Below are 57,107 nucleotides of genomic sequence, written 5' to 3'. Positions count from 1 at the left end.
CTCGCGCTCGCCGATCGACTGGGCCCAGCCCCGTCGCCGTACGCCCGAGAGCGCGGTCGCCGTGAACCGCGCCCCCTGAAGCCCCCGGTGCAGCCGCTCCGGCTCCTCCCAGGCCATCAGGATCTGCGCGGACGAACCCGCCTTCATCGTGAGCGTGGAGCCGACCGGCACCGTGTCCCGGAGTCCGGACAGGCGCTCGGCGGCGGCCACACAGATCCGCATGTCGCCCTGGCGCCGGTAGAGCTGCGCGCTCTCTCCGGTTACGTCCCGCAGATGCGTGAGCACCGGTCCGGCGGTCGCCAGCAGTCGGTCCTCGCCGGCCGCCGCGGCCAGCTCGGCGAGGCGCGGACCCAGGATGAATCTGCCCTGCATGTCCCTCGCCACCATCCGGTGGTGCTCCAGGGCCACGGCCAGCCGGTGGGCCGTGGGCCGTGCGAGCCCGGTCGCAGCGACCAGCCCGGCGAGGGTGGCCGGACCGGACTCCAGAGCGCTCAGTACCAGAGCCGCCTTGTCGAGAACGCCGACGCCGCTAGAGTTGTCCATGCAACGATACTCACGTCTCACTCTGTGAAACGCAAGTTCAATTTTCCGGGGAACTTGCCAACCTGTACGGACGGGCCTCACACGAACCGGGTCCGCAGCCGACGCGGGCACGGGGGGACACCGGCGTGGGCCCCACATATCTCCAGGACTGCCGGCGGCGCTGCCGGCCGAAGGGAAAGCGATGGGTAGGACACTCGCGGAGAAGGTCTGGGACGACCATGTCGTCCGGCGCGCCGAGGGCGAGCCCGACCTTCTCTTCATCGATCTGCACCTGCTGCACGAGGTCACGAGCCCGCAGGCCTTCGACGGCCTGCGCCAGAACGGCCGGCAGGTGCGGCGGCTCGACCTCACCATCGCGACCGAGGACCACAACACCCCGACGATCGACATCGACAAACCGATCGCCGACCCCGTCTCCCGTGTCCAGCTGGAGACGCTGCGCAAGAACTGCGCCGACTTCGGCGTACGGCTGCACCCGCTGGGCGACGTCGAGCAGGGTGTCGTCCACGTCGTGGGCCCCCAGCTGGGGCTGACCCAGCCCGGCACCACCGTCGTGTGCGGAGACAGCCACACCTCCACCCACGGCGCCTTCGGCGCGCTCGCCTTCGGCATCGGCACCAGCCAGGTCGAGCACGTCCTGGCCACCCAGACGCTGCCGCTGGCCCGCCCCCGCACCATGGCGATCACCGTCGAGGGCGAACTGCCCGCCGACGTCACGGCCAAGGACCTGATCCTCGCCGTCATCGCCCGGATCGGCACCGGCGGCGGCCAGGGCTACGTCCTCGAATACCGCGGCTCCGCCATCGAGAAGCTCTCGATGGAAGCCCGCATGACCATCTGCAACATGTCGATCGAGGCCGGCGCCAGGGCGGGCATGATCGCCCCCGACCAGATCACCTTCGACTACCTCCGGGGCCGCGACCACGCCCCCGACGGGTCCGACTGGGACGCCGCCGTCGAGTACTGGCGGACGCTGCGCACCGACGACGACGCCGTGTTCGACGCCGAGGTCTTCATCGACGCCACCGAACTGGCCCCGTTCGTCACCTGGGGCACCAACCCCGGCCAGGGCGCCCCGCTGTCGACGCATGTCCCCGACCCCGCTTCGTACGAGGACGCTTCGGAGCGGCTCGCCGCCGAAAAGGCCCTGGAGTACATGGGGTTGACCGCGGGCCAGGCACTGCGGGACATCAAGGTCGACACCGTCTTCGTAGGTTCCTGCACCAACGGCCGCATCGAGGACCTGCGCTCGGCGGCCTCGATCCTGGACGGCCGCAAAGTCGCCGACGGCGTACGGATGCTGGTGGTCCCCGGCTCCGTAAGGGTCGCGCTGCAGGCCGTCGCCGAGGGCCTGGACAAGGTCTTCACCGGCGCCGGCGCCGAGTGGCGGCACGCGGGCTGTTCGATGTGTCTGGGCATGAACCCCGACCAACTCGCGCCCGGCGAGCGTTCCGCGTCGACCTCGAACCGCAACTTCGAGGGCAGGCAGGGCAAGGGCGGCCGGACCCATCTCGTCTCGCCGCAGGTGGCCGCGGCCACCGCCGTCCTGGGCCACCTCGCCTCGCCCGCCGACCTGTCCGACACCCGCACCCCCGTGGAGGCCTGAGCGGTCATGGAAGCTTTCACCACACACACCGGCCGAGCCGTCCCGCTGCGCCGCGGCAACGTCGACACCGACCAGATCATTCCGGCGCACTGGCTGAAGAAGGTCACGCGTGACGGCTTCGAGGACGGACTCTTCGAGGCCTGGCGCAAGGACCCCGCCTTCGTCCTCAACCAGCCCGAGCGGCAGGGCGCCTCGGTGCTGGTCGCCGGACCCGACTTCGGCACCGGCTCCTCACGCGAACACGCCGTGTGGGCGCTGCAGAACTTCGGTTTCCGCGCCGTCATCTCCTCCCGGTTCGCCGACATCTTCCGCGGCAACTCCCTCAAGAACGGCCTGCTGACGGTCGTTCTGGAGCAGCGCGTCGTCGACCACCTCTGGGAACTGACCGAGGCGCACCCGACCGCGACGGTGACGGTGGACCTCGAAGCGCGTCAGGTACGTGCCGAGGGCCCCGACGGCGCCACGGTGACGGCCGATTTCGAGCTTGACGAGAATGCCCGCTGGCGCCTTCTGAACGGTCTCGACGACATCGGTCTCACCCTGAAGAACGAAGCGGACATCGCTGCGTACGAGGCCTCCCGACCGTCCTTCAAACCACGCACAATTGCCGTCTGATCAGCGATTTTACCTCCTTGCGCCCCCTGCCTCCGGGTAGGGGGCGCAGTGCCTTGTTGAGACCCCGTCGGGCGACAACTCGCCCCAGATGGCACAATCGGTGCATGGAACGCGACAGTCAACTCGAGCTTTACGGAGTGGTCGCGGACCGGCTCAAGGAAGCGCACACAAGGGTGCGCGCACTGCAAGTCCCGGAGGGCGTACGGATGGCGCTGACCCGGAAGCTGCTGGTCATCACGGCCGCGGCCAAACACGATCTCTTAGACGCGGCACGTCGTCTGGACCGTTTGATGAAGGACCTCGACGAGGGTCGATTCCCGGAAGGCGACTGAAGCCGCGGAACTCCGCGGGGTCGACTTCGTTGCGGCACTAGGGTGATTAGCCCGTTTCGTGTTTGATTTGCGGTATATATCTGCCTAACGTGCGGAAAAGCTTGAACACTTTCGTTCTGGCAATGTCTCCGAAGGGGAAGACGTGAACAAGGCGCAGCTCGTAGAAGCAATTGCGGACAAGGTCGGCGGTCGCCAGCAGGCGGCTGACGCGGTCGACGCGGTACTGGACGCGGTTGTCCGCGCCGTCGTCGCGGGTGAGCGGGTCTCCGTCACCGGCTTCGGTTCGTTCGAGAAGGTCGACCGCCCGGCCCGTTACGCGCGTAACCCGCAGACGGGTGAGCGGGTCCGGGTCAAGAAGACGTCGGTGCCGCGTTTCCGTGCGGGACAGGGCTTCAAGGACCTGGTGAGCGGCTCGAAGAAGCTCCCCAAGAACGACGTGGCCGTCAAGAAGGCTCCCAAGGGCAGCCTCTCGGGCGGTTCTTCCACCCGTACGACCGCGAAGGCCGCGGCCAAGAAGGCCACCGCCAAGAAGGCGACGGCGAAGAAGGCGTCCGCCAGGAAGACCGCGGTCGCGGGCACCGCCAAGAGGGCGGCCAAGAAGACCTCGGCCGCCAAGAAGACGGCGACGAAGAAGACCTCGGCGGCCAAGAAGTCGGCCGCCAAGAAGTCGAGCACGGCCAAGAAGGCCACGGCGAAGAAGACCGCGCCGGCCAAGAAGGCGACCGCCAAGAAGGCGCCCGCCCGAAAGGTGGCATCGCGCACGACCACCGCCAAGAAGACCACCGCGAGGAACAAGTAAGCGGCACAAGGTCGTAGGGCCACTCACGCGCCGGGCCGGGCTCCCCTCGGGGAGCCCGGCCCGCGGCGTTGTGGCGGCCCTCAGAACGTCTGCAGCGTCACCAGGGTGATGTTCCCGCTGTTCCCGCCCTCGCGTTCGATACGGACCCGCTGGCCCGGCCGCAGCAGCCGCAGGCCGCCCGCGTCGAACGCCGCGGCGTCGAATGCCACCGGGGTCCCGTCGTCGAGCAGCACACTGCCGCTGCGGGTCTCGGATTCGAAGGTGTAAGCGGTCGCCTGCATGCCCGCCAGCGTATCGGTCAGCACCCCGGCCGCGCGCCGGAGACCGGGTCGCGGTACGGGCCGCGGACGCCGCACGCCGTGCGGTCCGGTGGACGGGCCGCGTGGTGCCGTGCCGTGTACGGGCCCAGCCCCAGCGCGGCGGCGGCCAGCAGATCCTCTCCGGTATCGACATCCCGCCGTACGGAATCCACACCGGCCAGGACAATTTCCACCGCGCCCGTGGACAAATGCCGGTGCCGCGAAGCCCCGCCGAATGCCGGATTCAATTCCGATCCGGCACGCGCGGCCAGCAAAGTCGTACCGATTTCGGCGGCGTCCGCGAGAAATGCGCGCGGAAAATCCCCGGCGGCGGTGAGCACCCGCGCCAGCTCAGCGGGGCGCAGCGCCGGCAGATCGGCGTTGAGCGCCGCGACGGCCGCCCGTGGCCTGTCGGCCCTGACCGCCCGCGCGCCGTGCGCCAACGCCGCGTTGAGCCCCGCCGCCGGACTGTCGGGGACGGTGCGCGCGCCCAGGGCCGTCAGTTCGGCCGCGGCCAGCGGATCGTCGGTGACAACCACCACGTCGCGTACGACGGGGCAGGCCAGCGCCGCGGCGACGGTGTCCTGGGCGAACGCCAGCGCCAACTGGGGCCGTAGCAGCTCGCCCGTCGACACGGCGAGCCTGCTCTTGGCCGCCACGAGCGGCTTCAGCGGGACCACCAGGGACCAGGCGGCCGTCGGGTCGGTGTTCGTGGCGAGCTCTCCGTCCTCAAGCGTTCGGCCCTCTATTGTGGCCCGATCGCGCCGCGCGGCGCGGTGGAGGGCCCCCCGTGCCGCCGAAATGGGGAACGGAGCCCGCAGATCCGGCCCAGGGACCGGGGCGTACGGTGTTCACGACAGGGCAGAGGCCCGGGGCGACACCCGACCCCCGGCAGCCAGGGCCGGCCCAAGCCAGGCCACAGAGAAAGGTGTCCGAGTGTCCCGCCCCAGAATCGGCTTCTGGTACCGCCTGGCAGCGGTCATCGCGAAACCGCCGTTGGTCGTTCTGTTCAAGCGGGACTGGCGGGGGATGGAATACATTCCGGCGCACGGCGGATTCATCACCGTGGTGAACCACAACTCGGCTCTGGATCCTCTCTCCTACGGACACTTCCAGTACAACAGCGGCCGGGTGCCGCGACTGCTCGCCAAGGCGGCCCTCTTCGACGTGCCTTTCGTCGGCATGATGCTCCGCGGCACCGGCCAGATTCCCGTCTACCGCGAGAGCTCCAACGCCCTGGACGCGTTCCGGGCCGCCGTGAACGCCATCGAACGCGGGGAATGCGTCGCCTTCTATCCCGAAGGCACCCTCACCCGCGACCCGGAGATGTGGCCGATGACCGGCAAGACCGGTGCGGCGCGCGTCGCCCTCCTGACGAAGGCGCCGGTCATTCCCGTCGCGCAGTGGGGCGCCAATCTGGTGATCCCGCCGTACCGCAAGGTGGAGAAGTCCCTCTTCCTCTCGCGCCCGACGCTGCGCGTGAAGGCGGGCCCGCCGATCGATCTCTCCCGTTTCCACGGCATGGATCCGACGCCCGAGATCCTCCGTGAGGTCACCGAGGTCATCATGGCGGCCATCACCGAACTGCTCGCCGAGGTACGCGGCGAGCCGGTACCCGCCGCACCGTACGACCACCGCAAGGTTCTGGAAGAGAAGCGGCGCAAGGCCGCGGAAGAGGGGTTGCAGTGACGCGCGTCGCGGTCTTCGGGACGGGATCGTGGGGAACGGCGTTCGCCATGATTCTCGCCGACGCGGGATGCGAGGTGACGCTCTGGGCCCGCCGCCCCGAGGTCGTCGACGCGGTCAACAACACCCGCACCAACCCGGAGTATCTGCCGGGCGCCGAACTGCCCTCCACGGTACGGGCCACCACCGACCCGGCCGAGGCCGCCAGGGACGCCGAGTTCACCGTCATCACCATCCCCTCGCAGACGCTGCGCGCCAATCTCGCCTCATGGGCCTCGTCGCTGCCCCGGGACACGGTGCTCGTCTCCCTGATGAAGGGCGTCGAACTGGGCACCGCCAAGCGCATGAGCGAGGTGATCGGCGAGGTGGCCCAGGCACCCGCCGACCGCGTCGCCGTCCTCACCGGTCCCAACCTCGCCGGTGAGATCGCCGCCAGGCAGCCCGCCGCCGCCGTCGTGGCGTGCACCGACGAGGCCGTCGCCACCCGGCTCCAGGCGGCCTGCCACACGCCGTACTTCCGCCCGTACACCAACACCGACGTGGTCGGCTGCGAACTCGGCGGCGCGGTCAAGAACGTGATCGGGCTCGCCGTCGGCATCGCCGACGGCATGGGACTCGGCGACAACACCAAGGCGTCGCTGATGACACGCGGCCTCGCCGAGACCACTCGCCTGGGGCTGGCGATGGGCGCCGACCCGCACACCTTCTCCGGACTCGCCGGAATGGGCGATCTGATCGCGACGTGTTCCTCGCCCCTCTCCCGGAACCACACCTTCGGTACCAACCTCGGACGCGGCATGACGCTGGAGGAGACGATCGCGGCGAGCACGCAGACCGCGGAGGGCGTCAAGTCCTGCCAGTCGGTGCTGGATCTGGCCCGGCGGCACGATGTCGACATGCCGATCACCGAAACGGTCGTGAGCATCGTGCACGAGGGGAAGCCCCCGCTCGTCGCGGTGAAGGAGCTGATGGCGCGCAGCGCCAAGCCCGAACGCCGCTGACGCCGCGCCGGTCAGCAGGTAACCTCATCGCGATATGAGCAGCGAGAACCTCCCCCAGAGCCCTGAGCAGCAGCTCCGCAAGCCGCGTGTGGCGGTCGTCTTCGGCGGCCGCAGCTCCGAGCACGCCATCTCGGTGGTCACCGCCGGCGCCGTACTGCGGTCCATCGACCGTACGAAGTACGACGTGCTCCCCATCGGTATCACCACCGAGGGGCGCTGGGCGCTCACCGCCGACGAACCCGACCGCATGGGCATCGCCGACCGCCGGCTGCCGAGCGTCGAGGAACTGGCCGAGTCCACGGAGGGCGGCGTCGTCCTCTCCGTCGACCCCGGCAACCGCGAGGTCGTCTACAGCGAGCAGGGCTCCGTGCCGAAGGCGCTGGGCGAGGTCGACGTGGTCTTCCCGGTGCTGCACGGCCCGTACGGCGAGGACGGCACCCTCCAGGGGCTGTTGGAACTCTCCGGCGTCCCCTACGTCGGCGCGGGTGTTCTGGCGTCCGCAGTCGGCCAGGACAAGGAGTACATGAAGCGGGTGTTCCTCTCGTACGGGCTGCCCGTCGGGCCGTACGAGGTGATCCGCCCGCGCGAGTGGCAGCTGGACCCCTCCGGTGCCCGGAAGAAGATCGTGGACTTCGCCGCCGAGCACGGCTGGCCGGTCTTCGTGAAGCCCGCCCGCGCCGGGTCGTCCATGGGGATCACCAAGGTCGACGCCCTCGAAGGCCTGGAGGACGCGATCGAGGAGGCGCGGCGCCACGACCCGAAGATCCTGGTCGAGTCGCTGCTGCGGGGCCGGGAGATCGAGTGCGGGGTGCTGGAGTTCGAGGACGGGCCGCGCGCGAGCGTGCCCGCCGAGATTCCGTCCGTCACGGCGCACGAGTTCTACGACTTCGAGGCCAAGTACATCGACGCCGCGGCCGGCCTGGTGCCCGCGCCTCTTACGGAGGAGCAGACGGCGGAGGTCCAGCGGCTCGCCGTCGAGGCGTACGACGCCGTGTCCTGCGAGGGACTCGTCCGCGCGGACTTCTTCCTTACGGAGGACGGCGGGTTCGTCATCAACGAGATCAACACGATGCCCGGTTTCACACCGATCTCGATGTACCCCCGTATGTGGCAGGAGAGCGGCGTCGGCTACGCGGAACTGATCGACCGGCTGATCCAGGCGGCGCTGCGCCGTCCGACCGGACTGCGCTGAGACTTCGGGTCCGCCCCGGGCCCCTCGGAGCCGTACGCCACGGGCGGGCCCCGGCGCTAGAGGCTGGGCGGGACGGAGTCGGCGACCGGTGCCGCGAAGTCCGAGAGCGGACCGATGTCGTGCAGGTACCGCTCGCCGAGGGTGACCTCGACGTACGTCTTGCGGTACGTGGTGGTGAACCGGGGCCCCGAATCCCGCTCCTCCAGCATCCAGTTGACGCCGTCCACGTCCACCCCCTTCGCCTGGGGGTCACTCATCCGCTCGGGCCGGGGGACGCCGCAGCGCAGTACGATCGCGGCGTCTCCCCACCCGGCGGTCAGCACGGAATCCGGCTCCGGATCACTCCGGTCGTGCCCGTCGACGGTCTTCGGCAGCTCCTTGTCCAGCGCGCGGCAGAAAGCCGCCTCCTCCGCCGGGGGGCCGGGAACCGGGACGGATGCCGGGGCGTCCGTGGAGGAGCAGCCGACTGTCACGGCGAGCACGAGGACGGCGGGCAGGCGGGCGAATCGGGGGCCGGATAGCCTGCGCAGCGGAAGGGTCACCGGCCAAGCGTAGACGGGGGCTACAGGTGCACGACCGGGCAGGTGAGGGTGCGGGTGATCCCGTCCACTTGCTGGACTTTGGCTACCACCATGCGACCGAGGTCGTCCACGGTGTCGGACTGCGCACGCACGATCACGTCGTAGGGACCGGTGACGTCCTCGGCATGTATCACTCCAGGGATCTTCGCGATGGTCTCGGCGACGACCGTCGCCTTGCCCACCTCGGTCTGAATAAGGATGTACGCCTGTACCACGGAACCTCCAGGGCGGCCACGAGGATCTTGTGGGGAGAAGGGACGCCACGGTATCGCGTCACCCAGTGCCGCGGGGAGACCTGCGCGTACGGCGGCACCGGCGGCGTGACGCACGGAGCGGTGAAGTTGACGTACGGGCCGAACGGACCGAGAGCGACGGCGGTCCGTGACCGCGGGCACGCAGCCGACGCAGGGGGCCGGAACCCCGGCCGGACAAGCAGGCCGGCCGGATCAGCCGGCCGCACGACGAGAGGTGGGACTCGGTGAAGGGCACCGTGGGCGAGTTGGGGGAGTTCGGACTCATCAGGGAGCTCACTTCCCGGCTCACCACCACCCCGGCGGTCCGGCTCGGGCCGGGCGACGACGCCGCGGTGGTGGCCGCACCCGACCGCAGGGTCGTGGCGAGTACGGACCTCCTCCTTGAAGGGCGGCACTTCCGCCGCGACTGGTCGACCGCGTACGACGTGGGAAGGAAGGCCGCCGCGCAGAATCTCGCCGACATCGCGGCGATGGGGGCGGTCCCGACCGCGCTGCTGCTCGGCCTGGTCGTCCCGGCCGAACTCCCGGTCACCTGGCCCACCGAACTGATGGACGGCATCCGCGACGAGTGCCAGGTCGCGGGCGCCGCGGTGGTCGGCGGCGACGTCGTACGGGGCGAGACGATCACCCTCGCGATCACCGCGCTCGGCGATCTGCGCAACCACGAGCCGGTGACCAGGTCGGGGGCGCAGCCGGGCGATGTCGTCGCGTACACGGGATGGTTGGGCTGGTCGGCCGCCGGGCACGCGGTGCTGTCGCGCGGATTCAGGTCACCACGTGCCTTCGTGGAGGCGCACCGGCGGCCCGAACCGCCGTACCACGCGGGGCCGGCGGCGGCGGGACTCGGTGCCACGGCGATGACGGACGTGAGCGACGGCCTCGTCGCCGACCTCGGGCACATCGCCGAGGCCAGCAAGGTCCGTATCGATCTGCGGTCGGGGCTCATCGACATCCCGTCGCAGATGAACGACATCGGGCAGGCGGTGGGCGTGGATCCCCTGCAGTGGGTGCTGACCGGGGGAGAGGACCACGCGATCGTCGCGACGTTCCCGCCGGACGCCAAACTGCCCGCCAGGTGGAAGGTGATCGGCGAGGTCCTCAATCCGTCGGCGCTGCCGCAGGTGACGGTCGACGGGGCGCCGTGGACGAGCAAGGGCGGCTGGGACCACTTCGGGGACTAGGGAACGGGGCGGGCCCAGTAGATTCGGGGGATGCCGATATCCCCCGCGTCCCCCGCGTCCCCCGCGTCCCCCGCGTCCCCCGCGTCCCTCGCGTCCCCCGTGCCTTCCGTACCCCCGGGCCGTGCGCCTGCCCGCGTTCTGACCGTCGCCGGGTCCGACTCGGGCGGCGGTGCGGGCATCCAGGCCGACCTCAAGACGATGCTGGCGTTCGGCGTGCACGGCATGAGCGTGCTCACGGCCGTCACGGCGCAGAACTCGCGCGGCGTGCAAGGCGCTTGGGAACTGCCGGTGGAGGCGGTACGGGCCCAGTACCGCAGCGTCGTGGACGACATCGGCGTTCAGGCGGTCAAGACCGGCATGCTCTCGTCGGCGGCGCTGGTGGAGACCGTCGCCGAACTCCTCGCCGGCACCGCCGCCCCCGTGGTCGTCGATCCGGTCGGGGTCTCCAAGCACGGGGACCCGCTGCTCGCGGCTTCGGCACTGGACTCCGTACAGAAGAGGCTGCTGCCGACGGCGACCGTCGCCACCCCCAACCTCGACGAGGTGACGCAGCTGACCGGCGTGGAGGTGCGGGACGAGAGCGAGATGCGGCGGGCGGCGGACGCGGTGCTCACCTTCGGGCCGCACTGGGTGCTGATCAAGGGCGGGCATCTGGCCGGCGACGCCGTGGATCTGCTGACGGACGGCAGCGAGGAGCACTGGCTGCGCGCCCCGCGCCACGACAACCGGCACACCCACGGGACCGGCTGCACGCTCGCCTCGGCGATCGCGGCGGGGCTGGGGACGGGGCAGGGGGTCCTGGAGGCCGTCGTCGCCGCGAAGGAGTACGTGACGGGTGCGATCGCCGCCGGCTTCGCGCTGGGCGGGGGCATCGGTCCCGTGGACCACGCCTGGCGCTTCCGCTGACGGGCTGGTCGCGCGGTCGTCCGGCGGGTCTCGGGGTCACGAGCCCTTGGGTCAACTACCGGAACACGGTGCGGCAGTTGGGCACGGTCGAGCGGGCACGGCCGGGCGGCTGGGCACGACAAAAAGCCGGTCCACCGAGGTGGACCGGCTTTCAAGGCAACCGCAGGGGCTGCGCCACGACGAGAACGTCAGCGCGAGACCTTGCCGGCCTTGATGCACGATGTGCAGACGTTGAGCCGCTTCGGCGTCCGACCGACCACGGCACGCACGCGCTGGATGTTCGGGTTCCAGCGACGGGACGTACGGCGGTGCGAGTGCGAAATGTTGTTGCCGAAGCCCGGCCCCTTGCCGCAGACGTCGCAGTTGGCAGCCACGGGTCACTCCAAAGACTTCAGGTGCACTTACGGTGAATTCCGGCGCGGCAGAATCTTTGACCGATGTCGGCTGCGCCGGGGGAGATGGCCCGACTCTCGCCGGGCAACCGGAGGAGCATACAACGCCCGATCCGGTTGAACGAAACTACCATGTCCGGACCCATCCTCGTCCCGCCCCCCTTCCCACCTGCCACTACGGTGCGGGCGGACTACTCTGCGGTGCAGTTCGCAGCCCAGGCCGCCAAGGAGGACCCCCAGGTGCCGCACATCCTCGACGCCACAGCGGTGCGTTCCTGGTGCTCGCTGGCGCTGGACGCCCTGGGCCGGGACCGCGAGGAGATCGACGCGATCAACGTCTATCCGGTCGCGGACGGGGACACCGGCACCAATCTCTATCTGACGGTGGAGTCCGCGGCGCGAGCGGTCGAGGCGGTCTTCGACGCGCACGCGACGGGGACGTCCGTACCGGACCTGCCCGACACCGTACGGGCCATGGCGCACGGGGCCCTGATCGGCGCCCGGGGCAACTCAGGGACGATCCTCGCGCAGCTGCTGCGCGGCATGGCGGAGGTGCTCGGCGAGACCCGGGAGCAGACCGCGGACGGGGGCGCGACCGGCGCCGACGGGGCGGCGGAAGGCGGCGGGGCTCATCTGGCCAGGGCGCTGCGCAGGGCGGCGCAGCTGGCGCGCGAGGCCGTCGCGCATCCGGTCGAGGGCACGATCCTCACGGTGGCGTCCGCGGCGGCCGACGCCGCCGCCCGCGCCACGGACGACGATGCGGGCGGTGCGGGCGGCGAGGGCGCGGCGGACCACGACGGTGCGGCGTACGGCGGCGACGGGGCGGCCGTCCACGCCGCGTACGCCGGGGCCCGCGTCGCGCTCGACGCGACTCCCGGCCAGCTGGCCGTCCTCGGCCGCGCCGGTGTCGTCGACGCCGGCGGACGGGGCCTGCTCGCCGTCCTGTCCGCACTCGTCGAGGCCGTCACCGGCGACGCCCCGTCCCTCGTCGCACCGGGCACGCGCCCGCACGAGCTGCCCGCCGTCGTGGAGTCCTGCGAGGCCGACGACGGCCCCGTCGGCCCCGCCTTCGAGGTGATCTACCTCCTGGAGACGGACGAGGAGGGCATCGCCCTGCTCCGCCGCCGCCTCGACGCGCTCGGTGACTCCCTCGTCGTCGTAGGCGGCGACGGGCTGTGGAACGTGCACGTGCATGTCGACGACGCCGGCGCTGCCGTGGAGGCCGGTGTCGAGGCGGGACGCCCGTACCGGATCCGCATCACGCACTTCGGCGCCGCCGCCGGGCACCGGCGGGAGCGGGCGCAGCGCGCCGTGGTGGCCGTGGTCCCGGGCGAGGGTCTCGCCGGACTGTGCGCCGAGGCCGGGGCCACGACGGTGCTGGCCCGCCCCGGGGAGCCGCCGGCCAGCGGCGAGCTGGTCGACGCCATCCGGCGCGCCCACGCGCACGAGGTGGTCCTCCTGCCGAACGACACGGAACTGCGCCACACCGCCGCCGCTGCCGCCGAGCAGGCCCGCGCCGAAGGCATCCGGGTCGCCCTCATCCCGACCAGGGCCGCCGTCCAGGGCATCGCCGCGCTCGCGGTGCACGAGCCCGACCGCCGCTTCGACGAGGACGTGGTGGCCATGACGTCGGCGGCCGGCGCCACCCGCTACGCCGAACTGGCCGTCGCCGAGCGGCAGTCCTGGACCACGGCGGGCATCTGCCAGGCCGGCGACCTGCTGGGGCTGATCGACGGCGACGTCGCGGTGATCGGCGCGGAACTCGCCTCCACCGCCGAGGCCGTTCTGAACCGGATGCTGTCGGCGGGCGGCGAACTGGTCACCCTCGTTCTCGGCGAGGACGTGCCGGACGCCCTCGCCGAGCGCCTGGAGCGCCACGTACGGGACGGACACCTGGCCGTCGACACGGTGGTCTACCGAGGCGGCCGCCAGTCGGTGCCCCTGCTGATCGGCGTCGAGTAGGCCGGGAGGGCGGCGTACGTGCGTACGGCCCGCCCCGGCCACGGCTTGCACGGGGCGCGGTACCTGTGACGATGGAGGGTAAGCGGCTCATGACAGACGCGCGCACCGCCCGAGGTGAGAGGCCGACCGATGGACGACCTGACTCTGATCGCCCGCAACCAGCTCGATGACGCCCGCGCCAGCGCCCACGGCCGCAGCGCGCATCTCTTCCTGCACGACGGACCACTGCGGCAGACGGTCATCGCGCTCACCTCCGGCTCGGCCCTCGACGAGCACAACGCGCCGCCTGCGGCCAGCCTTCAGGTACTGCACGGCCGCGTACGGCTGACGAAGAAGTCCGGCGACCAGGACATGATCGCCGGACAGGTGGGCCCGATCCCGCACGAGCGCCACGGCCTGACGGCCCTGGAGGACTGCGCTGTCCTGCTCACCGCCGTCACCGAGGTCCGGCGGGCCGGCGGCTGATCCGGCCCCGGCCCTCGCCGATCGAACCTGCCTGACCCGCCTTTCCGACCTGGGGTTGTCCACAGGTGCGCGACGGATGTCAGTGATGTGGTGTGCAATGGATCGTGTGTCCGCGCTGGATGAATCACTCACGAAGACGCTCGGCCCCGCCACCGCGAAGGTGATGGCCGAGCAGCTCGACCTGCACACGGTCGGTGATCTGCTCCACCACTACCCGAGGCGGTACGAGGAGCGGGGCCAGCTCACCCGCCTCGCCGACCTCCCCCTGGACGAGGACGTCACGGTCGTCGCCCAGGTCGCCGACTCCCGCATCCTGAAGTTCAACGGCGGCCGGGGCCAGCGGCTGGAGATCACCCTCACCGACGGCAGCGGCCGGCTCCAACTGGTCTTCTTCGGCAGGGGTATCCACAAGCCGCACAAGGATCTGCTGCCCGGCAGCCGGGGCATGTTCGCGGGCAAGGTCTCGATGTTCAACCGGAAGCTCCAGCTCGCCCATCCCACGTATGTGCCGCTCGGCAGGGACACCGGCGACGAGGCCGTCGACGACTTCGCGGGCAGGCTGATCCCGATCTACCCCGCCTGCAAGGGCCTGGAGTCCTGGAAGATCACCAAGGCGGTCGACGCGGTGCTGCCGAGGGCCACCGAGGCCGTCGACCCGCTGCCGTCCTCCCTCCGTGAGGGACGCGGCTTCGTCACACTCCCCGAAGCCCTCCTGAAGATCCACCGGCCCGACAGCAAGGCCGACGTCGCCGAGGCCAGGGACCGGCTCAAGTGGGACGAGGCGTTCGTGCTCCAGGTCGCCCTCGCCCGGCGCCGGCACGCGGACGCGGGGCTTCCCGCGGTGGCGCGGAAACCGGTCGCCGGGGGCCTGCTCGACGCCTTCGACGCCAAGCTGCCCTTCACCCTCACCGACGGCCAGTCGAAGGTCACCCGCGAGATCTTCGACGACCTGGCGACCGAGCACCCGATGCACCGCCTCCTTCAGGGCGAGGTCGGCTCCGGCAAGACGATGGTGGCACTGCGCGCGATGCTCACGGTGGTGGACGCGGGCGGCCAGGCGGCGATGCTCGCCCCGACCGAGGTCCTCGCCCAGCAGCACCACCGTTCCATCACCGAGATGATGGGTGAGCTCGCCGAGGGAGGCATGCTCGGCGGCGCGGAGACCGCCACCAAGGTGGTGCTGCTCACCGGTTCCATGGGCGCCGCCGCGCGCCGGCACGCGCTGCTGGACCTGGCCACCGGCGAGGCGGGGATCGTGATCGGCACGCACGCGCTGATCGAGGACAAGGTGCAGTTCTACGACCTTGGTCTGGTCGTCGTGGACGAGCAGCACCGCTTCGGGGTCGAGCAGCGCGACGCGCTGCGCTCCAAGGGCAAGCAGCCGCCGCATCTGCTGGTCATGACGGCGACGCCCATCCCGCGTACGGTCGCGATGACCGTCTTCGGCGACCTGGAGACGTCCGTCCTGGACCAACTGCCCGCCGGCCGCTCCCCGATCGCCACGCACGTCGTCCCGGCCCAGGACAAGCCGCACTTCCTGGCGCGTGCCTGGGAGCGGGTGCGCGAGGAGGTCGGCAAGGGGCACCAGGCGTACGTCGTCTGCCCCCGGATCGGTGACGGCGAGGACGAGCCGAAGAAGAAGGCCGCCGCCAAGGCCGCGAAGGCGGCCGAGGCCGACGGGGACAAGCGACCGCCGCTGGCCGTGCTGGACATCGCGAAGCAGCTCGCCGGCGGGCCTCTGGCCGGCCTCCGTGTCGAGGTGCTGCACGGCCGCATGCAGCCCGACGACAAGGACGACGTGATGCGCCGCTTCACGGCGGGCGAGGTCGACGTCCTGGTCGCGACCACCGTCATCGAGGTCGGCGTCAACGTGCCCAACGCCACAGCGATGGTGATCATGGACGCGGACCGGTTCGGCGTCTCACAGCTGCACCAGCTGCGCGGCCGGGTGGGGCGAGGCTCGGCCCCGGGGCTCTGCCTGCTGGTCTCCGAGATGCCGGAGGCGAGCCCCGCGCGGGCCCGTCTCGGCGCGGTCGCCTCCACCCTCGACGGTTTCGAGCTCTCCCGTATCGACCTCGAACAGCGCCGCGAGGGCGATGTCCTCGGCCAGGCCCAGTCCGGCGTCCGCTCCTCGCTGCGGATGCTCACGGTCATCGAGGACGAGGAGGTCATCGCCGCTGCCAGGGAGGAGGCCGTCACCGTGGTCGCCGAGGACCCGGAGCTCGACACCTTCCCGGAGCTGCGTACGGCGCTGGACGCCCTGCTGGACACGGAGCGGGAGCAGTATCTCGACAAGGGCTGAGCGGGCCGTGGAGCCGCGTTCAGCGGCGCCGGAGCAGGCCGTACGGCTCCGCTCAGCGGCCCCGGCGCCGCTCCGGGCGGCCTCCGTGCCGTTCCCGGCGGGCCGCTCCAGGACCGACGCCATATCGTGGGTGGCGACGCACGCGCGGCCCGCGGCCGCTCCGGCACCCCACGAACCGAGGACCCGACACCCATGACCCGCGTGATCGCCGGTGCCGCCGGCGGACGCCGTCTCGCCGTCCCCCCGGGCAACGGCACCCGCCCCACCTCCGACCGAGCGCGCGAAGGTCTCTTCTCCACCTGGGAGGCGCTGCTCGGCACCTTCGACGGCCTCCGTGTCGCCGACCTCTACGCCGGCTCCGGCGCCGTCGGCCTGGAAGCCCTCTCGCGCGGAGCCGCGCACACCCTCCTTGTGGAGGCGGACGCCCGCGCCGCCCGCACCGTCCGGGACAACGTCCGCGCGCTCGGACTGCCGGGCGCCGAGGTCCGTACGGGCAAAGCCGAGCAGATCGTGACAGGACCGGCACCGGGTGCCCCGTACGACATCGTCTTTCTCGACCCGCCGTACGCCGTCACCGATGACGATCTTCGCGAGATCCTCCTCACACTCCGCTCACAGGGCTGGCTCAATGACGAAGCCGTCGCCACCGTGGAGCGCAGCACCAGAGGTGGGGAGTTCACCTGGCCGAAGGGGTTCGAACCGTTGCGGGCACGCCGCTACGGCGAAGGAACCCTTTGGTACGGTCGCGCCGCCGCACCCGAAGACGCCCGATGACCGGACCGGAGAGCGAGGGAATTCAGTTGCGCCGCGCCGTCTGTCCGGGGTCCTTCGACCCCATCACCAATGGTCACCTCGACATCATTGGCCGTGCCTCCAAGCTGTACGACGTCGTACACGTGGCCGTGATGATCAACAAGTCCAAGAAGGGACTGTTCAGCGTCGACGAACGGATCGATCTGATCCGCCAGGTCACCGCCGAGTTCGGAAACGTCGAGGTGGAGGCTTTCCACGGCCTCCTCGTCGACTTCTGCAAGCAGCGCGACATCCCCGCCATCGTCAAGGGTCTGCGCGCGGTCAGCGACTTCGACTACGAGTTGCAGATGGCCCAGATGAACAACGGTCTGTCCGGTGTCGAGACCCTCTTCGTGCCGACCAACCCCATCTACAGTTTCCTCTCCTCCTCGCTCGTCAAAGAGGTCGCGACCTGGGGCGGGGACGTGTCCCATCTGCTGCCTCCGCTCGTGCAGGAGGCGCTGGCCGAGCGCCTGGGGAACAAGTGAGGGACGGGGCGCGGAACGGGGCGGCCGACCGGGTCCGGAACTGACGGTCCGTCATCTGGTGTCGGGCGCGCGCCGAGTGGCCGTACAGTCGTTGCGTCCGTCTCCAACCCGGCTGTAGAGAGTGGCGAGCACACGGTGGACGTGCAGAAGAAGCTCGACGAGATCGTCGACGCGGTGGGGAACGCCCGTTCCATGCCCATGTCGGCCTCCTGCGTGGTCAACCGCGGCGAACTGCTCGCGCTGCTCGACGAGGTACGGGAGGCCCTGCCAGGCTCGCTCGCGCAGGCCCAGGAACTGCTCGGCGGCCATGAGCAGCTCTCCGAGCAGGCCCGCCAGGAGGCGGAGCGCATCGTCCAGGCGGCGCACGCGGAGCGGTCCACGCTGATCTCCGAGACCGTGATCGCCCGCACCGCGCAGGAAGAGGCGGACCGCATCCTCTCCGAGGCCCGCAGGGACGCGGAGGAGATCCGCGCCGAGGCCGACGACTACGTGGACTCCAAGCTCGCGAACTTCGAGGTCGTGCTCAACAAGACCATCGGCTCCGTGGACCGAGGCCGCGAGAAGCTGCTCGGCCGCGGCCCGGGGCTCGACGAGGACGGGTTCGCCGACGAGGACGCCCCGGAGTACAGCGCCGACCCCGACACCCTGATCCGCCGCGCGGACGACTACGTCGACGCCAAGCTCGGCGCCTTCGAGGCCGTGCTCTCCAAGACCCTCGACGCGGTCGGCCGCGGCCGGCAGAAGCTGCACGGCCGGGTCGCCACCGATGACCTGGGCCTGCACATGGCGGAGCAGGACGCGGCGGGGCGCCAGGGCCACACCAGCGACGCGGACTATCTGTCCGGTCTCGCCGAGGTGCCGGGGCAGTCGCTCCAGAGCGGCGGAGCGCCCGCGCACCAGCCGATGGAGCCGGGGCCCTCGCACCAGGTCCCGGAGCAGCCGGTCCAGATCCCGATCCCCGCGCAGGCGCAGGCCCCGCAGCAGTACGCCGACCCGGCCGCCGCACAGCAGCAGTACGCCGACCCGGCCTACGGCGGCTACCAGCAGCAGGACGCGTACGCCTACCAGCAGCAGGACCCGTACGCGTACCAGCAGGCCCAGCAGCCGGTCTACGACCCCGCCGGCTACGACCCGAACTACAACCAGGGCTACGGGCAGAACTACGACCAGGCGGCGCAGGGCTGGCAGCAGCACCCCGACACCCAGGCGCAGCAGCAGCCCCAGCACCAGCAGCCGCCGCAGGACCCCCAGGGCGCCCTCGACGAGACCAGCCTTTTCGACACGAGCATGATCGACATGGAGCAGCTGCGCCGGTACGAGCAGGGCCGCTGAACCCGCGCGGTGCCCCGTACGCCCCCGGGGTCCGCGTACGACCGGATTGGGCCTACGGCGGCCCGTCAAGTATCCTGGCTCTTCGGTCGCGTGATGTCCGCGATCCGGCCGCCCCCTCGTCAAGCGACCAGGCGGCCCACCCCACGACTCGAAAGCAGGAACAGCCCTGAACGCCCGCCTCGACCACCGCAACCCCCTCGTGTTCGACACACACGAGCTGGGTCGGCGTCCCGGCGCGCTCAAGCGGCTGACCCGCTCCGCGGCGGCGCCCAAGGACTTCGGCATCGACGGCGTCATCGGAGTGCCAGAAGGCGCGCCGGTCGAGCTCAGGATGCGACTGGAGTCGGTCATGGAGGGGGTGCTCGTCACGGGCACCGCCCGTGCGACGGCCGAGGGGGAGTGCGTAAGGTGTCTGGAGCCGGTGCGCCAGGACGTGGCAGCGGACTTCCAGGAGATGTTCTCGTACCCTGACGCCGACGACCGGGGCCGCAGCAAGCAGGCGGAACCGGCCGACGACGCCGAGGACGACGAGGACAGGTTCTTCATCGAGGACGGACTGCTCGACCTCGAACCTGTGCTGCGTGATGCGGTGGTGCTCGCACTGCCGATGCAGCCGGTGTGCCGGGAGACCTGTGCCGGCCTGTGCTCCGAATGCGGAATCAGGCTGGACGAGAACCCGGACCATCACCACGACGCCGTCGACATCCGGTGGGCGTCACTGCAAGGACTCGCCGAAACCATCAAGGACGGCGAGAAGGACAACATGGACGGCGCCGACCCGGGCGCCGACGAGAAGCAGGAGAAGTAGCCGTGGCTGTTCCGAAGCGGAAGATGTCGCGCAGCAACACGCGCCACCGCCGGTCGCAGTGGAAGGCTGCGGTCCCCACCCTGGTTTCGTGTGAGCGTTGCCAGGAGCCGAAGCTCCAGCACATCGCGTGCCCGAGTTGCGGCACCTACAACAAGCGCCAGGTCCTCGAGGTCTGAGCGGCTGGTGAGAGGCTCGATGTCTGAACTGTCCAGTGCCAAGAAGGCAGACAACGTCAGCACAGCCTCGTCCCACACGCTTCTGGAAGGGCGGCTCGGCTATCAGCTGGAGTCCGCCCTTCTGGTACGTGCGCTGACCCATCGCTCGTTCGCGTACGAGAACGGCGGTCTGCCCACCAACGAACGGCTCGAATTCCTCGGGGATTCGGTGCTCGGACTGGTGGTCACCGACACGCTGTACCGCATCCACCCCGACCTGCCCGAAGGCCAACTGGCCAAGTTGCGGGCCGCGGTGGTCAATTCGCGTGCGCTGGCGCAAGTGGGGCGCGGCCTCGAACTCGGCTCCTTCATCCGGCTCGGCCGTGGTGAAGAGGGCACGGGAGGCCGGGACAAGGCGTCCATCCTCGCCGACACCCTTGAAGCGGTGATCGGCGCGGTCTATCTCGATCAGGGCCTCGACGCGGCGTCCGAGCTGGTGCACCGGCTCTTCGACCCGCTCATCGAGACGTCCTCGAACCTCGGTGCCGGTCTGGACTGGAAGACCAGTCTGCAGGAACTGACCGCGGCGGAGAGTCTCGGCGTACCCGAGTATCTCGTCACGGAGACCGGCCCGGACCACGAGAAGACCTTCACTGCTGCCGCCCGCGTCGGTGGTGTCTCGTACGGCACCGGCACCGGCCGCAGCAAGAAGGAAGCGGAACAGCAGGCCGCGGAGACCGCGTGGCGGTCCATCCGGGCCGACGCGGACGAACGGGCGGCGGCGGCGAAGGCAGTCGCCGAGACCGTGGCGGAGGCCGGTGCCGGCGCCGTTTCTGAAGAGGCCGCCGACACCTCTTCGGCGACGGCGACGGCTTCGGAGTCCGCGGACGCGGCCAAGTCCTGATCCTGGGCAGAGCTGTTACGTTCCCTTCCCGGTGCGCCCCTTGTGTCGATACGGCACGAGGGGCGCAGCTCGTGCCCGCTCCGTTCTCCGTTCCCGTCCGTGTCGGCGTTCCCAACTCCGGCCCCGTGTTCGGCCAGTTGACCCGGAACCGGCAGGATTCACCGCCCCCCACCGCCCCTGAAGGAGCATCGTGCCCGAGCTGCCCGAGGTCGAAGTCGTACGGCGCGGACTCGAACGCTGGGTCGCGGGGCGGACGGTGACCGACACACAGGTGCTGCACCCCCGCGCCGTACGGCGCCATGTGGCCGGCGGCGAGGACTTCGCCGCCCGCCTCAAGGGGCACCGTCTCGGTGTGGCCCGCCGCCGTGGCAAGTACCTCTGGCTGCCGCTCGCCGACACGGACTCATCGATCCTCGGGCACCTCGGTATGAGCGGTCAGCTCCTCGTCCAGCCGGAGTCCGCACCTGACGAGAAGCACCTGCGGATCCGGATCCGCTTCGAGGACGACCTCGGGACCGAGCTCCGCTTCGTCGACCAGCGCACCTTCGGCGGACTCTCGCTGCACGACAACACCCCCGACGGACTGCCGGACGTCATCGCCCACATCGCACGCGATCCGCTCGACCCCGAGTTCGACGACGCGGCCTTCTACGCCGCGCTGCGCCTGCGCCGTACGACGATCAAGCGCGCACTGCTCGACCAGTCCCTCATCAGCGGTGTCGGCAACATCTACGCGGACGAGGCGCTGTGGCGCGCCAAGCTCCACTACGACCGGCCGACGGCCTCGCTGCCCCGCCCCCGCGCGGTCGAGCTGCTCGGTCACGTACGGGACGTGCTGCACGCCGCGCTCGCGGACGGCGGCACCAGCTTCGACAGTCTCTACGTGAACGTGAACGGGGAGTCGGGCTACTTCGACCGCTCGCTGGACGTGTACGGCCGCGAGGGCGAACCGTGCCGACGCTGCGGCACCCTGATCCGCCGCCGCCCCTGGATGAACCGGTCGAGCTACTTCTGCCCCCGCTGCCAGCGCCCGCCCCGCACCCGCCCGCCCCGCCTCGCCCCGTAACACCGCGCCGTCCCCGTACGGCTGCGCGGTCCGGCGACATGGATGAGGCCCGCGACGTCGTACTGTCGCGGGCCTCACTCAGTTCTGCGCGTGCACGGGGGCGGCGTGGACGGGGCCGCCCCGTGGCTCAGAAGCCGAAGTCCTGCGTCCACCACGGGCCGCCGTCGGCGACGTGCGCGCCGATGCCTATGGTCTTGTAGTCGCAGTTCAGGATGTTCTCGCGATGGCCCTCACTGGCCATCCAGGACGCCATCACCGCCTGGGCGTCGGCCTGGCCCCGGGCTATGTTCTCGCCGCCCAGGTTCGTTATGCCCGCCTGGTCGGCGCGGTCCCAGGGGGTGTCGCCGTCGGGGTCGGTGTGGTCGAAGAAGCCGCGTTCGGCCATGTCCTTGCTGAACGCCTCGGCGAGACCGTTCAGGGCGTTGTCGGCACGCAGCGGCTGACAGCCGACCTTCGCCCGCTCCTGGTTGACCAGGGCGAGGACTTCCGCCTCGGCGCTGGACGGGGCGGTGGTGGACGGCGGCGGCGTCCGCGGCGGCGTGGAGACGCTCTCCCTGGTCTTGTCGGGCGTCGGCGCGCTGCCGGACGGCTTGGTGCTCGTGTTCTCGCTCCGGCTCCGTGTGGGATCGCTCTCGGGCGTGTCCGACGGCTTGGCCGGCTTGGACGGGCTCGCGGAGGCGGACGGCTTGTCCGGCGTCGTCGAGGCGGACTTCGACGGCTCCCTCGCCCCGTCGTCGCCGGTGCTTGGCGACGTGGAGGCCCCGTCCGTCGGCTCGGCGGTCGAGCCGCCCTGCTGCTGGAGTTCGGGCGCGCCCGCGGTGCGGACCTGCTCGCCCGGGAGACTGCCGCCGCCGACGGTGTACTGCTCCCCGCCGGGCAGCAGCCCGGATGCCACGGCTACGGCGCCCATGGCCATCGCCGCGGAGGCACCGAGCAGTCCGGTGCGTACGGGGGCACCGATTCCCCTCTTCCGGCCTCGGCCCCTGCCCCGGTGCCGACCTGCCGCACCGGCCGCGTGGTCCTCAGCGGCGGATGCGCCGGCCGAGCGACTATGGCGTCCCATCTGCTGCGCCTTCCTCGATGTACTCAGGTGCGCGTGATTGCTCCCGCACCGCTCGTAACGACAATGCGCTTCACCCATTCGGGTGACCCTCATTGCGACGGGACTGTACGCCAAGCGGGGTGGGTGCGAAGTGCTCACTGTCGTATTCGCCCATTAGCTTGCACGCATGAACGAAGATGTACGGATCACCGTTTGGGTGCGCGGTCGAGTACAGGGAGTCGGCTTCCGCTGGTTCACCAGGGCAAACGCTCTGGAGATCGGGGACCTGAGAGGCTTCGCCCTGAATCTGGACGACGGCAGGGTGCAGATCGTCGCCGAGGGATCGCGTGATAATTGCCACCGTTTGCTGGACTGGCTGCGTTCGGACGACACGCCCGGCCGTGTTGACGGTGTCACTGAGATCTGGGGCACACCGCGCGGCGGATACGACACCTTCGCCATCCGGTGATCATGACCGGTGGGCGCGACGCCCCGAGAGCGCGCGAACGATCTCGATCATTCCCCGTCGATCTTGAACGGGTCGAGATACGCGGGGACACGTCCGGCCGGGGAGGGGTCCGGCCTGCCTGTATGCCTCCGGCACATGCTGTCGGCAGGAACCCACCGATGGTTGCCAAGAAGCGGGGTCCCATGCCAAGCTGCCGCGTTAACAATGATCTCCACGCCCTCCGGGGCCGCAGGAGAGGCGGCGTCGCACCGCGTGTGAACGCTCGCCCCTGGGCCGCCCGGCGATGACGGGCTGTGATCGTGTTGACCGTCAAACTTTTTGGTGAGACTCTGGAAGCCCCGCGCACCTTGGCTGTTTGGCAGTAAGAAACACAGTGCGGAAGAACCTCTGCCAGCAGTGCGGGTGCGGAAATCCCTCACGACCCACACCGCTTCGGTCGGTCACTCAGTGTGGAGGCCCATCCATCATGGCAAAGGCGCTTCTCGGTTACGTCGGCGGTTCTGACCCGCGACTCCTCGCCGAGATGCGACGGCTTCAGCAGCGCGTCCAGGACCTCGAATCCGAGCTTGTACGGATCCAGTCCGAGAATGACGCGTTGAGCGCTGCCGCCGCACAGCACCATGGCGATTCGCCGTTCGACGGCATCGACATCGATGTACCCCAGGCAGAGCCGGCGCTCACCTGACAGCAGCCCCCGTCGGGGTCAGGTGAGAAACCCTCTCGCAAGAACATGCAAGGGACGCTTCGGCGTCCCTTCTTTCTTTCCCCCCGCCCCCGTAACCGGTTCTTCTCACGTCTGGTGTGCCCTGCTCATTCAGCGGTGAAACCGCGTTCGGTGATGTGAGGCAGGTAGAGTCCGGCGGCGTGCACCTCAAGGCCATGACCCTGCGTGGGTTCAAATCCTTCGCCTCCGCCACGACGCTGCGGTTCGAGCCCGGCATCACGTGCGTCGTGGGTCCGAACGGCTCGGGCAAGTCCAATGTCGTGGACGCGCTTTCCTGGGTCATGGGGGAGCAGGGGGCCAAGTCGCTTCGCGGCGGCAAGATGGAGGACGTGATCTTCGCCGGGACAACCGGTCGGCCGCCGCTCGGGCGCGCCGAGGTCTCCCTCACCATCGACAATTCCGACGGTGCGCTGCCCATCGACTACGCCGAAGTCACCATTACGCGGATCATGTTCCGCAACGGCGGCAGCGAATACCAGCTCAACGGCGACACCTGCCGGCTGCTCGACATCCAGGAACTGCTTTCGGACTCCGGTATCGGCCGCGAGATGCATGTCATCGTCGGCCAGGGACAACTCGATTCCGTCCTGCACGCCGATCCGATGGGGCGCAGGGCATTCATCGAAGAGGCCGCGGGCGTCCTGAAGCACCGTAAGCGCAAGGAGAAGGCGCTGCGGAAGCTGGACGCGATGCAGGCCAACCTCGCGCGGGTGCAGGACCTGACGGACGAACTGCGGCGACAGCTCAAGCCGTTGGGGCGACAGGCCGCCGTGGCACGGCGTGCCGCCGTCATCCAGGCGGACCTGCGCGACGCGCGGCTGCGTCTGCTCGCCGACGACCTGGTGAAGCTGCGTGACGCCCTTCGTACGGAGGTCGCCGACGAGGCGGCACTCAAGCAGCGCAAGGAGGAGGCGGAACTCCGGCTCAGGAACGCGCTGGCACGCGAGGCGGAGCTGGAGGAGGAGGTACGGCGGCTGGCGCCGAGACTCCAGCGCGCACAGCAGACCTGGTACGAGCTCTCCCAGCTGGCCGAGCGGGTACGGGGCACCATCTCGCTGGCCGACGCCCGGGTGAAGAGCGCCACCGCCACGCCGGACGACGAGCGGCGCGGGCGGGATCCGGAGGACATGGAGCGTGAGGCCGCCCGCATCCGTGAGCAGGAGGCGGAACTGGAGGCCGCGCTGGAAGCGGCGGAGCGCGCGCTGGAGGACACCGTCGCGCACCGTTCCGACCTTGAGCGCGAGCTGGTGGCGGAGGAGCGCCGTCTCAAGGATGTGGCGCGGGCGATCGCCGACCGGCGGGAGGGGCTCGCCCGGTTGAACGGGCAGGTGAACGCCGCGCGCAGCCGCGCCGCGTCCGCGCAGGCCGAGATCGGCCGGCTCGCCGAGGCCCGCGACGGGGCGCGGGAGCGCGCGGCCGCCGCGCAGGAGGAGTACGAGCAACTCAAGGCCGAGGTCGACGGCCTGGACGCCGACGACCGGGAACTGGGCGAGCGCCACGACGAGGCGAAGCGGTCGCTGGCCGAGGCGGAGGGCGCGCTGACGGCGGCGCGCGAGGCGGCCACGGCCGCCGAACGCGCACGCGCAGCCCTCTCCGCCCGCCACGACGCGCTCGCCCTCGGGCTGCGCCGCAAGGACGGCAGCGGCGCGCTGCTGGGCGCGCGGGACCGTCTCGCCGGTCTCCTGGGTCCCGCCGCGGAACTGCTCACCGTCACCCCGGGCTTCGAGGTCCCGGTGGCCGCGGCACTCGGTGCGGCGGCCGACGCGATCGCGGTGACCGACGCGACGACGGCGGCCGACGCCATCCGCCTGCTGCGTAAAGAGGACGCGGGGCGGGCCTCCCTGCTGCTGGGCGGCGAGCCGCCCGCGCGGTCGGCCGCGGTGCCGGGGCGGGCCACGGAGCCGGGCGCTTCCGGCGACGGGGCCCCGGCTGACGCGACCGGCTCCGGTACGACGCCGGGCCTGCCCGGACAGGCCGGCGCCGGGACACCGGGCGGCGACGCCGCCCCGTACGGCGGGGCGGACGCGGGACCGGGCCAGGACTGCGAGGCCGCCGCCGCGTCCGGAGCCGTACCCGGCCAGGTGGAGGGAGCGCGTGACGTTCCCGTCACCGGCGCCACCGGCGGCGGCGCCCACGGGGCCGCCCACCCCCGCCCCGTGCACGCCGCCACCCCCGTCACCGACCTGGCCGTGCCCCGCGTCGTCGACCTCGTACGGGGCCCCGACGCCCTCATGAGCGCCGTACGACGGCTCGTCCGGGACATGGTCGTCGTGGCGACCCTGGAGGAGGCCGAGGAGCTTGTCGTCGCCCACCCCGCACTGACCGCCGTCACGGCGGAGGGCGACCTCCTCGGCTCGCACTTCGCCCACGGCGGCTCCGCCGGGGCGCCCAGCCTGCTGGAGGTGCAGGCATCCGTCGACGAGGCCGCCACCGAGCTGGCCGAGCTGGCCGTACGGTGCGAGGAGTTGGCCGACGCGCAGCGCCGGGCGACCGGCCGCCGTACCGAATGCGCGGCACTCGTGGAGGAGTTGGGGGAGCGGCGGCGGGCCGCCGACCGGGAGAAGTCCGCCGTCTCCGGCCGGCTGGGCCGCCTCGCCGGCCAGGCACGGGGCGCCGCGGGCGAGGCCGAGCGGACCTCGGCCGCCGCCGCCAAGGCCCAGGACGCCCTGGACCGGGCCGCGGAGGAGGCGGAGGTGCTGGCGGAGCGCCTGCTCGTCGCGGAGGAGGCACCCGCCGAGGAGGAGCCGGACACGTCCGTACGGGACCGGCTCGCCGCCGACGGGGCCAACGCCCGCCAGACCGAGATGGAGGCGCGGCTCCAGGTCCGTACCCACGAGGAGAGGGTCAAGGGACTCGCCGGCCGCGCGGACTCGCTCGACCGGGGCGCCCGCGCCGAGCGCGAGGCACGGGCCCGCGCCGAACAGCGGCGGGCCAGACTGCGCCACGAGGCGGCCGTCGCCGGCGCTGTCGCCTCCGGTGCCAGGCAACTGCTGGCGCACGTCGAGGTGTCGGTCGTACGCGCCGACGAGGAACGCACGGCGGCCGATGCGGCGAAGGCGGGCCGCGAACAGGAACTGGTCGCCGAGCGGAACCAGGGGCGCGATCTCAAGAACGAACTCGACAAACTCACCGACTCGGTGCACCGGGGCGAGGTCCTGGGCGCCGAGAAGCGGATGAGGATCGAGCAGCTGGAGGCCAAGGCCCTGGAGGAGCTCGGCGTCGAGCCGGCCGGACTGATCGCCGAGTACGGCCCGGACCAGCTCGTACCGCCGTCCCTGCCCGCCGAGGGCGAGGAACTGCCGGAGGACCCCGAGGACCCCCGCAATCAGCCACGGCGGTACGTACGGGGCGAGCAGGAGAAGCGGCTCCGGTCGGCCGAAAGGGCGTATCAGCAACTCGGGAAGGTGAACCCGCTCGCCCTGGAGGAGTTCGCGGCGCTGGAGGAACGGCACAAGTTCCTCTCCGAACAGCTCGAAGACCTCAAGAAGACCCGCGCCGATCTGCTCCAGGTCGTCAAGGAGGTCGACGAGCGGGTCGAGCAGGTCTTCACGGAGGCGTACCGGGACACGGCCCTTCAGTTCGAGGGAGTCTTCTCGCGGCTCTTCCCCGGCGGCGAGGGGCGCCTCATCCTCACGGATCCCGACAACATGCTCACCAGCGGTGTGGACGTCGAGGCCCGGCCGCCGGGCAAGAAGGTCAAACGGCTCTCCCTGCTGTCCGGCGGCGAGCGGTCGCTGACCGCCGTGGCGCTGCTGGTGTCGATCTTCAAGGCGAGGCCGAGCCCGTTCTACGTGATGGACGAGGTCGAGGCCGCGCTGGACGACACCAACCTCCAGCGGCTGATCCGGATCATGCAGGAACTCCAGGAGAGCTCCCAGCTGATTGTGATCACCCATCAGAAGCGCACGATGGAGGTCGCCGACGCGCTGTACGGCGTCTCCATGCAGGGTGACGGGGTCTCCAAGGTGATCAGCCAGCGGCTGCGCTGAACGTCACCGCCGACTGCGCTGAACGGCCCACCGCGGCTGGTGGGCGGGGCGGAGCCGTGCCCCACTGGGAGGGCTTTCCACCCCACCCGGCGCGTCCGTTCCGGGCGGCCACAGGAGCCCATGTGACGAGTACAGCGCAGTCGCCTCGGCCCGGGGGCAAACCGCCCCTTCCCGAGCACTTCGGCCACGTCATCTTCATCACGGCGTCCGCCGCCATGGGCGGCTTCCTCTTCGGCTACGACAGCTCCGTCATCAACGGCGCCGTCCAGGCCATCAGGGACCGCTACGACATCGGCTCCGGTGAACTGGCCCAGGTGATCGCCGCCGCGCTGATCGGCTCCGCCATCGGCGCCGCCACGGCGGGCCGGATCGCCGACCGGATCGGCCGTATCCGCTGTATGCAGATCTCGGCCGTGGTGTTCACCATCAGCGCCGTGGGCTCGGCCCTGCCGTTCGCGCTCTGGGACCTCGCCATGTGGCGGGTCATCGGCGGGTTCGCCATCGGTATGGCCTCCGTCATCGGCCCCGCGTACATCGCGGAGGTCTCGCCACCCGCGTACCGCGGCAGGCTCACCTCGTTCCAGCAGGCGGCGATCGTCCTCGGCATCGCCGTCTCACAGCTGGTGAACTACGGCATCCTGAACATCGCCGACGGCGACCAGCGGGGCGACATCGGCGGCCTGGAGGCCTGGCAGTGGATGCTCGGCGTGATGGTCGTCCCGGCGATCCTCTACGGAGTGCTCTCCTTCCTGATCCCCGAGTCGCCCCGCTACCTGATCTCCGTCGGCAGGAGCGGAGCGGCGAAGGACGTGCTCGCCGAGGTCGAGGACAAGAGCGTCGACCTGGACGCGCGGGTCGAGGAGATCGAACTCAACCTCCGTAAGGAGCACAAGCCGACGTTCAAGGACCTGCTCGGCAGGGTGGGCTTCCTGCCGGTCGTCTGGATCGGCATCGGCCTCTCCGCGCTCCAGCAGCTCGTCGGCATCAACGTGATCTTCTACTACAGCGCGTCGCTGTGGCAGTCCGTCGGCATCGACCCCACCAGCTCGTTCTTCTACTCGTTCACCTCGTCGATCGTGAACATCATCGGCACCGTCATCGCGATGCTCTTCGTCGACCGGATCGGCCGCCGGCCGCTGCTGCTGATCGGCTCCGTCGGCATGACGCTGTCGCTGGGGCTGGCCTCCTGGGCTTTCTCGTACAAGAGCGGCAGCGGCACCAACATCTCCATCCCCAACGCCCAGGGCACGGTGGCGCTCGCCGCCGCCCACTCCTTCGTGCTCTTCTTCGCGCTGTCCTGGGGCGTCGTCGTCTGGGTGCTGCTCGGCGAGATGTTCCCCGGCAGGCTCCGGGCCGCCGCGCTGGGCGTGGCCGCGTCGGCGCAGTGGATCGCCAACTGGGCGGTCACCGCCTCGTTCCCGACCCTGTCCGACTGGGATCTCTCGGGCGCCTACGTGATCTACTCCGCCTTCGCGCTGCTCTCGATCTTCTTCGTCCTGAAGTGGGTTCCCGAGACCAAGGGCAAGGCGCTGGAGGAGATGGGCTGACCAGCCCTGTTCCCGGGATCGCGCGCCCCGTCGGGGCCCGGGATCTCCCCACCGCCCCAAGGCGGCCGCCGCCTGCGAAGATGACGTGGTGGACATCGTCATTCTTGCCGTAGTCATCGCCCTGGTCGTCGTCGGCGTGATCAGCGGGTTCGTGGTCACCAGCCGCAGGAAGAAGCAGCGGCCGCCCAAGGCACCGTCGAGCACGCCGACCATCACGACCCCGCCCGCCGAGCCGCACGTCGGCGACGAGGCGGGGCCGTCGCGGGAGGAATCCCGCCGCACCATCGAGGAGGTGGGCCTTCCCGAGGCGACCGCGACGCCGCCCGCCGTCGAGGACCCCGTCGTGGCCGCCCCGCCGGTGGCGATCGAGGTCCCGGAACCGTCCGCGGGCCGTCTGGTCAGACTGCGGGCCCGGCTCGCCCGCTCGCAGAACACCCTCGGCAAGGGGCTGCTCACGCTCCTCTCGCGCGAGCACCTCGACGAGGAGACGTGGGAGGAGATCGAGGACACCCTGCTGACCGCCGACGTCGGCGTCGCACCCACGCACGAGCTGGTGGAGCGGCTGCGTGAGCGGGTCAGGGTGCTCGGTACGCGTACGCCCGACGAGCTGCGGTCGCTGCTGCGCGAGGAACTGCTCGCTCTCCTCCGTACGGACTTCGACCGCGCCGTGAAGACCGAGAGCGGTCTGGACACCCCGGGTGTCATGATGGTCGTCGGAGTCAACGGCACCGGCAAGACCACCACGACGGGCAAGCTGGCGCGGGTCCTGGTGGCCGACGGCAGGTCGGTCGTGCTCGGCGCCGCCGACACCTTCCGAGCCGCCGCCGCCGATCAGCTCCAGACGTGGGGCGAGCGCGTGGGCGCGCGTACGGTGCGCGGCCCCGAGGGCGGCGACCCGGCGTCGATCGCTTTCGACGCGGTCAAGGAAGGCATCGCCGAGGGGGCGGACGTCGTCCTGATCGACACGGCAGGGCGGCTGCACACCAAGACCGGGCTCATGGACGAGCTCGGCAAGGTCAAGCGGGTCGTGGAGAAGCACGGTCCGCTGGACGAGGTGCTGCTGGTCCTGGACGCGACGACGGGGCAGAACGGCCTCGTACAGGCGCGGGTGTTCGCCGAGGTCGTGGACATCACCGGCATCGTGCTGACCAAGATGGACGGCACCGCCAAGGGCGGCATCGTGATCGCGGTCCAGCGTGAACTGGGCGTGCCCGTCAAGCTGATCGGGCTGGGCGAGGGGGCGGACGACCTGGCGCCGTTCGAGCCCGAGGCGTTCGTCGACGCGCTGATCGGCGGCTGAAAGGCACCGTACGACCGCAGTACGAGCGCCGCAGGGGCGCCGTACGAGGCGCGTACGGGGCACCCTTGGCACCGTACGAAGAAAGGGCCCTCCCGCGTGTGCGCATGCGGTGGGGCCCTTCGTACGGAGCCGGCGGAGCGAACGGGGGGACGGGGCGACGGAGCGGGACGACGGGGCGGGGCGGCGACGTGCCGGACGGCGTCGCGGTCGGGGGAACGGCGGGCCGGCTCAGTCGCAGCCGGGCGAGCGATGGCAGACGTACGCCAGGGTCCCGAGCAGCAGCCGCGCCTGGGGCGGGTCCGCCGCCGTGTCCAGGACCGGCGCCCGGAGCCAGCGGACGGGCCCGAGGCCGCCGAGATCGGACGGGGGGGCCGTGACATGGTCGCCCGCGCCCAGACAGCGCAGATCGAGACCGGCGTCGTCCCAGCCCATCCGGTAGAGCAGCTGCGGCAGTTCGGCCGCGGCGCCCGGTGCGACGAAGAAGTGCGCCCGCCCCGTGGGGGTGGCGGTGACGGGGCCCAGGGGCAGCCCCATCCGCTCCAGCCTGACCAGGGCGCGGCGGCCCGCCGGTTCGGCGACGTCGATGATGTCGAAGGTGCGCCCCACGGGCAGCAGAACGGCCGCCCCCGGCGTCTCGGACCAGGCCTTGGCGGCATCGTCCAGCGTGGCGCCCGCCGGGACCTCCAGCGCGGGGTCCAGCGGATGCGCGCCGGGGGCGCGGCACCGTTCGGCGCCGCAGGAGCAGCGGCCCGCCACGGCGCGCGCGCCGGGGGCGACGTCCCAGCCCCAGAGCCCTGTGTACTCGGCCACTGTCGTGCACTCGGTGGTGCGGCCGCGGCGCCGTGAACCGGACCGCATCTCCCGGATTCCGCCGATCGTGAAGCCCATGCCCCCTCCAACGGGTCGAACTCGCGGGTAGTTACGATGTGGAGTCGTGTTGTGACCCTCCGTCGACATCTTGTCGTTCGGCCCTCGTGTCGGCGGCGCGGGGTGGCGCCAGGGGTGGTGCGTCCGGCTCCGTACGCCCCCTGCGTGCAACGCTCCGCCGGTTCCTGATCGCCGTCCGTCAAGTGAATCGCGCCCGGCCGCAGCCGAGTTCATTCGAAGGGGTGGCGAATGGTGGCGTTTGCGGAATGACCCTCGCGGGAGGGGTGATCGTAGGATTACTTTGAGTGCACGAACGGTGAGAAGTCGCACGTTCGTGGTTATGCCGCGGGCAACTCGGTTTCCTGTTCGAAGGAGCGAGATCTCCGGACAGACGGCCGTAACTGACGGCATTCTGGTAGAAGTTCGCGCGACAGGGCTTCGGTGGATGGGGGCGTTCCAGTGGGCGGCAGCGGCGCAGACGGTACGGCTACCGGCAAGCGCCCGAACGAGCAGTTGAGTTCGTGGTTCAGGCGTAGTGGCTGGTCCAAGGGCGAACTCGCGCGCCAGGTCAACCGCAGGGCCCGGCAGATGGGCGCGCACCACATCAGCACCGACACCTCGCGGGTGCGCCGCTGGCTCGACGGCGAACAGCCGCGGGAGCCCATCCCGCGCATTCTCTCTGAGTTGTTCTCCGAGCGATTCGGCGCCGTTGTCACGGTCGAGGACCTGGGACTGCGCTCCGCCCACCAGTCACCCTCGGTGTCAGGCGTCGATCTGCCCTGGGCGGCGCCCCAGACCATCTCCCTCATCAGCGAGTTCTCGCGCAGTGACCTGATGCTGGCGCGGCGCGGCTTCCTGGGGACGTCGCTCGCACTCGCCGCCGGCCCCGCCCTCATCGAGCCGATGCAACGGTGGCTGGTGCCCACCTCGCCGGCCGACCAGGATGACGACGCCGGCGCCCCGGGGGGGCGCCGCCACTCCCGCCTCTCCATGCCGGAGTTGGACCTGCTGGAGTCCACCACGGTGATGTTCCGTCAGTGGGACGCGCAGTGCGGCGGGGGTCTGCGCCGCAAGGCGGTCGTGGGCCAGCTCCACGAGGTGACGGACCTTCTTCAGGAGCCGCAGTCCGACGTCACCGCGCGGCGGCTCTTCAGGTGCGCGGCCGAACTGTCCGAGCTGGCCGGCTGGATGAGCTACGACGTCGGCCTCCAGCCCAACGCCCAGAAGTACTTCGTGCTCGCCCTGCACGCCGCCAAGGAGGCGGGGGACAAGGCCCTGGGGTCGTACATCCTCTCCTCGATGAGCCGCCAGATGATCCATGTCGGCCGCCCCGACGACGCGTTGGAACTCATCCATCTCGCCCAGTACGGCAGCAGGGACTGCGCCACGGCCCGTACGCAGTCGATGCTGTACGCGATGGAGGCGCGGGCCTACGCCAACATGGGGCAGCCGGGCAAGTGCAAGCGCGCCGTGCGGATGGCGGAGAACACCTTCGCCGACGCCGGGGACGACGGCGAGCCGGAGCCCGACTGGATCCGGTTCTTCTCCGAGGCCGAGCTCAACGGTGAGAACGCGCACTCCTACCGCGACCTCGCGTACGTGGCCGGGCGCAGCCCGACGTACGCCTCGCTCGCCGAGCCCGTCATGGAGCGCGCCGTCCAGCTCTTCGAGAAGGACGAGGAGCACCAGCGGTCATACGCGCTGAACCTCGTCGGGATGGCCACCGTCCACCTTCTGAAGAGGGAGCCCGAGCGGTCGACCCCTCTTATCGAGGAGGCGCTCGGCATCGCCAAGAAGGTGCGCTCCGAGCGCGTCAACACCCGGCTGCGCAAAACGGTGTCCACGGCCACCCGGGACTTCGGGGAGCTCTCCGAGATCAACCAGCTCACCGAGCAGCTCACGGAGGAACTCCCGGAGGCCGCTGAAGCCGTCTGAGCGCCCCGTGGAGGGCGCCGCGGAAGCCACTGGGGCATTATCTTCCCCAGACCCCCCGTTCCCCCACGTATCCCGTGCCTCCGGCCGCGGCACTCGCCCGTACGGCCGGCACGGCTTCCCCCCGCCACGCCACACGGGTGACCGTCGCGGCCGGATTCTGCCATCGCCGCACCTCGCGACACGTCAGTTCATCAAGGCGTAACACTCCGGTCGACTTCGTCACTGACGTGAAACATCGGGCGGCATCGACCGAAATCACCCCACGTCAATCTCCTCACCACCAGTCGGCCCAGAGAAGTAAGAGCATCCGCACCGGGCCGTATTTCCCACCCACGAGGAGACGCCGGCCTTGAATGGCGCAGATACCGCATTCGTATTGATCAGTGCCGCGCTCGTCATGTTGATGACGCCCGGCCTGGCCTTCTTCTACGGCGGCATGGTCCGGGTGAAAAGCGCCCTGAACATGCTCATCATGTCCTTCATCTCGCTCGGCATCGTCAGCCTGCTGTGGGTGCTCTACGGGTACTCACTGGCCTTCGGTGACGACATCGGTGGAGGACTGCTCGGCAACTTCGACCACATCGGTCTGAAGGGCATCAACGCCGAGACGCTCACGGGCGGCAACGAGGGAATCCCCGTTTACGCCTTCGCCCTGTTCCAGCTGATGTTCGCCGTACTGACCCCGGCGCTCATGAGCGGCGCCCTCGCCGACCGCGTCAAATTCACCGCCTGGGCCCTGTTCATCGCCCTGTGGGTCACCGTCGTGTACTTCCCGGTCGCGCACTGGGTGTGGCAGGCCGACGGCTGGCTCTTCAAGCTGGAAGTGATCGACTTCGCCGGTGGTACGGCGGTCCATATCAACGCCGGTATCGGAGCGCTCGCCGCGGTCCTTGTCGTCGGCAAGCGCATCGGGTTCAAGAAGGACCCGATGAGGCCGCACAGCCTGCCGCTGGTGGTCCTCGGCGCCGCGCTGCTGTGGTTCGGCTGGTTCGGCTTCAACGCCGGCTCCGCCCTCGCCGCCAACGGCACGGCCGCCATGATGGCCTTCAACACGCAGATCGCCACCGGCGCCGCCATGCTCGGCTGGCTCATCTACGAGCGCATCAGGCACGGCGCGTTCACCACGCTCGGCGCGGCCTCAGGAGCCGTCGCCGGTCTCGTGGCGATCACCCCGTCCGGGGCGCACGTCAACCCGTTCGGCGCGCTGCTCATCGGCGTCGTCGCCGGAGCGGCCTGCTCGTGGGCCGTCAGCCTCAAGTACAAGCTGGGTTACGACGACTCGCTCGACGTGGTCGGCGTCCACCTCGTCGGCGGCGTCATCGGCACCCTGCTCGTGGGTGTCCTCGCCATCGACGGCGTCGGCGGTGCCTCGCAGCTCGGCAAGCAGGCGATCGGTGCCTTCTCGGTGATGGGCTACTCGTTCGTCGCCTCCTGGATCCTCGCCAAGATCGTCGATGTCACCATTGGCTTCCGGGCCTCCGAGGACGACGAGACCAGCGGTGTGGACATGGCATTCCACGCGGAATCCGCCTATGACTTCAGCGCGGTGGGAGGCTCGCCCTCGGGCCGAAGCAGTGCGGCCGGTACGGACAAGGACCTCGGCGCCGCGGCGCGGAACAAGAAGGTGGACGTATGAAGCTCATCACCGCAGTCGTCAAGCCACACCGACTGGACGAGATCAAGGAGGCCCTCCAGGCCTTCGGCGTCCACGGGCTGACGGTCACGGAAGCCAGTGGTTACGGCCGGCAGCGCGGTCACACCGAGGTCTACCGGGGCGCGGAGTACACCGTCGACCTGGTACCGAAGATCCGCATCGAGGTGCTGGTCGAGGACGGTGACGCCGAGCAGCTCATCGAGGTGGTCGTCAAGGCCGCCAGGACAGGCAAGATCGGCGACGGCAAGGTGTGGAGCGTGCCGGTGGACACGGCGGTCCGGGTACGTACCGGGGAACGCGGTCCGGACGCACTCTGACACCGGATCCGGTCCGATGCCGGCGCGTGCTCGGTGAGCGGGCACGCTCCGGCGCCGGGCGCACTCCGTCGAGGAGTGCGCCCGGCGCCTCCGGCGTTCCGGGGACGGAGCGTGGGGGCGGCGCCCAACTCGTGACAACGTCGCGCGAGTTGTGAACCGAGCGCGCTCGGAGATACGGACGCGCGCAGCGAAACCGGGCGTCCCGCACGCGGGACGCCCGCCGAAAGACGGGACCTGCCGGGTGACCACCCCTGACGAGACGACCGGACAACCCGACCCCGGACCCAGCGGCTACGCGGCGGCGCGGCTCCGCCTTCTCCACGAGAAGACGCCGTCCGGGCCGCAGCGCCGCGCCGCCCTGGCACGGCTCACGGACGACTGGCTGCACGCCCTGTTCACCGCCGCCGCCCGCGCCGTCGGCGTCCAGGGAGCGTCCCTCGTCGCTGTCGGCGGCTACGGACGGGGCGAACTGTCCCCCCGCAGCGACCTCGACCTTCTCCTCCTGCACGACGGCAGCTCCGACGCCGCGGCCATCGCCGCCCTCGCGGACCGCGTCTGGTACCCCGTGTGGGACCTGGGGCTCGCCCTCGACCACTCCGTGCGTACGACGGCCGAGGCCCGCAAGACCGCCGGCCAGGACCTCAAGGTGCAGCTCGGGCTCCTTGACGCGCGTCATATCGTCGGCGACCCGGCACCGACCGCCGCCCTGCGCACAGCCGTACTCGCCGACTGGCGCAACCAGGCCCCCAAGCGCCTCCCCGAACTCGACGAACTCTGCCGCGAACGCGCCGAGCGTCAGGGCGAGTTGCAGTTCCTTCTCGAACCCGACATCAAGGAGGCACGGGGCGGGCTCAGGGACGCCACGGCGCTGCGCGCCGTCGCCGCGTCCTGGCTCGCCGACGCCCCCCGGGAGGGCCTCGCCGAGGCCCGCCGCGCGCTCCTCGACGTACGCGACGCCCTGCACCTCACGACGGGCCGGGCCACCGACCGGCTCGCGCTCCAGGAGCAGGACGGGGTCGCCGCGGAGCTGGGCACCGGCGACGCCGACGAACTCCTGCGGAGGGTCTACGAGGCCGCCCGCACCGTGTCGTACGCCTCGGACGTCACCTGGCGCGAGGTCAACCGCGTCCTGCGCTCTCGCGCCGGCCGCCCCCGGCTCCGATCCCTCCTCGGCGGCAGCAGGCCCGCCCCGGAGCGCACGCCGCTCGCGGAGGGGGTCGTGGAGCAGGACGGCGAGGCCGTGCTCGCCAGGACGGCGCGTGTGGAGCACGACGCCGTACTGCCGCTGCGCGCCGCTGCAGCCGCCGCCCAGTCCGGGCTGCCGATCTCGCCCTACGTGGTCCGTCGGCTCGCCGCCGCACGGCCGCTGCCCGCCCCGTGGCCGGCGGCGGCGCGCGAGGAGTTCGTCACGTTGCTCGGGGCGGGGGAGCCGACCGTCCCGGTCTGGGAGGCGTTCGAGGCCGAGGGGCTCATCACCCGCCTCATCCCCGAGTGGGAGCGCGTCCGCTGCCGTCCCCAGCGCAACGCCGTCCACACCTGGACCGTGGACCGCCATCTCGTTGAGACCGCGGTCGAGGCCTCCGCGCTGACCCGGCGGGTGAGCCGCCCCGACCTGCTCCTGGTCGCCGCCCTGCTGCACGACATCGGCAAGGGGCTGCCGGGCGATCACTCCGAGGCGGGCGAGCCCCTCGCGCGCACCGTCGCGCTGCGGATCGGCTTCGACCGCGCCGACGCGGACGTGGTCGCCACGCTCGTACGCCACCATCTGCTGCTCGTCGAGACGGCGACGCGGCGCGACCTGGACGACCCGGCCACCGTCAGCTCCGTCGCCGAGAAGGTCGACTCGCTGTCCACCCTCGAACTGCTCCACGCGCTCACCGAGGCCGACGCACTCGCGACGGGGCCCGCCGCCTGGTCCGCGTGGCGCGGATCGCTCGTCACGGACCTCGTCGGCCGCGTGGCCGCCGCTCTCGCCGGCAGGGCGCCCGTCGCACCGCGCCCCCTGGTGACCAGCGCGGAGCAGGAACGCCTCGCCGTCGAGGCGCTGCGCACCGGCGGCCCCGTCCTGTCCCTCCACGCCCAGCCGGAGCCTCCTCAGGAGGACGACGAACCGGCGCCGGTCGGCGTCGAACTGGTCATCGCGCTCCCCGACCGCCCCGGCGTCCTGCCGGCCGCGGCCGGTGTCCTCGCACTGCACCGTCTCACCGTGCGGGCGGCCGACCTGCGCATCGTCGAACCGCCCACGGCGCTCGGTGACGCCTCCGACGTCCTGCTGCTGACCTGGCGGGTCGCGGCGGCGTACGGCTCCCTGCCCCAGGCGACGCGGCTGCGCGCCGACCTCGTGCGCGCCCTGGACGGTTCGCTCGACATCCGGGCCCGGCTGGCGGAGCGCGAGTCCGCCTATCCCCGGCGGCGCGGCAGCCAGGCTCCACCGCCCCGTGTGACGGTGGTGCCGGACAGTTCGGAGCTCGCCACCGTCATCGAAGTGCGCGCGCAGGACGCCCCGGGGCTGCTGCACCGGATCGGGCGGGCGCTGGAGGAGGCGGCGGTACGGGTCCGCAGCGCGCACGTGTCCACGCTGGGCGCGAACGCGGTGGACACCGTCTACGTCACGCGCGCGGACGGGACCGTCCTGACGGACGGGGAGGCGACGACGGCCGCGAAGATGGTGGAGGAGGCCCTCCGCAGCTGACGTGGGGGCCAGGGAGCGGCGCGGGACGGGGCTGCCGGATGTCGTCGTACGGGGCGGCGCGAGGCCGCGGCGGAGGGCCCCGTACGGGCCTTCACAACGGGCAGGGCCCGCCATACCTGCCCGGCCGGATACCCTGGAGAGCAATCCACACTTCCCCCGACCCCTGAGGACCTACGAGCGCCGTGTTCGATACCCTCTCCGATCGCCTCTCAGCGACTTTCAAATCCCTCCGCGGCAAGGGGCGGCTGTCCGAGGCGGACATCGACGCCACCGCACGCGAGATCCGCATCGCGCTGCTCGAAGCGGACGTCGCGCTCCCCGTGGTCCGTGACTTCACCGCGAAGGTCAAGGAGCGGTCGCGCGGCGAAGAGGTCTCGCGGGCGCTCAACCCCAGCCAGCAGATCATCAAGATCGTCAACGAGGAGCTCGTAGGCATCCTCGGCGGCGAGACGCGGCGCCTGCGCTTCGCCAAGCAGCCGCCGACGGTGATCATGCTCGCGGGCCTCCAGGGTGCGGGCAAGACGACCCTCGCGGGCAAGCTGGGCCTCTGGCTCAAGGGCCAGGGCCACTCGCCGCTGCTGGTCGCCTGCGACCTCCAGCGCCCCAACGCCGTCAACCAGCTCGCCGTCGTCGCCGAACGCGCGGGCGTCGCGGTGTACGCCCCCGAGCCCGGCAACGGCGTCGGTGACCCGGTCAAGGTCGCCGAGGACTCGATCAAGTACGCGAAGGACAGGGTCCACGACGTCGTCATCGTCGACACCGCCGGCCGTCTCGGCATCGACGAGGAGCTGATGCGGCAGGCCGCGGACATCCGCGACGCCGTCAGCCCCGACGAGGTCCTGTTCGTCGTCGACGCCATGATCGGCCAGGACGCGGTCAACACCGCTGAGGCCTTCCGCGACGGCGTCGGCTTCGACGGCGTCGTGCTGTCCAAGCTCGACGGCGACGCCCGTGGCGGTGCCGCGCTCTCCATCTCGCACGTCACCGGCAAGCAGATCATGTTCGCCTCCAACGGCGAGAAGCTGGACGAGTTCGACGCGTTCCACCCGGACCGCATGGCGTCCCGCATCCTCGACATGGGCGACATGCTCAGCCTCATCGAGAAGGCCGAGCAGACCTTCAGCCAGGCCGAGGCCGAGAAGATGGCCCAGAAGCTGGCGAAGGGGCCCAAGGAGTTCACGCTCGACGACTTCCTGGCGCAGATGGAACAGGTCCGCAAGATGGGCTCCATCTCGAAGCTGCTCGGAATGCTGCCCGGCATGGGGCAGATGAAGGACCAGATCAGCAGCATCGACGAGCGGGACGTCGACCGTACGGCCGCGATCATCAAGTCCATGACGCCGGGCGAACGGCACGAGCCGACCATCATCAACGGCTCACGCCGGGCGCGTATCGCCAAGGGTTCCGGCGTCGAGGTCAGCGCCGTGAAGAACCTGGTGGAGCGGTTCTTCGAGGCCCGCAAGATGATGTCGAAGATGGCGCAGGGCGGCGGGATGCCGGGAATGCCGGGCGCTCCGGGTTCGGGCGGTGGGCCCGGCCGGCAGAAGAAGCAGCAGAAGCAGGCCAAGGGCAAGCGGCGCTCCGGCAACCCGATGAAGCGCAAGGCCGAGGAGCAGGCCGCCGCGGCGCGGCGCGAGGAGTCGGCCCAGGCGGGTGGCGCGTTCGGCCTGCCGGCGGAGGCGGACAAGAACTTCGAACTGCCCGACGAGTTCAAGAAGTTCATGGGCTGAGGCCCGGCTTCGGGAGGGGGAGGCGGCGGCGCCGAGCCGCCGCCCGCACCTCATTGTCGGCCCGCCGCGACGGCGCCGTGTCTAGTGCGGCTCCGCCCCGTGGCCGGACGGCGCGCCGAGCAGCGTCGCCCCCGTCGTGAGGGCGCCCGCGTCCAGGCCGAGGGCCGCCGCGGCCGTCGCACCGACGTCCGCCAACGTCGCGGCGTCCGGGAGGAGTTCGATTCCCGCGGCGTCCGGGCGGTGGATCAGGACGGGGACGTACTCGCGCGAGTGATACGCGTGGCCGATCGTCGGGTCGTTGCCGTGGTCGGCCGTGACGATCAGCCGGTCGCCGGGGCCGTTGAGCAGCCCCGTCAGCTCGGCGAGCCCCGCGTCTACCTGCTCCAGGACGCTCCCGTAGCGCCCCGTGTCCTGCTGGTGGCCCGCGAGATCTGTCTCCTGGACGTTCGCGACCACGAGGCCGCCCTCACCGCCCCGTACCGCCGCCAGCGTGTGTTCCAGCACCTCCCCGGTCGCGACGGCGGGGCGCCGTACGGCGGCCTCGCACGCCAGGATGTCGGCTGCCTTGCCGACGAGAGTGACCGGGAGGCCGGCGTGGGCGGCGATGTCGGGCAGTTGTCGGGTGTGGTCGAGGTCAACGCCCAGATGCCGCACCTGTAGCCCGCCGTTGCGGTAGAAACCGGTGGCCGGGGTGTCCAGCCCGACGGTGCCGCCGTCACCGTCTCGTACGTACGTGGCGAGCGGCCCGTCCGCGTGGCCCCCGACGGCGATGACGCGGGCGACCGGGGCGACCGCCCGCACCGTACGGGCGATGGCGAGGATGCCGTCGAAGGACAGCTCGTCCAGACGGCCGGAGGCGTTCCAGTTGATGCCGGGGTCGGCCTCCAGGTTGTCGTGGACCAGTACGGCACCGTCGACGAGCAGCAACGGCTGTTCCCTCAGAGGCTCGACAAGGTGTCCCGCGGCCTTCAGCGCGCCGCTCACCTCGTCGAGATGCCCGGCCAGCGTGGCCACCGTGACCCGGCTGAAGTCCGCTCCCATCATGGTCTGGTGTCCGGCGAAGGTGTCGGCGCCGGGGTAACCGAGAGCGGCCCGCCCCGCCGCGACGGGGCGGCCGGTCCGGCGGGCAAGGTCCGGGTGCGGATGGATGAGGCCGAGTCCCAGCTCCCCGAGCGCGGGCAGCCGGAGCGGCCGGCCCAGCGCCGTTCGGCAGTGGTCGAGGACATGCCCGCAGGTGTCGGCGGAGAGATCGCCGGGCCGCAGCGTCCCCGCGTCCGGCATCGCGCCGACACCGAACCCGTCGATGACGACGATCACGGTCGTACTCATGGCTCCTGGCTCCTTACCGGGCCCGGCCCTGGGCGTCGTAGAGACCGGTCAACCGGGGTTCTCCGGTGGAGAGCCCGGCGACGACCGCGACGGTCGAGCGGGTGACGAAGATCTGGGTGCGGAAGGCGAGTACGGCGGTGTCCCCGATCTCAACGTCCCCGGCGTGGCTGGGGCGTTGGAGCAGCCGGTAGTAGTCGATGTTCTCCGCAGGCGCGTCCTGTACGGGCAGACGCAGCCCGGTGCGCGGCAGCAGGGCGTCGTGGATGCGAGCGCGCGGGTAGAAGCCGCCGCCGTGGATCGCGGGCCGTCCGTCGGCGAGGGTGTGAGCGACCTCGCTGACGTACACGTAGGCGGGGCGCTCGGGCTGCTGGTGGTCGACCGCGTGCAGCGGAGTCGTCCCGGTGAGGGCGTGCCCCGGTTCTCCGTGGGTCGCACCCAGCTCGGCGAGGAGGGGCAGTGTTGCCATGGACGTGGCGCTCGGAGCGCTGAGCTTCAGGCCCTCGTGCCCGCGCGCGGCCAGCAACTCGCGCGCCGTGATCGCGAGTTGGAAGTTCTGGGTCGGGCTCGGCGCGCCGGTCACCGGATCGCACAGCACACAGGGGAACGCGGTCACGCCCGCGATTTTGATGCCCGGGAGAGCCTCGGCCGCCGCAGCGAAGTCGTCGAGTCCGGCGAGCGGCACGCCGCCCTCCTGCCCCGGATAGACCTTGTCGGTGCCTTCCAGGCGTACAAGAACGTCCTGGACGAAGCCGAGCTGCCGGGCGGCGTCCGAGACGGCGCGGGCGTTGGCCACGTCGAACACGGTCACCGCCTCCGGCCGCCGGCCGAGCATCTCCGGCAGCAGACGGGGCGGGATCTGTACGAGATGGCCCAGATTGCCGGCCCGTGCCCCCGCGTCGTGCAGCAGCCGCGCCTCGTACGGATCGATCGCCGCGAACCGGGGGATGTGCCGGGCGATCGCGCCGATCAGCGCCGGATTGCGGCCGATCTGCTTGACCACGAACCAGAGCGACAGGCCGAGCCGTTCGGCCTCACCGGCCAGTAGCGCGGCGTTCGCCTCCACGGTGTCGGCGTCGATCACGTAGGTGTCCGGCGGTACGGCGCCGGAGCGGTGCAGGGAGACCGCCACGTCGACGAGCTCGGGGTTGCGGGCCAGGACGGCGTCCAGGAACACGGTCAGTCCTTCAGGTCGTGCAGCGAACGGCGGAGGATCTCGATCACCAGATCGGCGCCTGCCCGCATGGGGTTGATCCGCACCGTCCGGTCGGCGAGCTCCGGAGCGTCGTCGAGGGACGAGCTGGACAGCCGGTAGAAGAGCGGGGTGATCTCGTAGCGGGAGTTGGAGCCTACGGGGTACGGCGCGGCGCCGTGGCGCGCCGCCGCGGCGGGCAGTTCGCGTGCGACGGGGCGGTCCAGGCGCACGAGCAGACAGCGGTCCTGCGCGTTGGCGATCCGTACCTCCGCCACGCCGGGCACCTCACCGGCGGCGAGCCGGTCGGCGATCTCGGCGCCGACCTGCGACTGGACGGCCCACATGACGGGGACGTGGGTGAGGGCGCGCAGCGCGTCGAGCGCCTGGTGGCCCTGCACCTGGCCGCCGCCCGAATAGTTGTCGGCGCGTACGCGCTCCACGAGGTCGGCCGCCCCGACGACCGCGCCGACCCCCTCGGGTCCGTGCAGTTTGAAGAGCGAGAAGCAGGAGGCGTCGGCGCCCAGCTCCACGCCTGCCAACGGGGCTCGCATGACCGCGTAGTTGTCGTCCACGATCGTGCGCACCCCCGCGGCGCGGCAGGCCACGAGGACGTCCCCCGCGTCGTACGAGTCGGCGAGCCGCTGCCGGCTGTGCTGGACGTACGCCCAGCCGAACTCACCCGAGTCCAGCGCCCGGCGCAGCGCCGCGCCGTCGTTGAAGTCCGCCTCGACGGTGCGGACTCCGAGCCCGCGCAGTGTCACCGCGGTCGTGCGGTAGACCGGCGCACGGTGGATCAGCAGCGGGTCACCGGGGCCGACGGCGCCTTGCAGCGCGGCGCGAATGGCCCCCGTGCCCGCACCCTGCACCAGCGCGGCATCCTCGGCGCCGAAAAAGTCGGCCAGCACCGCCTCGACCCGCGCGGTGGTACGGGGCCGGCCCAGGTCCGGCACCACGCCCGCGTCCGCCTCGAAGAGCTGCTGGCCCTCGAAACGCGCGGCGGTGCACTCCAGCAGCTGGAACTGCATGCGGACCGCGTCGGCCAGCGGGATCGTCGCCAGGGGGAAGGTCCGCGGCAGTTGTACGGACATCTCAGTTCTCCTTCGTGTCCGCACCGGTCAGGAACCGGAGCGGATTGCGCCGTGTCATCAGATCGATCAGGTCCTCGCTCACACCGGCGGCGCGCACGCGGGGCAGGAAGGACCGGAAGAGATGCCCGTATCCCTGACCGCCCTCCGAGCGCAGATAGGCGTGCCGGGAGATGTCGCAGCTGAGCAGGACACGGTCGGCGTGGCCGGCCTCCAGCAGCGCCAGCAGGAGGCGCAGCCGCACGGTGTCGCTCTGGTAGCTCTCCTTGCCGACCGTGTCGAAGGCGACGTACGCCCCGCTCGCCGCCAGCTCACGGTGCACCGACGGGGCGTCGAGCAGGTCCTGGTGCCCGAGCGAGATCCTGTGCGGGGCGAGCCCCGCACCCGTGAGCAGCTCCAGCTGGGCGAGACCGCCGCGGCCGAGCTGCGCGTGTGTGGCGACGGACAGGCCCGTGGCGACCGCGGCTTGTGCCGAAGCCAGCAGCGCGCGGGTCTCCGGCTCGGTCGGTGAGTCCCCGTGGCTGCCGATCTCGCCGAGTACGCCGGGGCGGATACCGGTGTCCCCGAAGCCGTCGTCGATCTCCCGTACGAGGGTCGCGGTCAGCTCCCCGACGCTCGCCCCGTCGAGCTCCGCCGGGTGGAACGGCTCGTAGTACCAGCCCGTGGCGGCCACCACCGGCACCCCCGACGCCGTGGAGATCCGGGCCAGGGCACCCGGATCACGCCCCATGCCGCGGCACGTCAGCTCGACGACCAGGCCGAGGCCGTACTCCTTGCGCAGGGCGGCCAGTTCCGTGACGACGGCGGCCCCGTGCCGGTCCGCTTCGAGAACAGCCGCGCCCTCCCCGGCGCGGTCGAGATCGAGCACCAGGTGTTCGTGGGCGAGTACGGGGCCGTGTACGGCGGAGCCGGGCAAGGGACCGGTGACGGTGCGCAGCCGGCCCGGCCGTACGACGCCGGTGTGGGGGTGCTGCATGGTGCGGGGCCTTCCTGTGTCGTGCGTGTCCGCCGCGGCGAGTCCAGGGCGGTGCCCACCTATCCCTTGATCGGCGTGAACAGATCCAGCCAGTAGAGGATGTTCAGCAGCACGCCGCCGACGATGACCGCGGCGGGCGCCGCCGCCATCCGCACCACGGGGCGGCCCATCGACTCGTTGAGCAGGTACAGCCCGCCCACGATGAGGATGCCGAGGCCCCCTCCCATGACGTTGGCGGCCATCAGCGAACCGAAGAGGATCGCGAGCCCCAGTGCGTCGCCGATCGCGCTGCGCAGGTGCTCGGAGGAGTCGCGCACGCTCGGCAGCTTCCCGAGGACCCTGCCGATGGCCGAGAGTGCCAGCACCTCGATCGCGAAGACCGCCGCGCCGACGACGGCGGCGAGGAACGGGTTCGGCATCAGGTAGCCGATGGGGTAGACGAAGGTGAAGCCCGCGATGCCGTACGCGCCGGAGGCGAGTGCGGTCGTCGCGATCAGCGGTACGAAGCCGAACGCCCGGTAGAAGTCCACCTGGGCGGCCTCCGAGTAGTCGCCCTTGGCGATCAGGAAGCTCGTCGCCTCGCCACCGCCGAACACATGCGCCTGGGCCAGCACACAGACGCCCGCCCCGAGCAGCATGAACAGCGGCAGGTAGCGGCGCAGCCGCAAGGCGCTCGCGCTGAAGAGCGAGGCCATCGGATCGTCCGCGTCGTCCGCCGCCCCGTCCTTGCCCCTGTCCTTCCCCGTGTTCCTCTCCGTGTTCCTCTCCGCCTTCTCGTCCGGGAGCGACTCGCCCGCCGCCACCGCCTTCGCGGCTTCCGCCCGCTCCAACTTCCGCTGCGTCAGGTCCTTGTTGATCGCGAAGCCGATGAGCGTCAGGACGCCGACGGCCATGGCGATGGAGCCGGGGAAGACGTCGGGCCAGACCTTCATCGTCATCACGACGAGCGCCAGCTCCACGACCGCGGCTATCCCGCCCCGTAGCCGCCCGAACTGCTTGGTGATGGCGAGCACCGGAAAGAGCGTGAACAGGAACAGGATCGGCGTCGACATCTGCTGGAGCGCGGTCAGGAAGTCGACGGGCAGGTCGTGCGCGAGGCTGTTGGCCCCGTTGAGGCCGAACACGACCACGGCGCCCCACGCGCCGCCGAGCAACGGCGCGATCCACTTCTTGGGCGACAGGATGCCCAGGATGTCGGTGGGCAGGAAGACCAGCCACGGGTTGAGCACGCCGGTGGACAGCGCCATCGGGGCGCCGAGGCCGAAGATGAAGCCGGCGGAGAGACCGAAGGACACGGCGGTGGTGGCGTTGCGCGTCGAGCGCCCCTGTATGAAGTCGAGCATGAAGGGCCGCACACCGTCGTTGAAGACGGCCAGTGCCATATGGGAGATGAACGCGGTCAGCGCACACAGCGCTATCACCGTCAGTTGCTGTGCCAGCGAGAAGTCGAGGTTCGTCGAACTCGCTGCGAGGACGCTGTTCACGGGATTTCACTCCTCAGTGCCCGGCGGGGGCCTTGCCCGGCGCGGGGTCTTACGAGGTCTGTCGAGCCCTTGCGGGTTCGTACGGGGCCGTCAGCCGCGCGCGGCGATGGCGCGGGCCATGAGCGGGGCGATCACGTCGATCTGGTCGATGGCGAAGCCGAAGACCTTCTTGCCTTCGGAAAGCAGAGCCTTCACCTCGTCCTCCGTGGGGACGGAGCGGCCGAAGGTGTGGCAGGTGGGCTTGCCGAGCAGTCCGACGAGTACGCCGAGGGAAGCGCCCGCGCCGGTGTGGCAGGTGCCGAGGTAGTAGTCGGCCTGGCCGCCGCGGAGCTTCATCGCGGCGTCCATGTCGTTGGAGGCCACGATCTCGATGCCGTCGAGGCCGAGCTTCTTGACGGTGTCCGTGACCTCGGCCTTGCCGACGCCGCCGGTGAGGATCTTCGTCATGGCTGGTTCCTTCTCATGTCTCGTGACGTGGGGGCGAGTTCTGGTCGAGCAGGGCGAGATGCAGTCCGAGGAAGTTGATCTCGGAGTCGGGAAGGGGCGCGCCGAGTTCCGAGGCCGCTCGTGCGGAGACGGCGCGCGCCCGTGCCACCGCGTCCGGATGTCCGGCGAGCTCCGCGGCGACCTCGGAGTCGGTGGGGAATTCCGCGATCGACTCGCCGTTGAGCAGCCTGGTAAGAGCCATCATGAGATGGCTGGTGAGTGTGCCGGCTGTCTCTTCTGTCACAGTGCGGCCCTCGGCGGCCAGGGCGTCCAGCTCGGCCGTCACGAACGCGGCGGCCTCGGGCCGGACTTGGCCGCCCTCACGGAAGAGCTGGATACGCAGAGCGAGCTGGTCGTCCATGGTGGTCCCTTCTCCTTCGATACGACAGTAACCAGGATTTTGGATTTTGAGCAGAGGCTCGACTTCCTCTTTTTCCTGGTGCGGTGCCGCCGGGTGGCCGCCCGCCCCGACGGGGCGGGCGGGGCGGTCAGTACGACGGGGCGCGCTCACCCCGCAGCACCTCGGCCTGGCAGTCGGTGATGACGGAAAGGTCGAGGGAGTCGCGGACGGCGCCGAGTGCCTTCGCCCCCTCGGTCCTGCCGATGATCGCGGCGCTGGAGTTGCGCAGCGACAGATCGCGGGTCACCTCGTCGCCCAGCGGCAGCACGTGCACGCCGGCGCCGAGCCTGTCCTGTACCTCGTCGAGGTTCCAGAGCGTCGCGTCGGCATGGTCGTGCGCGAACAGGTCGCGCAACTGCATGTACGACGCTTCGACCCACCGGATGTCCGAGCGCCCGGCGAAGACGCGCTCAGCGAGCATCCGCTGGTCCTCGGAGGCGTGGTCGACGGCCACGCGCAGTCCTGCAGTCTCCAGCTTCGCTCCGTGCCGCAGGAGCAGCCCGTGCGCCCCCACGTACGTCGCGGGTCCGAGGTCCGCGACCAGTTCGACGGGGCGCTCCTCGATCAGCCGGTCGGCGGCGAAGCGCGAGAGGACCACCAGGTCGACCTTGCCTTCGATCAGTGCGGTGGTACGGGCCCCGGCGCCGCGCATGAACGTGATCGCGAACGGCGCCCCGGCCTGCTCGAACGCCGCGCGCAGTCCGGTGGCCAGACCCTCGTAACGATGCGAGTACGGCAGCGGCATCGCCGCCAGGAGCGTGCCGAGCCCTGAGAGCCGCCAGAGGACCGAACGGTCGGAGTCGACGAGGAACGTGCCGAGGTGGCCGCGCGCGGTCGTCCGGATCGCCCCCGCCGACTCCAGAAGCTGGAGCGCGGCCTGGACGGTGCCGTTGCCGACGCCCAGCTCTTCGGCGAAGTCGCGGACACGGGGCAGGCGGGTGTCCGGCTCGTGGTTGAGCAGCAGGGCGGCGAGCTGCTGGGCGGCGAGGCCGTTGCGGGTCAGGAAGCGTTCGTCGAAGCCGGTCACAGAAAGGACAGTAACCAGGATTCTGGATACTGACAAGGGTGTCCCAAGGATGTCTTTTCGCCGGGTCTGGTCCGCCTTCTACGAGGCCGCGTCGCGGGACTGCTTGCACTGGGCCGGGACGGGGCTGGCTGGGCCTCGCCGCGCGCCGCCGCTGAACGCCACGCCGCCGCGGCGTTCGGCGACGGCGTCGCGTCGTGTTCAGGCCCGTGATGTCATTTGCCGCGTCGTACGGGTCAGGGCGTGCGCGCGATCAGGTAACGGAAGACGTTCGGCATCCACACGGTGCCGTCGCGCCGTACATGCGGGTGGAGCGCCTCCGTTATCTCCTTCTCCACCTGCGACTGATCCGTCGCCCGCACTGCCGCGTCGAACGCGCCCGTCGAGAGCAGTCCCCGCAGCGCGCTCTCCATCCCCGCGTAGCCGAACGGGCAGGACACGCGCCCCGAACCGTCCGGCTTCAGCCCCGCCCGCGCCGCCACGTTCTCCAGGTCGTCCCTGAGCGGCGGCCGGTAGCCGCCTCCCTTGCGCAGCCGCTCCGTCAGCCGCCCCGCGACCCGCAGGACGCCGGACGTCGCGCAGCGCTCCGGCGGGCCCCAGCCGGCGAGCACCACGGGGGTGCCGCGGCCCGCCATGGGCAGCGCCTCCGCCAGTGCGGGCGCGAGCCCGTCCGAACCGTCGCCGGCGACACCGATGGGCTGGAACGCCGTGATCACGTCGTAGACGGGGCGCTCCGCCTCCAGGACGGCGGTCGCGCCGCCCGTCAGCACTCGCGCGTGGCTCCGGCCGCCGTACGTCCTCGACGGGGCGGCCACGGACCTTCCGGGCGCCCTGCTCCCCCCGGACGCCGCAGGCGAGTTCGCGTACGGCGCCACGGGGTGCTCGTCGGGGACGAGCCGCTCGCGGGCCAGCGCGACGCGTTCCTGATCGGCGTCCACACCGGTGACGTCGGCGCCCCGGGCGGTGGCGATCAGCAGCGCCAGCCCGGAGCCGCAGCCGAGGCCCAGCAGCCGTGTACCGGGGCCGACTTCCAGACGCTCGTACACCGCCTCGTAGAGAGGCACCAGCATGCGTTCCTGGATCTCGGCCCAGTCGCGGGCGCGATCGCCCGCCTCCTTGGAAGGGTCTGTCGAGGCGGGATTCACCTGCTGCTGGTGTTGCTGGACGAGCGTACGAGTCATGGATAGCGCCCCAATCCGGCGAGAGGTCCTGGTGCCCTGATTGACAGCCCCCGTGTACGTGCGCGCCTTCGTCCCCCGTATGCCAGGGAACTCCGCATCTGTGCCCGCGTCCAGTGGTTCGCGGGCAATCCTTCTGTGCTCCGGTAGTGCGCCCCGGCGCACTGGACAATCGCTCTCACCGGACGTTGTCGGCCTACGCTGCGAGCCTGCTCCGAATCGCCCCTGGCCGCGCCCCGTGGGCGGCCACGGCGGGGCCACCGTGAGGGCGCACGGAGCCCGTACGGGCAAGGCGGAACCGCTCACGAGGGCTGTGGGCGGGTGTCCGTGGAGATTGAGCCGAAAGGGTGAGGTCGCCGCGGTGGAGTCGGCCAACTCCCCACCACCCGCGCCGGTATCGGACGAATCCGCTCGACCTTCCCCGACCGGGGCCGATGCCGCGGATCGGCGGCGCGCCCGTTAATGTCGTTCTTGTGGGCCCCCGCGCGGTTACGGAGGCCGGAGCGGCGAGGGCATCGGTGTGGCCGCCAGGACGGTGGCCCCGAAGTGTGTCTCGATCGGGTGTACGTATTTCTTGTACCCGTACAGACGTAGCCCGTACTACGTACCGCCTTGTGGCGAGAAGCGAGCCTTCTCCGCAGATCTACGCACCCGCCCTCGTCAGGACGCATCAATGGCAACTGACGGGTACGTGCAAAATATTTGGGATGCCCCGGAATGGAACCCGGGAGGGTCCCGGCTCGTTGTTCACGACGTGAGCACGACACCACCTGTTCTCGCCGCAGAGCTGGCGCAGGCGTGGGCCGAGATTCAGCGGTACCACGCCGAGCTGCCGGATCTTGCCGCGCCAGAGTCCCTGATCGGAGAATCGTCGTCCGCCTGCGGCGCCGAGCTCTCCTTCGAGCGACTGCTTCACGAGGCAGTCCATGGCATCGCCGCCGCCCGGGGTGTCCGCGACACCTCCCGAGCGGGGCGCTACCACAACCGCCGATTCCTCGCGATCGCCGAGGAGTTGGGCCTGGACCATTCCGAGGAGCCGCATCCCAGCAGCGGTTTCTCGCTGGTATCGCTCAACCCCGAGGCGAGACGGCGCTATCGGCCCACCATCGAACGGCTCCAGCGCGCCCTCGCGGCGCACACGGTCGCGACGACGTCCGACACCGAGCGCAGTTTCCGCGGCCCCGCCGCGCGGCACGGCTCCTCGGGCGGAGGTGTGCGTGTGAAGGCCGTCTGCGACTGCGGGCGCAACGTGCGCGTGGTCCCGTCGGTCCTCGCGCAGGCCCCGATCGTCTGCGGCGGCTGCGGCAAGCCGTTCCGCATTCCGGAAGTGGTCGCCGCTGCGAGCTGAGTACCTCCGTCGCCTGCCCGGCGCGGAAGCCGGCCGTCGGCCGCCCGCCGGCACCGGAGCCGCCCCGTTCAGGAGCGGGCCGCTCCGGGCGGGGCGCGGCGCGCCTGAGGTGTGTGGCACAATGACCAGCTGTACTCGACAGTCGCACAGGACCCCTCTCTCCTCCGGCTGACGCGTCCATCGGGCACACGAGTACCGCAACCCCACGCGGCATGTCGATGTGCCCAACCACGTCAAGATCCAGGAGAGACCACTTCCGTGGCAGTCAAGATCAAGCTGAAGCGTCTGGGCAAGATCCGTTCGCCTCACTACCGCATCATCGTCGCCGACTCCCGCACCCGCCGTGACGGCCGGGCCATCGAGGAGATCGGCCTGTACCACCCGGTGCAGAACCCGTCGCGTATCGAGGTCGACTCGGACCGCGCGCGTTACTGGCTGTCCGTCGGCGCCCAGCCGACCGAGCCGGTCCTCGCGATCCTGAAGCTCACGGGCGACTGGCAGGCGCACAAGGGCCTGCCCGCGCCGGCGCCGCTGCTCCAGCCGGAGCCGAAGGCCGACAAGCGTGCCCTCTTCGAGGCCCTCGCCACGGACGGCGACGAGCCCAAGGGTGATGCCATCACCCCCAAGGCGAAGAAGGCCGACAAGAAGGCGGACGACGCCGACGCCGCTTCGGCGCCCGCCGCTGAGCCGACCGAGGCCTGAGCATGCTCGAGGAGGCTCTCGAGCACCTCGTGAAGGGCATCGTCGACAACCCGGACGATGTGCAGGTCGCCTCGCGCACCCTGCGCCGTGGCCGTGTGCTCGAGGTACGGGTCCATCCCGACGACCTCGGTAAGGTGATCGGCCGCAACGGCCGCACCGCACGCGCCCTGCGCACCGTCGTGGGCGCGATCGGCGGCCGTGGTATCCGTGTCGACCTCGTCGACGTGGATCAGGTCCGCTGACAGAGTTGTGAACCGGCACGGGCCGGGGAGGGCCAAGGCCCTCCCCGGTCTTTGTCGTCTTCGTGGCGCCGCAGAAGCCGCAGCAGTCGTAGAAGTCGTAGAAACAGGGGCGTGTGCAAGTGCAGTTGGTAGTCGCGCGGGTCGGCCGTGCCCACGGCATCAAGGGCGAGGTCACCGTCGAGGTACGTACGGACGAGCCCGAACTGCGGCTGGGCCCCGGAGCCGTACTGGCCACCGAACCGGCCTCCGCGGGCCCCCTGACGATCGAGACCGGGCGGGTGCACAGCGGCAGGCTGCTGCTGCGCTTCGCCGGAGTGAGCGACCGTACGGGCGCGGAGGCCCTGCGCAACACCCTGCTCATCGCCGAGGTGGACCCGCAGGACATGCCGGAGGACCCGGACGAGTACTACGACCACCAGCTCATGGACCTGGACGTCGTCCTCGCGGACGGCACCGGGATCGGCCGGATCACGGAGATCACGCATCTCCCGTCGCAGGACCTGTTCATCGTGGAGCGGCCCGACGGCACCGAAGTCATGATCCCCTTCGTCGAGGAGATCGTGACCGAGATCGATCTGGAAGAGCAGAAGGCCGTGATCGACCCCCCGCCGGGCCTCATCGACAACAACGCGGTCGTCGCCGGCGCCACCGACGGCGAGGCCGAGGGCAGCGCCGACAGTGATGGCGACGGTGCCGTCGCCGGTGGCCCCGGCGGTGCGGCCAAGGGCGACCCGTCATGACGCACGCCCCCATCCTCCGGGCGGACGTGATCACCATCTTCCCGGAGTATCTCGAACCGCTGAACGTCTCCCTCGTCGGCAAGGCACGCGCGCGTGGCCGCCTCGACGTCCATGTCCACGACCTCCGCGCCTGGACGTACGACCGGCACAACACGGTCGACGACACCCCGTACGGCGGCGGCCCCGGCATGGTCATGAAGACCGACCCCTGGGGCGACGCCCTCGACGAGACGATCGCGGAGGGCTACGAGGCGGGCGCGCACCGCCCCGTGCTGGTCGTTCCCACGCCCAGCGGCCGACCCTTCACCCAGGAACTCGCGGTCGAGCTCTCCGAGCGGCCCTGGCTGCTCTTCGCGCCGGCCAGGTACGAGGGCATCGACCGCCGCGTCGTCGACGAGTACGCGACGCGGATGCCGGTGTACGAGGTGTCCATCGGCGACTACGTCCTGGCGGGCGGCGAGGCGGCCGTACTCGTCATCATGGAGGCCGTCGCACGGCTCCTGCCCGGCGTCCTGGGCAACGCGGAGTCCCATCGGGACGACTCGTTCGCTCCCGGAGCGATGGCCGACCTGCTGGAGGGCCCGGTCTACACGAAGCCTCCGGAGTGGCGCGGGCGAGCCATTCCGGACATTCTGCTCAGTGGTCACCACAGCAGGATCGCGCGATGGCGGCGGGACGAGGCTCTCCGTCGTACGGCCCTCAACAGGCCCGACCTGATCGAGCGTTGTGACGCCGCGGCCTTCGACAAGAAGGACCGCGAGATGCTCTCCATCATGGGCTGGGCACCGGAGCCGTGTGGCCGATTTTGGCGCAGGCCCGACGCCGTGGAAGAATGAGCCGCTGCCGTACGTCCGGTGCGCGCCCCTGCCACAGGGGGAACGACGCCCACCCGACGCGAACGGCGCTCCGAACTTTCCTTTCGACATTCCGTTGATGACCTGTGGCATCAGCGAGGAAGCAGACCATCATGGCTCACCTGCTCGACACCGTCGACGCGGCGTCGCTCCGCAGCGACCTCCCCGCCTTCCGCCCCGGCGACACCGTGAACGTCCACGTACGTGTCATCGAGGGCAACCGCTCGCGTATCCAGCAGTTCAAGGGTGTCGTCATCCGCCGGCAGGGCTCGGGCGTCCGTGAGACCTTCACGGTCCGCAAGGTCTCCTTCTCCGTGGGCGTCGAGCGCACCTTCCCGGTGCACAGCCCGATCTTCGAGAAGATCGAGCTCGTGAGCCGTGGTGACGTACGTCGCGCCAAGCTCTACTACCTCCGTGAGCTGCGCGGCAAGGCTGCGAAGATCAAGGAGAAGCGCGACAACTGAGCCGAGGCTCGAACTCGCGCACGGTTCCACAGGACGGCCGGATAAGCTCTGGGCCCGATGGACACCGAACCACAGCACATCGAGCGCGGCCCTTCTTCCACACCCGCCACAGGGGAGGAAGAGGGGTCGCGCTCCGTGCGTGTGCCGGGGCTCCGGGGATTTCTGCGGGCCCTGTCGTGGCGCCGGGCCGCGGTGCTTGGCGTACTGGGTACCGCCTCCTTGCTGCTGTTCAGCGCCTTCGTCGTGCAGCCCTTCCTGATCCCCAGCGGCTCCATGGAGCCGGGTCTCCAGGTCGGAGACAGGGTGCTTGTCAACAAGTTGGCGTACCGTTTCGGTACCGAGCCGCGGCGCGGTGATGTGGTTGTCTTCGACGGCACCGGGTCGTTCGTCCAGGAGCCGGCGCGGGAGAACCCCGTCACGGGGCTGGCGCACGGGGCGGCCTCGGCCCTCGGTCTCGCCGAGCCCGCGGAGACCGATTTCGTCAAGCGCGTGATCGGCGTGGGGGGCGACCGGGTGGTCTGCTGCGACGAGGGGGGCAAGGTCGAGGTGAACGGAGGGGCGATCGACGAGCGGTACCTGTACTTCGGCGACGCGCCGTCCAGCGCGCCCTTCGACATCGTCGTACCTTCCGGCACCCTGTGGGTGATGGGCGACCACCGCAGCAACTCCCGCGACTCACGTGACCACTTGGGCGAGCCCGGTGGCGGTGCGGTGCCCGTCGACAAGGTCATCGGGCGGGTGGACTGGATCGGCTGGCCGGCGGGCCGCTGGGACTCGCTCGACGGCACCGACGCCTTCAGGGACGTACGAGGCCCGGACGGCGCCCATGGGTAACCGAGGACGGCCCGGGGGCCACCGGTCCGACACCCGGCTGCCGACAGGCACCAGACCCACCACAGGACGCGCCCTGCCGGGGCGCGCGGAGCGGCGCAGGCTCGCCCGCAAGGTGAAACGGCGCCGTCGCCGCTCCGCGATGACGGAGATCCCGCTCCTGATCACCGTGGCGCTGCTGATCGCGCTCGTTCTGAAGACCTTCCTCGTCCAGGCCTTCGTGATCCCCTCCGGCTCCATGGAGCAGACGATCCGGATCGACGACCGGGTGCTGGTGGACAAGCTGACGCCCTGGTTCGGCTCCCGCCCCCAGCGCGGCGACGTCGTCGTGTTCAAGGACCCCGGCGGCTGGCTCCAGGAGGAGACCACGCCGCCTCCGGACGACCCGGTCGTCATCAAGCAGGTCAAGCAGGCCCTGACCTTCATCGGACTGCTGCCGTCCGCCGACGAGCAGGACCTGATCAAGCGCGTCGTCGCCGTGGGCGGCGACACCGTGAAGTGCTGCGACCAGGACGGGCGCGTCGTCGTCAACGGCGTACCGCTGACGGAGCCGTATCTGAATCCCGGCAACCCGCCGTCGAAGCTCGACTTCGAGGTGAAGGTGCCGACAGGGCGGATCTTCGTGATGGGCGACCACCGGTCGAACTCGGCCGACTCGCGCTTCCACCTCGACGAGGAGTTCCGGGGCACCGTCTCCGAGGACGGGGTCGTCGGACGGGCCGTCGTCATCGCCTGGCCGCTGGGCCACTGGCGGCGGCTGGAGGAGCCGGACACGTACGCCTCCGTACCGGACCCGCGCGCCGCACCGACCATGGCGCTCGGCCCGTCGAATAGTGTGTCCTCTCAGGATCCGAACGGAATGATCCTGCTCCCGACCCCTGCGGAACTCCCGCTCGTTATGGGAGTAGTGGGCCTGCTCCGTCTCCGGAGCGGGCAGTTGCACGGAGTGAGGAGTGGATGTGGGGGATTTGGCCGTCGGCGCACGATCCGGACACGGTGAGCCCGAGGACAGGCCCGAGCAGCTTGCCGAGCCTTCCGTCGGCCCTGCCGGTTCCGCCGCGGAGACCCCATCCGCAGGCGTGTCCGCAGAAGAGGACCAGGTGGGGGAGCGGCCGGACGGCGATCCCGGCGATCCCGGCGATGACGGGGCCACGCGCGTGACGAAGCAGCGCTCGTTCTGGAAGGAACTGCCCCTGCTGATCGGTATCGCGCTGCTGCTCGCGCTGCTGATCAAGACCTTCCTGGTGCAGGCGTTCTCGATCCCCTCCGACTCGATGCAGAACACACTGCAGCGTGGTGACCGTGTGCTCGTGGACAAACTCACGCCGTGGTTCGGCGCGGAGCCCGAGCGCGGCGAGGTCGTGGTCTTCCACGACCCGGGCGGCTGGCTCGACAGCACGCAGGCCCCCGAGCCGAACGTGGCGCAGAAATTCCTCAGCTTCATCGGCCTCATGCCCTCGTCCGAGGAGAAGGACCTCATCAAGAGGGTCATCGCGGTCGGCGGTGACACGGTGGAGTGCAACAAGGGCGGCAGCGTCCAGGTCAACGGGAAGGCGCTCGACGAGAAGTCGTACATCTTCCCTGGAAACACGGCCTGTGACGACGAGCCGTTCGGGCCGATCAAGGTGCCCGAGGGCCGGATCTGGGTGATGGGCGACCACCGGCAGAATTCGCTCGACTCCCGCTACCACCAGGAGCTGCCCGGTCACGGCACCGTCTCCACCGACGAGGTCGTCGGCCGCGCGATCGTCATCGCCTGGCCGCTCGACCGGCTGTCGACGCTGCCCGTGCCCGACACCTTCGACCAGTCGGGCCTCAGCGCGGCGTCGGCGGTGGCGACGGGGGCTCCGGCCGTGCTCGGTGTCGCCGGTGCCGTACCGCTGGTGTTCTGGCGCAGGCGCAGGCTGACCGGCGGCCGTACCGCCGGGTAGGGTGCCGTCCCAGATCGCCGATCCGGCGGTGGTGATTCTCCGGGACGGGGGACGGCTGGGATGAGCGGAACAGGACGTACGAACGGCGGCCACGGCCGCCTCGGCACTCTGCTGTCGGGGCTGGCCGTGGCCGTCGGCTGTGTGCTCTTCCTCGGCGGATTCGTCTGGGGAGCGGTGGAGTACCAGCCGTACACCGTGCCGACGGACTCGATGGACCCCACGGTGAAGGCCGGCGACCGTGTTCTCGCGCAGCGGATATCCGGTGACGACGTGCGACGGGGCGATGTCGTGGTCTTCAAGGACGCGCAGTGGGGCGACATGCCGATGGTGAAGCGGGTCGTTGGCGTCGGGGGTGACAAGGTCGCCTGCTGCGACGCCGAGGGGCGCCTGACCGTCAACGGGAAATCGATCGCCGAACCGTACGTCCAGAAGATGCCGGGCGGGCTCGCGTCCACCACCGGCTTCGGCGCGACGGTGCCGAAGGGGCAGCTTTTCCTCCTCGGTGACGAACGCAGCGGATCGCTGGACTCACGGGTGCATCTCCAGGAGCAGGGACAGGGGTCGGTGCCGAGGTCGACGGTGACGGCGCGGATCGACGCCGTGGCGTGGCCGCTGGGCGACCTGATCGAGCGCCCGGACGGTTTCGCGGCGCTGCCCGGCGGGGTGTCGAAGCCCGGGCCGGTGACGCTGGTGGTGGGCTCGGCGGTCGTCGGGGCGCTGCTGATCCTGGGCGGGGCGGCCTACGGGCCGGTCGTGCGGCGGCTGGGCAGGCCGCGGCGTACGGGGCCGACCGGGCGGACCGACGGAGAGGTGTCGACCGGTGTCCGGTGACGGGCTGCGGAAGGTCTCACGGGTCGTGCTGCTCGACCCGGACGACCGCATTCTGCTGATGCGCGGGTACGAGCCGGGCGACC

The 57,107-nt window shown here is 70.8% G+C and carries 57 protein-coding genes (2 of these 57 cut by a window edge); 40 read left to right on the top strand and 17 right to left on the bottom strand.

Going from position 1 to position 57,107, the window contains the following annotated elements; all coding sequences use genetic code 11:
- On the bottom strand, positions 1–543 hold the 5' portion of the coding sequence (gene ndgR / locus IEY79_RS00735) for an IclR family transcriptional regulator NdgR (protein WP_078074883.1). 174 nt of this gene lie to the left of the window's left edge; the window shows 543 of its 717 coding nt (coding positions 1–543); it begins with the start codon at positions 541–543; its stop codon lies off the left edge, out of view.
- Positions 544–724: 181 nt separating this feature from the next.
- Here ndgR and leuC point away from each other — a divergent pair, with 181 nt between their 5' ends.
- From leuC to IEY79_RS00715, 4 genes are all read left to right on the top strand, one after another.
- Positions 725–2,149: a 3-isopropylmalate dehydratase large subunit gene (leuC, locus tag IEY79_RS00730; RefSeq protein WP_189105252.1), complete on the top strand. Its 1,425-nt coding sequence runs from the start codon at positions 725–727 to the stop codon at positions 2,147–2,149.
- 6 nt (positions 2,150–2,155) lie between these two features.
- Positions 2,156–2,764 carry a 3-isopropylmalate dehydratase small subunit gene (gene leuD, locus IEY79_RS00725; RefSeq protein WP_189105251.1) on the top strand — a complete coding sequence of 203 codons (609 nt, stop codon included), beginning with the start codon at positions 2,156–2,158 and terminating at the stop codon, positions 2,762–2,764.
- A 104-nt stretch (positions 2,765–2,868) separates the two neighbouring features.
- Positions 2,869–3,096 carry an SCO5555 family protein gene (locus IEY79_RS00720; protein ID WP_023538403.1) on the top strand — a complete coding sequence of 76 codons (228 nt, stop codon included), beginning with the start codon at positions 2,869–2,871 and terminating at the stop codon, positions 3,094–3,096.
- Between the two features lie 142 nt (positions 3,097–3,238).
- Positions 3,239–3,895, top strand: coding sequence for an HU family DNA-binding protein (locus IEY79_RS00715; RefSeq protein WP_189105250.1), 657 nt, complete (start codon positions 3,239–3,241; stop codon positions 3,893–3,895).
- Positions 3,896–3,975: 80 nt separating this feature from the next.
- Here the strand turns inward: IEY79_RS00715 and IEY79_RS00710 are convergent, their stop codons facing one another.
- A complete protein-coding gene (locus IEY79_RS00710) occupies positions 3,976–4,176 on the bottom strand; it encodes a hypothetical protein (protein ID WP_189105249.1) in 201 nt (66 codons plus the stop codon).
- 17 nt (positions 4,177–4,193) lie between these two features.
- Entirely contained in the window at positions 4,194–4,943 is a 750-nt protein-coding gene (gene cofC / locus IEY79_RS00705; protein WP_229700573.1) for a 2-phospho-L-lactate guanylyltransferase, read from the bottom strand.
- A gap of 187 nt (positions 4,944–5,130) precedes the next feature.
- Here cofC and IEY79_RS00700 point away from each other — a divergent pair, with 187 nt between their 5' ends.
- From IEY79_RS00700 to IEY79_RS00690, 3 genes are read left to right on the top strand one after another with little or no spacing between them, the layout of a single operon-like run.
- Complete coding sequence (locus IEY79_RS00700; RefSeq protein WP_189105247.1) at positions 5,131–5,883, top strand: lysophospholipid acyltransferase family protein; 753 nt, start codon at positions 5,131–5,133, stop codon at positions 5,881–5,883.
- On the top strand, positions 5,880–6,881 hold the full coding sequence (locus IEY79_RS00695; protein ID WP_189105246.1) for an NAD(P)H-dependent glycerol-3-phosphate dehydrogenase: 1,002 nt from the start codon (positions 5,880–5,882) through the stop codon (positions 6,879–6,881). The genes IEY79_RS00700 and IEY79_RS00695 overlap by 4 nt, the downstream gene beginning before the upstream one ends.
- 34 nt (positions 6,882–6,915) lie before the next feature.
- The gene (locus tag IEY79_RS00690; protein WP_189105245.1) at positions 6,916–8,073 is read left to right on the top strand and encodes a D-alanine--D-alanine ligase family protein; all 1,158 of its coding nucleotides are present in this window, start codon (positions 6,916–6,918) and stop codon (positions 8,071–8,073) included.
- Positions 8,074–8,129: 56 nt separating this feature from the next.
- On the opposite strand, the gene IEY79_RS00685 is transcribed toward IEY79_RS00690, so the two are convergent.
- Positions 8,130–8,615: a DUF3515 domain-containing protein gene (locus IEY79_RS00685; protein ID WP_189105244.1), complete on the bottom strand. Its 486-nt coding sequence runs from the start codon at positions 8,613–8,615 to the stop codon at positions 8,130–8,132.
- Between the two features lie 20 nt (positions 8,616–8,635).
- Positions 8,636–8,869 (bottom strand): Lrp/AsnC family transcriptional regulator, encoded by a 234-nt coding sequence (locus IEY79_RS00680; protein ID WP_189105243.1) that lies wholly within the window; start codon positions 8,867–8,869, stop codon positions 8,636–8,638.
- Positions 8,870–9,132: 263 nt separating this feature from the next.
- Here IEY79_RS00680 and IEY79_RS00675 point away from each other — a divergent pair, with 263 nt between their 5' ends.
- The gene (locus IEY79_RS00675; RefSeq protein ID WP_189105242.1) at positions 9,133–10,089 is read left to right on the top strand and encodes a thiamine-phosphate kinase; all 957 of its coding nucleotides are present in this window, start codon (positions 9,133–9,135) and stop codon (positions 10,087–10,089) included.
- Positions 10,090–10,119: 30 nt separating this feature from the next.
- Positions 10,120–10,995 (top strand): bifunctional hydroxymethylpyrimidine kinase/phosphomethylpyrimidine kinase, encoded by an 876-nt coding sequence (gene thiD / locus IEY79_RS00670; RefSeq protein ID WP_189105241.1) that lies wholly within the window; start codon positions 10,120–10,122, stop codon positions 10,993–10,995.
- Between the two features lie 188 nt (positions 10,996–11,183).
- Here thiD and rpmB read toward each other — a convergent pair whose 3' ends face one another.
- Positions 11,184–11,369, bottom strand: a complete 186-nt coding sequence (gene rpmB, locus IEY79_RS00665; RefSeq protein ID WP_003957616.1) for a 50S ribosomal protein L28 — start codon at positions 11,367–11,369, stop codon at positions 11,184–11,186.
- A gap of 219 nt (positions 11,370–11,588) precedes the next feature.
- On the opposite strand from rpmB, the gene fakA reads away from it, so the two are divergent.
- From fakA to mutM, 10 genes are all read left to right on the top strand, one after another.
- Entirely contained in the window at positions 11,589–13,349 is a 1,761-nt protein-coding gene (gene fakA, locus IEY79_RS00660) for a DAK2 domain-containing protein (protein ID WP_229700546.1), read from the top strand.
- 129 nt (positions 13,350–13,478) lie between these two features.
- A complete protein-coding gene (locus tag IEY79_RS00655; RefSeq protein WP_189105239.1) occupies positions 13,479–13,814 on the top strand; it encodes a cupin domain-containing protein in 336 nt (111 codons plus the stop codon).
- Between the two features lie 97 nt (positions 13,815–13,911).
- The gene (recG, locus tag IEY79_RS00650; RefSeq protein ID WP_189105238.1) at positions 13,912–16,116 is read left to right on the top strand and encodes an ATP-dependent DNA helicase RecG; all 2,205 of its coding nucleotides are present in this window, start codon (positions 13,912–13,914) and stop codon (positions 16,114–16,116) included.
- Between the two features lie 192 nt (positions 16,117–16,308).
- A complete protein-coding gene (gene rsmD, locus IEY79_RS00645; RefSeq protein ID WP_189105237.1) occupies positions 16,309–16,890 on the top strand; it encodes a 16S rRNA (guanine(966)-N(2))-methyltransferase RsmD in 582 nt (193 codons plus the stop codon).
- Positions 16,891–16,916: 26 nt separating this feature from the next.
- Positions 16,917–17,396, top strand: coding sequence for a pantetheine-phosphate adenylyltransferase (gene coaD, locus IEY79_RS00640; protein WP_189105600.1), 480 nt, complete (start codon positions 16,917–16,919; stop codon positions 17,394–17,396).
- 135 nt (positions 17,397–17,531) lie between these two features.
- Positions 17,532–18,728 carry a F0F1 ATP synthase subunit B gene (locus IEY79_RS00635; RefSeq protein WP_189105236.1) on the top strand — a complete coding sequence of 399 codons (1,197 nt, stop codon included), beginning with the start codon at positions 17,532–17,534 and terminating at the stop codon, positions 18,726–18,728.
- 199 nt (positions 18,729–18,927) lie between these two features.
- Positions 18,928–19,536 (top strand): YceD family protein, encoded by a 609-nt coding sequence (locus IEY79_RS00630; protein ID WP_229700545.1) that lies wholly within the window; start codon positions 18,928–18,930, stop codon positions 19,534–19,536.
- A 2-nt stretch (positions 19,537–19,538) separates the two neighbouring features.
- Positions 19,539–19,712, top strand: coding sequence for a 50S ribosomal protein L32 (rpmF, locus tag IEY79_RS00625; RefSeq protein WP_003965982.1), 174 nt, complete (start codon positions 19,539–19,541; stop codon positions 19,710–19,712).
- A gap of 19 nt (positions 19,713–19,731) precedes the next feature.
- On the top strand, positions 19,732–20,595 hold the full coding sequence (rnc, locus tag IEY79_RS00620) for a ribonuclease III (RefSeq protein WP_189105235.1): 864 nt from the start codon (positions 19,732–19,734) through the stop codon (positions 20,593–20,595).
- Positions 20,596–20,785: 190 nt separating this feature from the next.
- Complete coding sequence (mutM, locus tag IEY79_RS00615) at positions 20,786–21,661, top strand: bifunctional DNA-formamidopyrimidine glycosylase/DNA-(apurinic or apyrimidinic site) lyase (RefSeq protein WP_189105234.1); 876 nt, start codon at positions 20,786–20,788, stop codon at positions 21,659–21,661.
- 127 nt (positions 21,662–21,788) lie between these two features.
- Here the strand turns inward: mutM and IEY79_RS00610 are convergent, their stop codons facing one another.
- On the bottom strand, positions 21,789–22,724 hold the full coding sequence (locus tag IEY79_RS00610) for a CAP domain-containing protein (RefSeq protein ID WP_189105233.1): 936 nt from the start codon (positions 22,722–22,724) through the stop codon (positions 21,789–21,791).
- A gap of 166 nt (positions 22,725–22,890) precedes the next feature.
- Here IEY79_RS00610 and IEY79_RS00605 point away from each other — a divergent pair, with 166 nt between their 5' ends.
- The 5 genes from IEY79_RS00605 to ftsY all read left to right on the top strand — a co-directional run bounded on the left by IEY79_RS00605 (position 22,891) and on the right by ftsY (position 30,732).
- Complete coding sequence (locus IEY79_RS00605) at positions 22,891–23,172, top strand: acylphosphatase (RefSeq protein ID WP_189105232.1); 282 nt, start codon at positions 22,891–22,893, stop codon at positions 23,170–23,172.
- A gap of 466 nt (positions 23,173–23,638) precedes the next feature.
- Entirely contained in the window at positions 23,639–23,857 is a 219-nt protein-coding gene (locus tag IEY79_RS00600; RefSeq protein WP_189105231.1) for a hypothetical protein, read from the top strand.
- 179 nt (positions 23,858–24,036) lie between these two features.
- Positions 24,037–27,885 carry an SMC hinge domain-related protein gene (locus IEY79_RS00595; RefSeq protein WP_189105230.1) on the top strand — a complete coding sequence of 1,283 codons (3,849 nt, stop codon included), beginning with the start codon at positions 24,037–24,039 and terminating at the stop codon, positions 27,883–27,885.
- Positions 27,886–28,007: 122 nt separating this feature from the next.
- Positions 28,008–29,432, top strand: coding sequence for a sugar porter family MFS transporter (locus tag IEY79_RS00590; protein WP_189105229.1), 1,425 nt, complete (start codon positions 28,008–28,010; stop codon positions 29,430–29,432).
- Between the two features lie 88 nt (positions 29,433–29,520).
- Positions 29,521–30,732, top strand: a complete 1,212-nt coding sequence (gene ftsY, locus IEY79_RS00585; RefSeq protein ID WP_189105228.1) for a signal recognition particle-docking protein FtsY — start codon at positions 29,521–29,523, stop codon at positions 30,730–30,732.
- Positions 30,733–30,960: 228 nt separating this feature from the next.
- On the opposite strand, the gene IEY79_RS00580 is transcribed toward ftsY, so the two are convergent.
- Positions 30,961–31,620, bottom strand: a complete 660-nt coding sequence (locus IEY79_RS00580; protein WP_189105227.1) for a bifunctional DNA primase/polymerase — start codon at positions 31,618–31,620, stop codon at positions 30,961–30,963.
- A gap of 438 nt (positions 31,621–32,058) precedes the next feature.
- Here IEY79_RS00580 and nsdA point away from each other — a divergent pair, with 438 nt between their 5' ends.
- From nsdA to ffh, 5 genes are all read left to right on the top strand, one after another.
- Positions 32,059–33,534 carry a transcriptional repressor NsdA gene (gene nsdA / locus IEY79_RS00575; RefSeq protein WP_189105226.1) on the top strand — a complete coding sequence of 492 codons (1,476 nt, stop codon included), beginning with the start codon at positions 32,059–32,061 and terminating at the stop codon, positions 33,532–33,534.
- Positions 33,535–33,883: 349 nt separating this feature from the next.
- Positions 33,884–35,170 (top strand): ammonium transporter, encoded by a 1,287-nt coding sequence (locus IEY79_RS00570; RefSeq protein ID WP_189105225.1) that lies wholly within the window; start codon positions 33,884–33,886, stop codon positions 35,168–35,170.
- On the top strand, positions 35,167–35,505 hold the full coding sequence (locus IEY79_RS00565; RefSeq protein ID WP_189105224.1) for a P-II family nitrogen regulator: 339 nt from the start codon (positions 35,167–35,169) through the stop codon (positions 35,503–35,505). Before IEY79_RS00570 ends, IEY79_RS00565 begins: the two co-directional genes overlap by 4 nt.
- Positions 35,506–35,746: 241 nt before the next feature.
- Positions 35,747–38,197, top strand: coding sequence for a [protein-PII] uridylyltransferase (locus IEY79_RS00560; RefSeq protein ID WP_189105223.1), 2,451 nt, complete (start codon positions 35,747–35,749; stop codon positions 38,195–38,197).
- A gap of 182 nt (positions 38,198–38,379) precedes the next feature.
- Complete coding sequence (ffh, locus tag IEY79_RS00555) at positions 38,380–39,927, top strand: signal recognition particle protein (RefSeq protein ID WP_189105222.1); 1,548 nt, start codon at positions 38,380–38,382, stop codon at positions 39,925–39,927.
- Positions 39,928–40,008: 81 nt separating this feature from the next.
- Here ffh and IEY79_RS00550 read toward each other — a convergent pair whose 3' ends face one another.
- From IEY79_RS00550 to IEY79_RS00510, 9 genes are all read right to left on the bottom strand, one after another.
- On the bottom strand, positions 40,009–41,256 hold the full coding sequence (locus IEY79_RS00550; protein WP_189105221.1) for a phosphopentomutase: 1,248 nt from the start codon (positions 41,254–41,256) through the stop codon (positions 40,009–40,011).
- Between the two features lie 13 nt (positions 41,257–41,269).
- Positions 41,270–42,430, bottom strand: a complete 1,161-nt coding sequence (locus tag IEY79_RS00545; protein WP_189105220.1) for an alanine racemase — start codon at positions 42,428–42,430, stop codon at positions 41,270–41,272.
- Between the two features lie 2 nt (positions 42,431–42,432).
- Positions 42,433–43,536, bottom strand: a complete 1,104-nt coding sequence (locus IEY79_RS00540; RefSeq protein WP_189105219.1) for an aminotransferase class V-fold PLP-dependent enzyme — start codon at positions 43,534–43,536, stop codon at positions 42,433–42,435.
- A gap of 1 nt (position 43,537) precedes the next feature.
- Positions 43,538–44,509: a phosphotriesterase family protein gene (locus tag IEY79_RS00535; protein WP_189105218.1), complete on the bottom strand. Its 972-nt coding sequence runs from the start codon at positions 44,507–44,509 to the stop codon at positions 43,538–43,540.
- A 59-nt stretch (positions 44,510–44,568) separates the two neighbouring features.
- Entirely contained in the window at positions 44,569–45,993 is a 1,425-nt protein-coding gene (locus IEY79_RS00530) for a YhfT family protein (RefSeq protein ID WP_189105217.1), read from the bottom strand.
- 90 nt (positions 45,994–46,083) lie between these two features.
- Positions 46,084–46,440 (bottom strand): DUF2620 domain-containing protein, encoded by a 357-nt coding sequence (locus tag IEY79_RS00525; RefSeq protein WP_189105216.1) that lies wholly within the window; start codon positions 46,438–46,440, stop codon positions 46,084–46,086.
- Between the two features lie 13 nt (positions 46,441–46,453).
- Positions 46,454–46,840 (bottom strand): PRD domain-containing protein, encoded by a 387-nt coding sequence (locus tag IEY79_RS00520; RefSeq protein WP_189105215.1) that lies wholly within the window; start codon positions 46,838–46,840, stop codon positions 46,454–46,456.
- Positions 46,841–46,967: 127 nt separating this feature from the next.
- Positions 46,968–47,906: a GntR family transcriptional regulator YhfZ gene (gene yhfZ / locus IEY79_RS00515; protein ID WP_189105214.1), complete on the bottom strand. Its 939-nt coding sequence runs from the start codon at positions 47,904–47,906 to the stop codon at positions 46,968–46,970.
- Between the two features lie 233 nt (positions 47,907–48,139).
- Positions 48,140–49,084, bottom strand: a complete 945-nt coding sequence (locus tag IEY79_RS00510; RefSeq protein WP_189105213.1) for a methyltransferase domain-containing protein — start codon at positions 49,082–49,084, stop codon at positions 48,140–48,142.
- A 751-nt stretch (positions 49,085–49,835) separates the two neighbouring features.
- Between IEY79_RS00510 and IEY79_RS00505 the strand changes: the two genes are divergently transcribed.
- From IEY79_RS00505 to IEY79_RS00455, 11 genes are all read left to right on the top strand, one after another.
- Entirely contained in the window at positions 49,836–50,429 is a 594-nt protein-coding gene (locus IEY79_RS00505) for a hypothetical protein (RefSeq protein WP_189105598.1), read from the top strand.
- A gap of 258 nt (positions 50,430–50,687) precedes the next feature.
- Positions 50,688–51,131 (top strand): 30S ribosomal protein S16, encoded by a 444-nt coding sequence (rpsP, locus tag IEY79_RS00500; protein ID WP_189105212.1) that lies wholly within the window; start codon positions 50,688–50,690, stop codon positions 51,129–51,131.
- A gap of 2 nt (positions 51,132–51,133) precedes the next feature.
- Complete coding sequence (locus IEY79_RS00495) at positions 51,134–51,373, top strand: RNA-binding protein (RefSeq protein WP_003980229.1); 240 nt, start codon at positions 51,134–51,136, stop codon at positions 51,371–51,373.
- A gap of 119 nt (positions 51,374–51,492) precedes the next feature.
- A complete protein-coding gene (gene rimM / locus IEY79_RS00490; protein ID WP_189105211.1) occupies positions 51,493–52,113 on the top strand; it encodes a ribosome maturation factor RimM in 621 nt (206 codons plus the stop codon).
- Entirely contained in the window at positions 52,110–52,949 is an 840-nt protein-coding gene (gene trmD / locus IEY79_RS00485; protein ID WP_189105210.1) for a tRNA (guanosine(37)-N1)-methyltransferase TrmD, read from the top strand. Before rimM ends, trmD begins: the two co-directional genes overlap by 4 nt.
- Before the next feature lie 131 nt (positions 52,950–53,080).
- Positions 53,081–53,431: a 50S ribosomal protein L19 gene (gene rplS / locus IEY79_RS00480; protein WP_023538359.1), complete on the top strand. Its 351-nt coding sequence runs from the start codon at positions 53,081–53,083 to the stop codon at positions 53,429–53,431.
- Between the two features lie 57 nt (positions 53,432–53,488).
- A complete protein-coding gene (gene lepB, locus IEY79_RS00475) occupies positions 53,489–54,265 on the top strand; it encodes a signal peptidase I (protein ID WP_189105209.1) in 777 nt (258 codons plus the stop codon).
- Complete coding sequence (lepB, locus tag IEY79_RS00470) at positions 54,258–55,262, top strand: signal peptidase I (RefSeq protein WP_189105208.1); 1,005 nt, start codon at positions 54,258–54,260, stop codon at positions 55,260–55,262. Before lepB (IEY79_RS00475) ends, lepB (IEY79_RS00470) begins: the two co-directional genes overlap by 8 nt.
- Positions 55,231–56,193: a signal peptidase I gene (lepB, locus tag IEY79_RS00465; RefSeq protein ID WP_189105597.1), complete on the top strand. Its 963-nt coding sequence runs from the start codon at positions 55,231–55,233 to the stop codon at positions 56,191–56,193. The genes lepB (IEY79_RS00470) and lepB (IEY79_RS00465) overlap by 32 nt, the downstream gene beginning before the upstream one ends.
- A gap of 60 nt (positions 56,194–56,253) precedes the next feature.
- A complete protein-coding gene (gene lepB, locus IEY79_RS00460; RefSeq protein ID WP_189105207.1) occupies positions 56,254–57,024 on the top strand; it encodes a signal peptidase I in 771 nt (256 codons plus the stop codon).
- Positions 57,014–57,107: the 5' portion of an NUDIX hydrolase gene (locus tag IEY79_RS00455; protein ID WP_189105206.1), read on the top strand. 398 nt of this gene lie beyond the right edge of the window; 94 of the gene's 492 nt are visible here — the first part of the coding sequence; it begins with the start codon at positions 57,014–57,016; its stop codon lies beyond the right edge, outside the window. The genes lepB (IEY79_RS00460) and IEY79_RS00455 overlap by 11 nt, the downstream gene beginning before the upstream one ends.

Origin of the sequence: Streptomyces camponoticapitis, from assembly GCF_014646115.1 — a bacterium.
In the GTDB taxonomy this organism is placed as follows: domain Bacteria; phylum Actinomycetota; class Actinomycetes; order Streptomycetales; family Streptomycetaceae; genus Streptomyces; species Streptomyces camponoticapitis.
The sequence above is the reverse complement of the archived record's forward strand: the minus strand, read 5'-3'. Positions and strand labels throughout refer to the sequence as shown.

Coding starts and splice junctions, on each gene's coding strand:
- leuC (WP_189105252.1), top strand. CDS start 725: ATGGGTAGGACACTCGCGGAGAAGGTCTGGGACGACCATGTCGTCCGG.
- leuD (WP_189105251.1), top strand. CDS start 2,156: ATGGAAGCTTTCACCACACACACCGGCCGAGCCGTCCCGCTGCGCCGC.
- IEY79_RS00720 (WP_023538403.1), top strand. CDS start 2,869: ATGGAACGCGACAGTCAACTCGAGCTTTACGGAGTGGTCGCGGACCGG.
- IEY79_RS00710 (WP_189105249.1), bottom strand. CDS start 4,176: ATGCAGGCGACCGCTTACACCTTCGAATCCGAGACCCGCAGCGGCAGT.
- IEY79_RS00690 (WP_189105245.1), top strand. CDS start 6,916: ATGAGCAGCGAGAACCTCCCCCAGAGCCCTGAGCAGCAGCTCCGCAAG.
- thiD (WP_189105241.1), top strand. CDS start 10,120: ATGCCGATATCCCCCGCGTCCCCCGCGTCCCCCGCGTCCCCCGCGTCC.
- IEY79_RS00655 (WP_189105239.1), top strand. CDS start 13,479: ATGGACGACCTGACTCTGATCGCCCGCAACCAGCTCGATGACGCCCGC.
- recG (WP_189105238.1), top strand. CDS start 13,912: ATGGATCGTGTGTCCGCGCTGGATGAATCACTCACGAAGACGCTCGGC.
- rsmD (WP_189105237.1), top strand. CDS start 16,309: ATGACCCGCGTGATCGCCGGTGCCGCCGGCGGACGCCGTCTCGCCGTC.
- rnc (WP_189105235.1), top strand. CDS start 19,732: ATGTCTGAACTGTCCAGTGCCAAGAAGGCAGACAACGTCAGCACAGCC.
- IEY79_RS00610 (WP_189105233.1), bottom strand. CDS start 22,724: ATGGGACGCCATAGTCGCTCGGCCGGCGCATCCGCCGCTGAGGACCAC.
- IEY79_RS00605 (WP_189105232.1), top strand. CDS start 22,891: ATGAACGAAGATGTACGGATCACCGTTTGGGTGCGCGGTCGAGTACAG.
- IEY79_RS00600 (WP_189105231.1), top strand. CDS start 23,639: ATGGCAAAGGCGCTTCTCGGTTACGTCGGCGGTTCTGACCCGCGACTC.
- IEY79_RS00580 (WP_189105227.1), bottom strand. CDS start 31,620: ATGGGCTTCACGATCGGCGGAATCCGGGAGATGCGGTCCGGTTCACGG.
- IEY79_RS00565 (WP_189105224.1), top strand. CDS start 35,167: ATGAAGCTCATCACCGCAGTCGTCAAGCCACACCGACTGGACGAGATC.
- IEY79_RS00550 (WP_189105221.1), bottom strand. CDS start 41,256: ATGAGTACGACCGTGATCGTCGTCATCGACGGGTTCGGTGTCGGCGCG.
- IEY79_RS00540 (WP_189105219.1), bottom strand. CDS start 43,536: ATGTCCGTACAACTGCCGCGGACCTTCCCCCTGGCGACGATCCCGCTG.
- IEY79_RS00535 (WP_189105218.1), bottom strand. CDS start 44,509: ATGCAGCACCCCCACACCGGCGTCGTACGGCCGGGCCGGCTGCGCACC.
- IEY79_RS00525 (WP_189105216.1), bottom strand. CDS start 46,440: ATGACGAAGATCCTCACCGGCGGCGTCGGCAAGGCCGAGGTCACGGAC.
- IEY79_RS00520 (WP_189105215.1), bottom strand. CDS start 46,840: ATGGACGACCAGCTCGCTCTGCGTATCCAGCTCTTCCGTGAGGGCGGC.
- IEY79_RS00510 (WP_189105213.1), bottom strand. CDS start 49,084: ATGACTCGTACGCTCGTCCAGCAACACCAGCAGCAGGTGAATCCCGCC.
- IEY79_RS00495 (WP_003980229.1), top strand. CDS start 51,134: ATGCTCGAGGAGGCTCTCGAGCACCTCGTGAAGGGCATCGTCGACAAC.
- trmD (WP_189105210.1), top strand. CDS start 52,110: ATGACGCACGCCCCCATCCTCCGGGCGGACGTGATCACCATCTTCCCG.
- rplS (WP_023538359.1), top strand. CDS start 53,081: ATGGCTCACCTGCTCGACACCGTCGACGCGGCGTCGCTCCGCAGCGAC.
- lepB (WP_189105209.1), top strand. CDS start 53,489: ATGGACACCGAACCACAGCACATCGAGCGCGGCCCTTCTTCCACACCC.
- lepB (WP_189105208.1), top strand. CDS start 54,258: ATGGGTAACCGAGGACGGCCCGGGGGCCACCGGTCCGACACCCGGCTG.
- lepB (WP_189105207.1), top strand. CDS start 56,254: ATGAGCGGAACAGGACGTACGAACGGCGGCCACGGCCGCCTCGGCACT.